Origin of the sequence: Agrobacterium tumefaciens, assembly GCF_017726655.1 — a bacterium.
Classification (GTDB): Bacteria; Pseudomonadota; Alphaproteobacteria; order Rhizobiales; family Rhizobiaceae; genus Agrobacterium; species Agrobacterium tumefaciens_B.
The window spans coordinates 2,109,650-2,165,621 of sequence record NZ_CP072308.1 but is presented as its reverse complement, the minus strand read 5'-3'; the positions used below and the strand labels follow the sequence as shown (position 1 = coordinate 2,165,621).

56 protein-coding genes and 1 riboswitch (2 of these 57 cut by a window edge) are annotated in these 55,972 nt (G+C 59.4%); of the genes, 12 read left to right on the top strand and 44 right to left on the bottom strand.

Going from position 1 to position 55,972, the window contains the following annotated elements:
* The 9 genes from rsfS to rplU all read right to left on the bottom strand — a co-directional run.
* On the bottom strand, positions 1–303 hold the 5' portion of the coding sequence (gene rsfS / locus AT6N2_RS10740; protein ID WP_077225196.1) for a ribosome silencing factor. Its footprint begins 186 nt before the window's first position; the window shows 303 of its 489 coding nt (coding positions 1–303); it begins with the start codon at positions 301–303; its stop codon lies off the left edge, out of view.
* 69 nt (positions 304–372) lie between these two features.
* Positions 373–957: a nicotinate-nucleotide adenylyltransferase gene (locus AT6N2_RS10735; protein ID WP_404496078.1), complete on the bottom strand. Its 585-nt coding sequence runs from the start codon at positions 955–957 to the stop codon at positions 373–375.
* A gap of 42 nt (positions 958–999) precedes the next feature.
* Entirely contained in the window at positions 1,000–2,286 is a 1,287-nt protein-coding gene (locus AT6N2_RS10730; protein WP_209086615.1) for a glutamate-5-semialdehyde dehydrogenase, read from the bottom strand.
* A complete protein-coding gene (gene proB / locus AT6N2_RS10725; RefSeq protein ID WP_063951510.1) occupies positions 2,279–3,448 on the bottom strand; it encodes a glutamate 5-kinase in 1,170 nt (389 codons plus the stop codon). The genes AT6N2_RS10730 and proB overlap by 8 nt, the downstream gene beginning before the upstream one ends.
* The gene (gene obgE, locus AT6N2_RS10720) at positions 3,445–4,512 is read right to left on the bottom strand and encodes a GTPase ObgE (RefSeq protein ID WP_063951511.1); all 1,068 of its coding nucleotides are present in this window, start codon (positions 4,510–4,512) and stop codon (positions 3,445–3,447) included. Before obgE ends, proB begins: the two co-directional genes overlap by 4 nt.
* Before the next feature lie 213 nt (positions 4,513–4,725).
* On the bottom strand, positions 4,726–5,316 hold the full coding sequence (locus AT6N2_RS10715; RefSeq protein WP_144578318.1) for a GNAT family N-acetyltransferase: 591 nt from the start codon (positions 5,314–5,316) through the stop codon (positions 4,726–4,728).
* On the bottom strand, positions 5,313–5,945 hold the full coding sequence (locus AT6N2_RS10710) for a GNAT family N-acetyltransferase (RefSeq protein WP_004444125.1): 633 nt from the start codon (positions 5,943–5,945) through the stop codon (positions 5,313–5,315). The genes AT6N2_RS10715 and AT6N2_RS10710 overlap by 4 nt, the downstream gene beginning before the upstream one ends.
* Before the next feature lie 131 nt (positions 5,946–6,076).
* A complete protein-coding gene (gene rpmA / locus AT6N2_RS10705) occupies positions 6,077–6,346 on the bottom strand; it encodes a 50S ribosomal protein L27 (protein WP_003492686.1) in 270 nt (89 codons plus the stop codon).
* 40 nt (positions 6,347–6,386) lie between these two features.
* Positions 6,387–6,701 (bottom strand): 50S ribosomal protein L21, encoded by a 315-nt coding sequence (gene rplU / locus AT6N2_RS10700; protein WP_003492690.1) that lies wholly within the window; start codon positions 6,699–6,701, stop codon positions 6,387–6,389.
* 329 nt (positions 6,702–7,030) lie between these two features.
* On the opposite strand from rplU, the gene AT6N2_RS10695 reads away from it, so the two are divergent.
* Positions 7,031–7,471: a metallopeptidase family protein gene (locus AT6N2_RS10695; protein ID WP_063951514.1), complete on the top strand. Its 441-nt coding sequence runs from the start codon at positions 7,031–7,033 to the stop codon at positions 7,469–7,471.
* Between the two features lie 19 nt (positions 7,472–7,490).
* On the opposite strand, the gene AT6N2_RS10690 is transcribed toward AT6N2_RS10695, so the two are convergent.
* Together AT6N2_RS10690 and AT6N2_RS10685 are read right to left on the bottom strand one after the other, a co-directional pair.
* The gene (locus AT6N2_RS10690) at positions 7,491–7,697 is read right to left on the bottom strand and encodes a DUF1737 domain-containing protein (protein WP_063951515.1); all 207 of its coding nucleotides are present in this window, start codon (positions 7,695–7,697) and stop codon (positions 7,491–7,493) included.
* The gene (locus AT6N2_RS10685) at positions 7,694–8,605 is read right to left on the bottom strand and encodes an HpcH/HpaI aldolase/citrate lyase family protein (RefSeq protein ID WP_209086612.1); all 912 of its coding nucleotides are present in this window, start codon (positions 8,603–8,605) and stop codon (positions 7,694–7,696) included. The genes AT6N2_RS10690 and AT6N2_RS10685 overlap by 4 nt, the downstream gene beginning before the upstream one ends.
* 109 nt (positions 8,606–8,714) lie before the next feature.
* Between AT6N2_RS10685 and AT6N2_RS10680 the strand changes: the two genes are divergently transcribed.
* The 3 genes from AT6N2_RS10680 (at position 8,715) to leuB (ending at position 11,041) form a co-directional block, all read left to right on the top strand.
* Positions 8,715–8,945 carry a hypothetical protein gene (locus AT6N2_RS10680; RefSeq protein ID WP_063951517.1) on the top strand — a complete coding sequence of 77 codons (231 nt, stop codon included), beginning with the start codon at positions 8,715–8,717 and terminating at the stop codon, positions 8,943–8,945.
* A 161-nt stretch (positions 8,946–9,106) separates the two neighbouring features.
* Positions 9,107–9,712 carry a 3-isopropylmalate dehydratase small subunit gene (gene leuD, locus AT6N2_RS10675; RefSeq protein ID WP_144578324.1) on the top strand — a complete coding sequence of 202 codons (606 nt, stop codon included), beginning with the start codon at positions 9,107–9,109 and terminating at the stop codon, positions 9,710–9,712.
* A 216-nt stretch (positions 9,713–9,928) separates the two neighbouring features.
* On the top strand, positions 9,929–11,041 hold the full coding sequence (gene leuB, locus AT6N2_RS10670; RefSeq protein WP_209086609.1) for a 3-isopropylmalate dehydrogenase: 1,113 nt from the start codon (positions 9,929–9,931) through the stop codon (positions 11,039–11,041).
* Here the strand turns inward: leuB and AT6N2_RS10665 are convergent.
* The 3 genes from AT6N2_RS10665 to cobA all read right to left on the bottom strand — a co-directional run bounded on the left by AT6N2_RS10665 (position 11,022) and on the right by cobA (position 14,571).
* Positions 11,022–12,263 carry a cytochrome-c peroxidase gene (locus AT6N2_RS10665; protein ID WP_209086606.1) on the bottom strand — a complete coding sequence of 414 codons (1,242 nt, stop codon included), beginning with the start codon at positions 12,261–12,263 and terminating at the stop codon, positions 11,022–11,024. The genes leuB and AT6N2_RS10665 overlap by 20 nt on opposite strands.
* Before the next feature lie 206 nt (positions 12,264–12,469).
* Positions 12,470–13,786 carry a cobyrinate a,c-diamide synthase gene (locus tag AT6N2_RS10660; protein ID WP_209086603.1) on the bottom strand — a complete coding sequence of 439 codons (1,317 nt, stop codon included), beginning with the start codon at positions 13,784–13,786 and terminating at the stop codon, positions 12,470–12,472.
* Positions 13,783–14,571, bottom strand: coding sequence for a uroporphyrinogen-III C-methyltransferase (gene cobA / locus AT6N2_RS10655; protein ID WP_209086600.1), 789 nt, complete (start codon positions 14,569–14,571; stop codon positions 13,783–13,785). Before cobA ends, AT6N2_RS10660 begins: the two co-directional genes overlap by 4 nt.
* Before the next feature lie 58 nt (positions 14,572–14,629).
* Between cobA and AT6N2_RS10650 the strand changes: the two genes are divergently transcribed.
* Positions 14,630–15,760, top strand: coding sequence for a cobalt-precorrin-5B (C(1))-methyltransferase (locus AT6N2_RS10650; protein ID WP_209086596.1), 1,131 nt, complete (start codon positions 14,630–14,632; stop codon positions 15,758–15,760).
* On the opposite strand, the gene cobM is transcribed toward AT6N2_RS10650, so the two are convergent.
* From cobM to cbiE, 3 genes are read right to left on the bottom strand one after another with little or no spacing between them, the layout of a single operon-like run.
* Positions 15,715–16,488: a precorrin-4 C(11)-methyltransferase gene (cobM, locus tag AT6N2_RS10645; protein WP_063951524.1), complete on the bottom strand. Its 774-nt coding sequence runs from the start codon at positions 16,486–16,488 to the stop codon at positions 15,715–15,717. The genes AT6N2_RS10650 and cobM overlap by 46 nt on opposite strands.
* On the bottom strand, positions 16,485–16,904 hold the full coding sequence (locus tag AT6N2_RS10640; protein ID WP_209086593.1) for a cobalamin biosynthesis protein: 420 nt from the start codon (positions 16,902–16,904) through the stop codon (positions 16,485–16,487). Before AT6N2_RS10640 ends, cobM begins: the two co-directional genes overlap by 4 nt.
* Positions 16,898–18,175: a precorrin-6y C5,15-methyltransferase (decarboxylating) subunit CbiE gene (gene cbiE, locus AT6N2_RS10635; RefSeq protein ID WP_209086590.1), complete on the bottom strand. Its 1,278-nt coding sequence runs from the start codon at positions 18,173–18,175 to the stop codon at positions 16,898–16,900. Before cbiE ends, AT6N2_RS10640 begins: the two co-directional genes overlap by 7 nt.
* Here cbiE and AT6N2_RS10630 point away from each other — a divergent pair.
* Positions 18,174–18,956: a cobalt-precorrin-6A reductase gene (locus tag AT6N2_RS10630; protein ID WP_209086587.1), complete on the top strand. Its 783-nt coding sequence runs from the start codon at positions 18,174–18,176 to the stop codon at positions 18,954–18,956. The genes cbiE and AT6N2_RS10630 overlap by 2 nt on opposite strands.
* On the opposite strand, the gene AT6N2_RS10625 is transcribed toward AT6N2_RS10630, so the two are convergent.
* The 7 genes from AT6N2_RS10625 to AT6N2_RS10595 are packed head-to-tail and all read right to left on the bottom strand — an operon-like array spanning position 18,923 to position 27,291.
* Positions 18,923–19,684, bottom strand: a complete 762-nt coding sequence (locus tag AT6N2_RS10625) for a precorrin-3B C(17)-methyltransferase (RefSeq protein WP_209086584.1) — start codon at positions 19,682–19,684, stop codon at positions 18,923–18,925. The two genes, AT6N2_RS10630 and AT6N2_RS10625, sit on opposite strands and share 34 nt — an antisense overlap.
* A complete protein-coding gene (locus AT6N2_RS10620; protein WP_209086581.1) occupies positions 19,681–20,448 on the bottom strand; it encodes a precorrin-2 C(20)-methyltransferase in 768 nt (255 codons plus the stop codon). The genes AT6N2_RS10625 and AT6N2_RS10620 overlap by 4 nt, the downstream gene beginning before the upstream one ends.
* Positions 20,445–21,077, bottom strand: a complete 633-nt coding sequence (locus tag AT6N2_RS10615; RefSeq protein WP_063951529.1) for a precorrin-8X methylmutase — start codon at positions 21,075–21,077, stop codon at positions 20,445–20,447. The genes AT6N2_RS10620 and AT6N2_RS10615 overlap by 4 nt, the downstream gene beginning before the upstream one ends.
* Positions 21,077–22,429 carry a precorrin-3B synthase gene (cobG, locus tag AT6N2_RS10610; protein ID WP_209086578.1) on the bottom strand — a complete coding sequence of 451 codons (1,353 nt, stop codon included), beginning with the start codon at positions 22,427–22,429 and terminating at the stop codon, positions 21,077–21,079. Before cobG ends, AT6N2_RS10615 begins: the two co-directional genes overlap by 1 nt.
* Entirely contained in the window at positions 22,429–25,776 is a 3,348-nt protein-coding gene (gene cobN, locus AT6N2_RS10605; RefSeq protein WP_209086575.1) for a cobaltochelatase subunit CobN, read from the bottom strand. Before cobN ends, cobG begins: the two co-directional genes overlap by 1 nt.
* 55 nt (positions 25,777–25,831) lie before the next feature.
* Positions 25,832–26,869, bottom strand: a complete 1,038-nt coding sequence (gene cobW, locus AT6N2_RS10600) for a cobalamin biosynthesis protein CobW (protein ID WP_209086572.1) — start codon at positions 26,867–26,869, stop codon at positions 25,832–25,834.
* Positions 26,866–27,291, bottom strand: a complete 426-nt coding sequence (locus tag AT6N2_RS10595; RefSeq protein WP_063951533.1) for a DUF1636 family protein — start codon at positions 27,289–27,291, stop codon at positions 26,866–26,868. Before AT6N2_RS10595 ends, cobW begins: the two co-directional genes overlap by 4 nt.
* Positions 27,292–27,408: 117 nt before the next feature.
* Positions 27,409–27,621, bottom strand: a riboswitch (cobalamin riboswitch).
* Positions 27,622–27,748: 127 nt separating this feature from the next.
* On the opposite strand from AT6N2_RS10595, the gene cobO reads away from it, so the two are divergent.
* A complete protein-coding gene (cobO, locus tag AT6N2_RS10590) occupies positions 27,749–28,366 on the top strand; it encodes a cob(I)yrinic acid a,c-diamide adenosyltransferase (protein ID WP_209086556.1) in 618 nt (205 codons plus the stop codon).
* A gap of 1 nt (position 28,367) precedes the next feature.
* Entirely contained in the window at positions 28,368–29,825 is a 1,458-nt protein-coding gene (locus AT6N2_RS10585; protein ID WP_209086553.1) for a cobyric acid synthase, read from the top strand.
* Here the strand turns inward: AT6N2_RS10585 and cbiB are convergent.
* Positions 29,812–30,777: an adenosylcobinamide-phosphate synthase CbiB gene (gene cbiB, locus AT6N2_RS10580; RefSeq protein ID WP_209086550.1), complete on the bottom strand. Its 966-nt coding sequence runs from the start codon at positions 30,775–30,777 to the stop codon at positions 29,812–29,814. The two genes, AT6N2_RS10585 and cbiB, sit on opposite strands and share 14 nt — an antisense overlap.
* On the opposite strand from cbiB, the gene cobD reads away from it, so the two are divergent.
* Positions 30,776–31,822, top strand: a complete 1,047-nt coding sequence (gene cobD / locus AT6N2_RS10575; RefSeq protein ID WP_209086548.1) for a threonine-phosphate decarboxylase CobD — start codon at positions 30,776–30,778, stop codon at positions 31,820–31,822. The two genes, cbiB and cobD, sit on opposite strands and share 2 nt — an antisense overlap.
* Here the strand turns inward: cobD and AT6N2_RS10570 are convergent.
* From AT6N2_RS10570 to AT6N2_RS10530, 9 genes are all read right to left on the bottom strand, one after another.
* Positions 31,804–33,081, bottom strand: coding sequence for an L-fuconate dehydratase (locus AT6N2_RS10570; protein ID WP_209086545.1), 1,278 nt, complete (start codon positions 33,079–33,081; stop codon positions 31,804–31,806). The two genes, cobD and AT6N2_RS10570, sit on opposite strands and share 19 nt — an antisense overlap.
* A 36-nt stretch (positions 33,082–33,117) precedes the next feature.
* On the bottom strand, positions 33,118–33,447 hold the full coding sequence (locus AT6N2_RS10565) for an L-rhamnose mutarotase (protein WP_144578362.1): 330 nt from the start codon (positions 33,445–33,447) through the stop codon (positions 33,118–33,120).
* A gap of 11 nt (positions 33,448–33,458) precedes the next feature.
* On the bottom strand, positions 33,459–34,592 hold the full coding sequence (locus AT6N2_RS10560; protein WP_209086542.1) for a mannitol dehydrogenase family protein: 1,134 nt from the start codon (positions 34,590–34,592) through the stop codon (positions 33,459–33,461).
* Positions 34,589–35,599: a zinc-binding alcohol dehydrogenase family protein gene (locus AT6N2_RS10555; RefSeq protein WP_209086527.1), complete on the bottom strand. Its 1,011-nt coding sequence runs from the start codon at positions 35,597–35,599 to the stop codon at positions 34,589–34,591. Before AT6N2_RS10555 ends, AT6N2_RS10560 begins: the two co-directional genes overlap by 4 nt.
* 3 nt (positions 35,600–35,602) lie before the next feature.
* Complete coding sequence (locus tag AT6N2_RS10550; RefSeq protein ID WP_209086524.1) at positions 35,603–36,424, bottom strand: amidohydrolase family protein; 822 nt, start codon at positions 36,422–36,424, stop codon at positions 35,603–35,605.
* A 4-nt stretch (positions 36,425–36,428) separates the two neighbouring features.
* Positions 36,429–37,442: an aldo/keto reductase gene (locus AT6N2_RS10545; RefSeq protein WP_209089658.1), complete on the bottom strand. Its 1,014-nt coding sequence runs from the start codon at positions 37,440–37,442 to the stop codon at positions 36,429–36,431.
* A gap of 61 nt (positions 37,443–37,503) precedes the next feature.
* Positions 37,504–38,445: an ABC transporter substrate-binding protein gene (locus AT6N2_RS10540; protein WP_209086508.1), complete on the bottom strand. Its 942-nt coding sequence runs from the start codon at positions 38,443–38,445 to the stop codon at positions 37,504–37,506.
* Between the two features lie 75 nt (positions 38,446–38,520).
* Positions 38,521–39,543, bottom strand: a complete 1,023-nt coding sequence (locus tag AT6N2_RS10535; protein ID WP_006311044.1) for an ABC transporter permease — start codon at positions 39,541–39,543, stop codon at positions 38,521–38,523.
* Positions 39,544–39,551: 8 nt separating this feature from the next.
* Entirely contained in the window at positions 39,552–41,117 is a 1,566-nt protein-coding gene (locus tag AT6N2_RS10530; RefSeq protein WP_209086505.1) for a sugar ABC transporter ATP-binding protein, read from the bottom strand.
* A 253-nt stretch (positions 41,118–41,370) separates the two neighbouring features.
* On the opposite strand from AT6N2_RS10530, the gene AT6N2_RS10525 reads away from it, so the two are divergent.
* Together AT6N2_RS10525 and AT6N2_RS10520 are read left to right on the top strand one after the other, a co-directional pair.
* Positions 41,371–42,063 carry a FadR/GntR family transcriptional regulator gene (locus AT6N2_RS10525; RefSeq protein WP_063951546.1) on the top strand — a complete coding sequence of 231 codons (693 nt, stop codon included), beginning with the start codon at positions 41,371–41,373 and terminating at the stop codon, positions 42,061–42,063.
* Between the two features lie 42 nt (positions 42,064–42,105).
* Positions 42,106–43,638 carry a UxaA family hydrolase gene (locus AT6N2_RS10520; RefSeq protein WP_063951547.1) on the top strand — a complete coding sequence of 511 codons (1,533 nt, stop codon included), beginning with the start codon at positions 42,106–42,108 and terminating at the stop codon, positions 43,636–43,638.
* An 87-nt stretch (positions 43,639–43,725) separates the two neighbouring features.
* Here the strand turns inward: AT6N2_RS10520 and purH are convergent, their stop codons facing one another.
* From purH to htpX, 4 genes are all read right to left on the bottom strand, one after another.
* Positions 43,726–45,342, bottom strand: coding sequence for a bifunctional phosphoribosylaminoimidazolecarboxamide formyltransferase/IMP cyclohydrolase (purH, locus tag AT6N2_RS10515; protein ID WP_209086477.1), 1,617 nt, complete (start codon positions 45,340–45,342; stop codon positions 43,726–43,728).
* Positions 45,343–45,490: 148 nt separating this feature from the next.
* Positions 45,491–47,158 (bottom strand): heparinase II/III family protein, encoded by a 1,668-nt coding sequence (locus AT6N2_RS10510; RefSeq protein WP_209089657.1) that lies wholly within the window; start codon positions 47,156–47,158, stop codon positions 45,491–45,493.
* 125 nt (positions 47,159–47,283) lie between these two features.
* Positions 47,284–48,669, bottom strand: coding sequence for an RsmB/NOP family class I SAM-dependent RNA methyltransferase (locus AT6N2_RS10505; protein WP_209086474.1), 1,386 nt, complete (start codon positions 48,667–48,669; stop codon positions 47,284–47,286).
* Positions 48,666–49,631 carry a zinc metalloprotease HtpX gene (gene htpX / locus AT6N2_RS10500; RefSeq protein WP_209086471.1) on the bottom strand — a complete coding sequence of 322 codons (966 nt, stop codon included), beginning with the start codon at positions 49,629–49,631 and terminating at the stop codon, positions 48,666–48,668. The genes AT6N2_RS10505 and htpX overlap by 4 nt, the downstream gene beginning before the upstream one ends.
* A gap of 117 nt (positions 49,632–49,748) precedes the next feature.
* Here htpX and AT6N2_RS10495 point away from each other — a divergent pair, with 117 nt between their 5' ends.
* The gene (locus AT6N2_RS10495) at positions 49,749–49,961 is read left to right on the top strand and encodes a DUF1674 domain-containing protein (RefSeq protein ID WP_063951552.1); all 213 of its coding nucleotides are present in this window, start codon (positions 49,749–49,751) and stop codon (positions 49,959–49,961) included.
* Positions 49,962–50,020: 59 nt separating this feature from the next.
* Here the strand turns inward: AT6N2_RS10495 and AT6N2_RS10490 are convergent, their stop codons facing one another.
* From AT6N2_RS10490 to rho, 6 genes are all read right to left on the bottom strand, one after another.
* Positions 50,021–50,902 (bottom strand): ParB/RepB/Spo0J family partition protein, encoded by an 882-nt coding sequence (locus AT6N2_RS10490; protein ID WP_209086468.1) that lies wholly within the window; start codon positions 50,900–50,902, stop codon positions 50,021–50,023.
* 31 nt (positions 50,903–50,933) lie between these two features.
* Positions 50,934–51,728 carry a ParA family protein gene (locus AT6N2_RS10485; protein ID WP_209086454.1) on the bottom strand — a complete coding sequence of 265 codons (795 nt, stop codon included), beginning with the start codon at positions 51,726–51,728 and terminating at the stop codon, positions 50,934–50,936.
* Between the two features lie 19 nt (positions 51,729–51,747).
* Complete coding sequence (gene rsmG, locus AT6N2_RS10480) at positions 51,748–52,365, bottom strand: 16S rRNA (guanine(527)-N(7))-methyltransferase RsmG (protein ID WP_144578380.1); 618 nt, start codon at positions 52,363–52,365, stop codon at positions 51,748–51,750.
* Positions 52,366–52,376: 11 nt separating this feature from the next.
* Complete coding sequence (gene mnmG / locus AT6N2_RS10475; protein ID WP_209086451.1) at positions 52,377–54,260, bottom strand: tRNA uridine-5-carboxymethylaminomethyl(34) synthesis enzyme MnmG; 1,884 nt, start codon at positions 54,258–54,260, stop codon at positions 52,377–52,379.
* A gap of 58 nt (positions 54,261–54,318) precedes the next feature.
* Positions 54,319–55,647, bottom strand: a complete 1,329-nt coding sequence (mnmE, locus tag AT6N2_RS10470) for a tRNA uridine-5-carboxymethylaminomethyl(34) synthesis GTPase MnmE (protein WP_209086448.1) — start codon at positions 55,645–55,647, stop codon at positions 54,319–54,321.
* Between the two features lie 86 nt (positions 55,648–55,733).
* A protein-coding gene (gene rho, locus AT6N2_RS10465; protein WP_004444236.1) for a transcription termination factor Rho crosses the window boundary here: on the bottom strand, positions 55,734–55,972 show its 3' portion. 1,027 nt of this gene lie beyond the right edge of the window; the window shows 239 of its 1,266 coding nt (coding positions 1,028–1,266); its start codon lies beyond the right edge, outside the window; its stop codon occupies positions 55,734–55,736.

Genomic DNA, 55,972 nt, shown 5'->3' with positions numbered 1-55,972 from the left:
ATGCTCGCAGATCGCCGACACATGCCTGTTCGAGCGCCCGGAAACCACAACCATGTAGTCCGCAAGCGCCGACTTTCCGGCAATGTTGAGAGAAACGATATCTTCAGCCTTGGAGTCCTCGAGGCTCGCGAGGACGGTTTCGAGGGCGTGGCCGGCGGCATCGGCGCCACTGTCCTGGCCCTTCGGGATAGCAACAAATGCTCTTCCCTTGGCGTGTACTGTTGTCAGAGGTTTTCCTTTCAAAGAATGACAAAACAGGCACTGTGCAACGCGATTCTCTGCGTCACACAATAAAGGTGGCATCAAAGCATTAACTTTTCAAGATATGGAGCCTTCGACGGCGGTCACATACATCATTTGTGATCGGCCCCTTCATTTACGGCCGTTACGCAGCGCCGTGGAGCTGAGCGTGGAACGCGGTCCGTGAATGAATACCCATGCGGGCGCTGGTTTCTTCCACAAGACACCAGCATCGTCCTCATCGATTCGCGCCTGGCTGAAGGCCTGCGCCATGGTGGAGGAGAGGTAGGAGAGCGTCGAACCCGGCCGATCGATCACCGCAATCGGGAAAGTCTCCGCGATGGTGCGCCATTTCTGCCAGTGGTGGAAACTCTTGAGATTATCCGCACCCATGACCCAGATAAAGCGCACGTGCGGATTTTTCGCCTTCACCGTGGCGAGCGTATGAGCGGTATAGCTTATGCCCAGCGACTTTTCGAAAGCCGTGACCTTGATCCGAGGATCGTGCACAAGCTTTTCACATGCAGCGATGCGATCTTCGAGGGAGGCCAGCTCCAACCGGCTCTTTAACGGATTACCTGGCGTCACCATCCACCAGAGCTGGTCGAGACCCAGCCTGCGCAGTGCGATTTCCGCCACAAGAGCATGGCCGGCGTGCGGCGGATTGAAGGATCCACCGAAAAGCCCGACGACCATGCCGCGCTCCACATGCGGCATGGTGAGATAACGTCTGTCGAGGCGCTGATCAGCCGGCAAATATCACGTCCGTGTCTGGCCGGTGCCATGCACACGGTATTTGAACGACGTCAGCTGCTCGACGCCAACGGGACCCCGCGCGTGCATCTTGCCTGTGGCGATACCGATTTCCGCGCCCATGCCGAATTCGCCGCCATCAGCAAATTGCGTCGAGGCGTTGTGCAGCAGAATGGCCGAATCGAGTTCGTTGAAGAACCGCTCGACCACGGATGGGTCCTCAGCGATTACTGCCTCCGTGTGATTGGACGAATAGGTGCCGATATGATCAATCGCACCGGAAATGCCATCCACCACGGTGACCGAAATGATCGCATCGAGATATTCGGTACGCCAGTCTTCTTCGGTCGCAGCCTTCAGACCGTCAACGACATCGCGAACCGCCTGCGAACCGCGCACTTCGCAACCTGCTTCAATCAAAGCTTTGACCAGCGGTGCGAGATGGGTGGCAACGGCGGCGGCATCCACCAGAAGCGTCTCTGCAGCTCCGCAAATGCCGGTGCGGCGCATCTTGGCGTTGACAACGATGCGTTTCGCCATGTCCAGATCGGCGGATTTGTCGACATAGATGTGGCAAATGCCTTCCAGATGCGCGAAGACCGGCACGCGGGCTTCCGTCTGTACCCGGGCCACGAGGCTCTTGCCGCCGCGTGGCACGATGACGTCAACCGAGCCATTGAGGCCACCGAGAAGCGCTCCAACCGCTGCCCGATCGGTCACCGGCACCAGCTGAATGGCGTGCTCGGGAAGACCGGCGATCTTCAAGCCCTCCACAAGGCAGGCATGGATAGCACGCGATGAATACTGCGAATCCGAACCGCCGCGAAGGATCACGGCATTACCGGCCTTGAGGCACAAAGCGCCGGCATCCGCCGTCACATTCGGACGGCTTTCATAGATCACGCCGATAACGCCAAGCGGCGTGCGTATGCGCTCGATCTTTAGCCCGTTGGGTCGATCCCAGGCGGCGATCACTTCTCCGACAGGATCGGGCAGCGCCGCGACCGAGCGAATACCTTCGGCTATACCGGCAATCCGGGCATCGGTGAGTGTCAACCTGTCGATGAAGGAGGGCGCAAGGCCTGCCTGATCCGCCGCGGCCAGATCTTTGCGGTTAGCGGCAAGGATCGCTTCCTTCGAAGCCTCAATCGCGGCGGCCATGGCGAGCAGCGCGCGGTTCTTCTGGTCCGCTCCGGCGATGGACAACGGTCGCGAAGCAGCTTTCGCCTGAGCGCCGATGGTCAACATCAGTGCTTCAATGTCGTGGCTCTGCTTCACGGCCTGTTCAGGCATGGACCTCATCCTTTTTTGCATTCTTAACTTTCACGGCGGCCCCGGTCATGACGAGGTCGTCGCGATGGATCATCGCTGCGCGTCCGACATAACCGAGGATCGCCTCGATCTCGTTGGACTTGTGGCCAATGATGAGACGCGCTTCTTCGGCATCGTAACCGGCAAGACCGCGCGCGACCTCACGACCTTCCGAACCGATAATCGCAACAGCGTCGCCTCGTCCGAAATTGCCCTTCACCTGCCGCACACCGGCGGGAAGCAAGCTTTTCCCGGCATAAAGCGCTTTCTCCGCACCGGCGTCCACGTGGATCTCGCCGGCGGGCTGCAACTGCCCGGCGATCCAGGTCTTGCGCGCCGTCACCGGCGTACCCGAAGGCGCGAACCAGGAGGAACGCGCGCCGTTTTCAATGGCCTTCAGCGGGTTGAGCGTCTTGCCTGACGCGATGATCATGCCGCAGCCGGCAGCGGTTGCGATCTTGCCCGCATCGATCTTGGTTCGCATGCCGCCGCGCGAAAGCTCGGAAGCTGCCCCGCCTGCCATGGCTTCGATTTCGGGGGTGATATCGGCAATTGTTTCGAGGAACTTGGCTTCCGGATCAAGATGCGGGGGAGCCGTATAGAGCCCGTCAATATCCGAAAGCAGCACCAGCAGATCGGCACCCGTCATGGTCGCCACACGCGCCGCCAGGCGATCATTGTCGCCATAACGGATTTCTGTGGTGGCCACGGTGTCGTTTTCATTGATGATCGGAATGGCGCCGATCTTCAGCAACTGGTTGATGGTGGCGCGTGCATTGAGATAACGGCGACGCTCTTCAGTATCGGAAAGCGTCAGTAGGATCTGGCCGGCAACGATGTCGTGCCGCGACAGGCTTTCCGACCATGCCCGCGCGAGCGCAATCTGGCCGACGGCCGCCGCCGCCTGGCTTTCCTCCAGCTTCAACGCGCCCGAGGGCAGGCCGAGCACGGTGCGGCCAAGTGCAATGGCGCCGGAAGACACGACCTGAACATCCGCACCATTTTTCTTCAGCGCCGCGATATCCTCGCAGATGGCGTCCAGCCAGTCTTTTTTGAGGCCGCTTTTCCGGTCCACCAGAAGCGCCGACCCGATCTTTATGACGATCCGGTGGTGGCTCGCCAGCGGCTTGCGCGTCAGACTCATAGGCGGTCGTCCTCTTCTTCGACCTCGCTCTCATGCGGCATGGACCGGTCGGGAAGGGCGGTTTCGCCGCCATTGCTTGCAGACACGATAATGTCGCGAAGGGCGCGAAGGGCTTCCGTCATGCCGATATGCGCGGCAGCGGACAGAAGAAGCGGCGGACGGCCGCAGGCCTTTTCCAGTTCCTTGGCCTTCTTTTTCAGCTCTTTTTCATCGAGCACGTCGATCTGCGACAGCGCGACGATCTCCGCCTTGTCCGTCAAGCCACCACCATAGGCGTCCAGTTCGGCCTTCACAGTTTTGTAAGCCTTACCGACCTTTTCTTCCTGCGCGGAAACGAGGTGCAGCAGCACACGCGTGCGCTCCACATGGCCGAGGAAGCGGTCACCGATGCCCACACCCTCATGCGCCCCTTCGATCAGGCCGGGAATATCCGCCAGCACGAATTCACGGCCATCGATGGTCGCGACACCAAGGTTTGGATGCAGCGTCGTGAACGGATAGTTGGCAATCTTTGGCCGCGCGCGTGTCACGGTTGCAAGGAATGTGGACTTGCCCGCATTTGGCAGGCCGACGAGACCGGCATCGGCAATCAGCTTAAGCCGCAGCCAGACCGTCTTTTCCTCACCAGGCAGACCCGGATTGGCGTGGGTTGGCGCCTGATTGGTCGACGACTTGAAATAGGCATTGCCGAAACCGCCATTGCCGCCGGCCGCAAGGCGAAAACGCTGGCCTTCCTTGGTAAGGTCGACAATCAGCGTCTCGTTGTCTTCTTCGAAAATCTGCGTGCCGACAGGCACCTTCAGCACCACGTCCGAACCCTTTGCGCCGGTACGGGTCTTGCCCATGCCGTGCTGGCCGATCGAGGCCTTGAAATGTTGCTGGAAGCGGAAGTCGATCAACGTGTTGAGGCCATTGACGACCTCGACCCAGACATCGCCGCCGCGTCCACCATCACCACCATCAGGGCCGCCGAATTCGATGAATTTTTCGCGCCGGAAGGACACGGCGCCTGCGCCGCCATCACCGGACTTGATATAGACTTTTGCTTCATCGAGAAATTTCATCGGACTGCCGTTCTATCGGTTTGCGGGCGCACCATCCAATTGTGCCGCGCCAAACAAAAATATCGTCGTTTCGAATACAAGCGCTTCTTCACGAGGTCAAAGACTATCGTGCGGGAAGCTCCTGTGCGAGACAAGGCCGGCTTTGATCAAACCGGCTTCGCTTAACGCATCGGGCCGAAAACTTGTCTGTTTTCGGCCCGATGCTCCTCAGTGTCAGCGGTGCGGCCGGATGAAGTCCTCAGCCGTGATCACCGTATCGATATGCGCCACCATCGCGGCGCGCGCCGTGGCATAGATCTGGTGGCAACCGGTCACCCGGAAGCCGAGTTTCTCCTGCACACGCAGCGAAGCGGGGTTATCCGCAAACACGCCGGAATGCAGAGCCACTCCGGGCATGCGCCGGAAAAACCGCTCAACCACGGCGGCGACAGCTTCGGTCATGTAGCCCTTGCCCCAGTAGAAGCGGTTCAGCCAGTAGCCGAGATGCCAGCCGCCGTGCCGCAATTCCACGGAGACAACGCCGATCAGGGTATCGTCACCGCTGGTGATGGCGAAATCCCAGTCGGGCAGGGTGCCAGATGTACGCAGCACCAGCCATTCCAGTGCGTCCTGCTTGTGATAGGGCGCAGGAACGCGGGCCAGCATCCTGGTGACCGCGAAATCACCAAGCGTTTCCGCAATGCTGCCGGCATCGGAAAGCCGCTGCGGCCGCAGCACCAGACGCTTTGTTTCGATGACGGGGCAGGGGCCGGGCGGCGCAACGGTCGCAGCGGCCCGCCGATGGGTCAGTTCGAGCGTGCTCATCCCATGTCCCCCCAGCTCTTCAGCGAAACCCAGGTCTTGCGGTCCAGCCGGTACCATTCAACCGGGACCATGCCGCCCAGCGCCAGCGAACCGACCATGCCGGATCCCTGAAACTGGAACCCGCACTTCTGGATGACGCGACGCGACGGGATGTTGGTCACCCGGCACCGCGCATCGATCTGATCGATTTCACGTGTGCGGAAGGCCATGTCAATCAGCGCATGCGCCGCTTCCGTCATGTAGCCACGGTTCCAGTAGGGTTCACCCAGCCAGTAACCGATCTCCAGCGTCTTTTCGTCTTCCTGGGGCTCGAGCGCGCAGCAGCCCAGAAACTCGCCATTGTCCATGCGGGTAATTGCATAGACGCACTTGCCAATCTCGCCAGCTTTGGAGCGTCGCACAAAATCCGCGGCGTCTTTGGCCGTGTAGGGGTGCGGCATACGCGACACCATGGTCGCGATATTGGCATTGTTGGCAAGATGGGCAAGGGCGTCGATGTCTTCTTCGTGGGGCTTGCGTAAAACCAGCCTCTGCGACAGTAAAACGGGGCAATCGCTCCTCGACCGATCGGGCCTAGGCCGCTCTTCGGGTGACCGTGATTGGTCGACCCTCAACAATTCAGCTTGCATGGTTCAGTCCCTCCATGAGGTTAAAGAAAAAGGGGAGTTGGGTGGTGCCCCATCTCCCCTGTTTTCTTGACTGAACCTGATACGTCTCAGCCGGGTCGATGGGACACCGGCTGCATATGACGCTTACCGGCTTATTCTGCGGCTTCCGCTTTCGGTGCCACGGATACGAATACGCGGCCATTGGCCTTCGTACGGAAGTTCACGTTACCTGCGGTCAGTGCGAAAATCGTGTGGTCCTTGCCGATGCCAACATTGGCGCCCGGATGCCACTGCGTGCCGCGCTGACGCAGAATAATGTTGCCTGGAATGACAGCTTCGCCGCCGAACTTCTTTACGCCAAGGCGCTTGGATTCGGAATCGCGACCGTTACGCGAGGAACCGCCAGCTTTTTTGTGTGCCATTGGAGTTCTCCTTTAAACCTTGTTTCCCGTGTCGCGCCGATTAGGCAGCAACGATGTCCGTGATGCGGACGACAGTGTGATGCTGACGATGGCCGCGCGAACGCTTGGAGTTCTGACGACGACGCTTCTTGAAGGCGATGACCTTCTTGCCGCGGTTGTGCTCGACAACTTCAGCCTTGACGATGGCACCCTTGACGAAGGGAGCACCGAACTTGGCGTCGGCACCTTCGCCAACAACGAGAACTTCGGTGAATTCTACAGTTGCGCCTGCCTCTGCTTCCAGCTTTTCGATGGTCAGCACGGCGTCGGCCGCTACGCGGTACTGCTTACCGCCGGTCTTGATGACTGCGAACATTTTTTATCCTTTCATGTTCGTTCCGGCTCTGCCCGCCAAAGCAAGCTGGCCGTCTTTTTATCAGTCGGAGTAGCGGAAATCCGTCAGGGCCGAATGCCCGTGGAATGTCTGCCGGTGAAACCGCCATTTGAAAGGCGGCATAAACAGAAGGCGCACTACGCCATCAATTTGGGTGCCGATTACGCGAGACGCCGGTTTATGTCAAGATGAAGACGGCTTGAAAAGTAACTGTAATGCCGAGAATTTCATGCTTTTTCGGCAGGTGCGGCAGTCAGGTCTCGAAATTTGTTCAGCAAGTGTTTATATGGGCCTTCCAACAAGGAGCAGAAATGGCCCGCATAGACAAGACCGACGATTGGCGGGACCGCCACGCGCCGACACTTTCCGCCTTTGAGTCGCTGGCGATCGAGGCATATGGCCACCTGCCGGAAGAATTTCGCGCACTGACCAAGGATCTCATCATCGAGATCGCCGATTTTCCGACCGACGACGTGTTCGAGGACATGGCGCTCGAAACGCCATTCGACCTGCTCGGCCTTTTCGAGGGGCGCGGCATCTCCGAGCGTTTCACCATGGAAACCGGCGAGATGGTAAACCGTATCACGCTGTATCGCCGCCCCATTCTCGACTATTGGGCCGAGAACGAGGAGACGCTTGGCGATATCATCACCCATGTCCTCATCCATGAAATCGGCCATCATTTCGGCCTGTCGGATGACGACATGGAACGCATCGAAGAAAGCGCCGACGAGGCCGCCGCCGATCGCTGATCGGGGCGGCTACCATCAGTTATTGCTCTCCGAGCTTCATGTCCGGATGGTATTCCTTGCCCTCGACGACCTTGGTCACCGCCTGGCCGCAATGCATGACACCTGCTGCCGCATTGAATGCATAGCTTGGTGAACCCGCCAGTTCCCAGCCCTTGTTCAAGGCTTCGGTAACGCGATGACAAAATTTGGCGTCGTCAGGGCCGGTGATGAAACGATAGACCTTCACGTCTCTTTTTCCTTTCTCGCGGCGATGATATCGGCCATGGCGACCAGCCTCTCGGCCTCAGCCACATGCAGCCGCTCGATCATGCGTCCGTTCATGTTGATGACGTTCAATTCCACAGATTCGGGCGTTGTGAAAGCGGCAATGATCTGGCGTGCATCCCTTATCGCCGTCTCATCCGGACCGAAATGGCGATTGGCGGCGTCAATCTGGGCAGGATGGATCAGCATCTTGCCGTCGAAGCCCATGGCTCGACCCTGTTCACATTCAGCTTCGAAAGCTTCCATATCGCGAAAATCATTCGACACGCTGTCGATGACATCCAGACCGTAGGCACGGGCGGCAAGCACGACCTGCATCATCCACGGAACGAGGTAGGTGCGGCCCGCCCCGGCCGAAACCCGTGTTTCCTTGCGCAGATCGTTAAGACCGATGACAAAGGCTTCAAGCCGCGAATCCGGCGTGTGCGCAGCATCCGCGATTGACGTGGCGTTCAGAACACCAAGAGGCGTCTCGATCATGGCCCAGATTTTCAGCGCCTCAGGCGCATCGGCCTCGGACAGCAGATCGGCCAGATCATGGATGGCAGCAGGCTGCTCCACCTTCGGCAACAGCACCGCATCCGGCTTGCAAGAGAGGACCAACTGCAGATCCGCTCTCCCATCCGGTGTTGAAAGCGGATTGATGCGGATGACCGCTTCCCCCAGACCGAACGATCGCTGCGAGAACAGCTTTTCAAGATTATCCCGGGCCTTCCCCTTCATCTCGGGAGCAACGGAATCCTCGAGATCGAGGATGAAGGCGTCACAGTCGAGCGTCGGGATCTTCTCCAGCGCGCGTTCGTTGATCGCCGGCACAGAGAGAATGGAACGGCGCGGTCTCGCAAGAATATTTTCTGAAAAACTGACCATGCCGCACTTGTGTCAAGCTTTTGTGACATCTGCAAGCTGACAATCCACCGAATCCTCTTGCAAGCCGGAAGAAGAAGGCCCACATTCGTCTGGAAAGAAAGGTTGAATCATGCAAGGCATCCGTTCATTTTTCATCGCCGCCTCCGGTATCGCAATTCTTGCCATGGCGGCTCTTTTCACGGCCTCGCTCACGGTGGCTTTCATCGGCGTGCTCGCGGTTATCAGCGCAGCCCGGATTCTGACCGCGCGTCTGAAACCAGCTCCCATTCCGGTCAAGACCCGCAACCAGCGCGACATGCGCGTCTGGAACGACGGCAAGGGCACCATCATCGATCTCTAAGGTCGGTTAACCGGGAAAAATGCCGGTGCGCCCCATACGGCGTACCGAAGAGCCCCTGTTTGCGCTTCTAAAGTTCCGCGTTTTAGAGTAATTCGAGGCTTGAACGTCGGGAAGCCGCCGCTGGCTCTAGAACCGTTCATGGTAAACACGGAAAGCGACAGATGGAAAAATTCACCAAGCTGACGGGCGTCGCCGCGCCCATGCCGGTGGTCAATATCGACACCGATATGATCATTCCGAAAGACTATCTGAAAACCATCAAGCGCACCGGCCTTGGCAAAGGCCTTTTTGCCGAGTCGCGTTATCTTGAGGACGGCTCGCCTAATCCGGATTTCGTCCTGAACAAGCCCGCCTATCAAAATGCTCAGATTCTCGTCGCTGGCGACAATTTCGGCTGCGGTTCGTCGCGCGAGCATGCGCCGTGGGCGCTTCTGGATTTCGGCATACGCTGCGTCATCTCCACCAGCTTCGCCGACATCTTCTACAATAACTGTTTCAAGAACGGCATCCTGCCTGTCGTCGTCAGCCCGGAAAACCTCGAAAAGCTGCTGGACGACGCTTCCCGCGGATCGAACGCCGTTCTTTCGATCGACCTGGAGCGTCAGGAAATCAGCGGCCCCGATGGCGGCACGATCACCTTTGAGATCGATGAGTTCAAACGCCATTGCATGCTGAACGGTCTCGACGATATCGGCCTGACGCTTGAGCATGCGGGCGCCATCGATACGTTTGAAAAGACCAATGCCTCGGCCCGCCCCTGGGCCTGAGCCTGTTCGACGCCTTTGAAAAAGCCGATCCTGTACAAAACCGTACCGGATCGGCTTTTGCTTTGCTTGAAAAGCCCCTGAGGCGGAGATAAGAAGCCGTCGAACCGTCCGGCCGATGACACGCTCTGGCATGGACGCAAACGAGTTTGACGCCGCGCTCGCCGCAATCGAAAGACCCACCCGGTCCTTCAGGCGTGCGCCCAAGGAGGGGTCCCCATGACAGTCCGTTCGCTTTTCCTGCTACCCGGTGATGGTATCGGCCCTGAAGCCATGGCCGAGGTCCGCAAGCTGATCGACTATATGAACAGCGCGCACAATGCAGGTTTCACCGTTTCGGAAGGCCTCGTCGGTGGTTCGGCTTACGACGCCCATGGTGTGGCGATTTCCGATGCGGATATGGAAAAGGCGCTTGCCGCCGATGCAATCCTGTTCGGCGCCGTCGGCGGTCCGAAATGGGATGGCGTTCCCTATGAGCATCGTCCGGAAGCCGGCCTGCTGCGCCTGCGCAAGGATCTCGAACTGTTCGCCAATCTGCGGCCGGCCATCTGCTATCCCGCGCTCGCATCCGCCTCGTCGCTGAAGCCGGAACTAGTCGAAGGCCTCGACATCCTCATCGTCCGCGAGCTGACAGGCGGCGTCTACTTCGGTGAACCGAAGCAGATCATCGATCTCGGCAACGGCCAGAAGCGCGGCATCGATACGCAGATCTACGACACTTTCGAGATCGAGCGTATCGCCAGCGTCGCTTTCGAACTGGCCCGCACCCGCGATAACCGCGTCTGCTCGATGGAGAAGCGCAACGTCATGAAATCGGGCGTGTTGTGGAACCAGGTCGTCACCGAAACCCACGCCGCCAAGTACAAGGACGTGCAGCTGGAGCATATGCTGGCGGATGCCGGCGGCATGCAGCTGGTGCGCAAACCCAAGCAGTTCGACGTGATCGTCACCGACAATCTGTTTGGCGATATGCTCTCAGACGTTGCCGCCATGCTGACAGGCTCGCTCGGCATGCTGCCGTCCGCTTCGCTTGGTGCCCCCGACGCCAAGACGGGCAAGCGCAAGGCCATGTACGAGCCGGTCCACGGCTCGGCACCCGACATTGCCGGCAAGGGCATTGCCAACCCGATTGCCATGATCGCCTCCTTCGCCATGTGCCTTCGCTACTCGTTTAGCATGGTAGACGAAGCTTCCAGACTGGAGACGGCGATTGCGAATGTGCTCGACCAGGGCATCCGAACGGCCGACATCATGGCCGATGGTTCCCGTCAGGTCAGCACCGCCGAGATGGGCGACGCGGTTCTGGCCGAATTCAAGGCGCTTTCGGCATAAGATTTGAAACAGGCTGGGCAGGCGGCACGGTCGCCTGCCCATCTTCCTTCGGGAGAAGATGCTCGTAACGCCTGTCGGTCAGCGTCTTCAGAAATGCCACGATGGCGTTCACCCGCTTATCATCCAGCGCCGGTGCCGATGTCAGCTCCGTCATGGCGATATTCTCAGGGACCTCGGGTGCATCCCAGGTCTTGCCGGTTTCCGGATTGATCTGACGGCTGGGCTTTTTGCTCTTATATTTCACATAGAACAGCACGACCGTGCGCAAATCCTTGAACACACCATTGTGCATGTAAGGACCGGTCACGGCGACGTTGCGCAGCGTCGGCACCTTGAACTTGCCGCGCTGGGCAGGATCGCCGGCGACGGCGGGGTTCTGCGCCAGACCGAGATCGACTGCGCCAGGCTTCGAACCATTCGCAGCCCTGACGGATGTATTGGCAGGCACACCGATGTTGAAATATTTGTGGTTGGTGAAGAGGCCGTCTTCCAGACCCTTGGCACCACGGATTTCGTGGCAGGTATTGCAATTGGTGAACTGCGTCGAGGAAATCAGCACGCGACCCAGTTCCTCCTGATCGGTAAGCTTTTCTTCGCCGCGCAGGAAACGGTCATATTTGGAATCGAAGGTTGAGAATTCGGCCGAACGCTCGAAGCTCGCCAGCGCCCTGGTCATCGCGGCATAGGCGGTTTCGTCGCTCTGGAACACATCCTTGCCGAACTGCGTGCCGAAGGCCGCGACATAGTCGGGGTTTTCCTTCAGACGTTTGACGACGGATGCCTTGTCCGGCATGCCCATTTCGATAGGGTTGAGCGGTGGCCCGCCCGCTTGATCCTCGAGCTGCGAGGCGCGACCGTCCCAGAATTGTCCGCCGACATACTCTCCTGCTGCATTCTTGCCGAAAGGTGGCGTGAACTTCGCGTAGGCTGCCGTTGGCGCATTGCGATCGCCAAGCGAGATACCGTCATCACCGAGCGAGACATCCCGCCCCACCTTGTCGCTCTCCCGCGCATCGGAAAAGCCGGCGGCCTGCATATGGCAGGTGGAACAGGCCATCGTCCGGTTCATCGAAAGATTGGGATCGTCGAAGAGCGCCGCGCCGAGCTTTTCCAGTGTCGCATAGTCCTCGCCCCCGTGGGCATCCATCGCTGAATGGCCGACTGGCACCATCGAGATGCTCATAACAAGGACGGCAAAGACGAGAAAACCGGGTTTGACCATAGGCAGGCACGCTCGATATAAATGCGCGATATCAATTTCGGGTTGGACAATGCAGTGGGCCTAGTCGCTCACCGTCACCGGCCACGAAGAACGCAATACCGCGGTTCCCCATAGGCTCTTGCAGACCTATAGCACTTTCCCGTGATCGGCACATAGAAACTTTCGCTGGGCGCTCCACTTTGCCGCAGCCGCACCGATTCAGTTCATCAATTGCCTCTGGCGATCGCGTGGAAAAATGTGCCGGAGACACTTCCTCTCCTGCCGCCCGATGGCCCGAGCGGCCGGCCCTGCCCATCGGCAATCTGGGCAAATGGCTCATCACGACCGGGATCGGTGACGCGGGCGTAATGAAATTCGTGGCCGCGCAGCACAACACCAGCCGTACCAAGCGGCCCATCTGCCGCAATAGTCGCCTGCCGGTAGCCAAGGTTCATCTTGCGCGTGGCAAAGCTGGTGGCATGCGACAGAAGCCCGGTCATCGGGTGGTTGACGCCGTCGGCATCCTCCAGCGCCTCGCCGAGCACCATGTAACCGCCGCACTCGCCATGAACAGGCTTTGCCGCAGCAAATCTGGCGATCCCCGCCTTGAAACCAGCGGCATCGGCGAGCTTGCCGGCATGAAGCTCGGGATAACCGCCCGGCAGCCAGCAGATATCACAGCTGGCGTCGGGCGCCTCGTCCGCAAGCGGCGAAAACGGAATGATCTCTGCACCTGCCGCGCGCCAATGCGCTTTAATGTGCGGATAGAGAAAGGTGAACGCTGCATCCTCGGCCAGGGCAATGCGCTGGCCGGGCGGAGCGATGGCCATCTCTCCCGAGCCGGCAGGAACATTCACCGGTGCCGCAAGGGACAGCAGAACGTCGAGATCGATGGACTTCTCCATCACATCCGCCAGCCGTTCGATGTGGGCTTCAATTTCCGGATGTTCGCTGGCCTGTACCAACCCCAGATGTCGTTCAGGAAGGACGAGCGACGGGTCTCTCAGCACACATCCGGCGACGGGAAGGCCGATCTTTTCGATAGCCTCCGTGCACAACGTCCGGTGTCTTTCGCTGCCCGCCCGGTTCAACACAACGGCGGCCATGGTCACCGCAGGATCGTAGTGGGCAAAGCCATGAGCAATGGCGGCCGCCGTTTGCGACTGGCCGGACACATCCAGCACCAGAAGCACGGGAATGCCGAAGAGCCGCGCCAGATCCGCCGCCGATCCGGTGCGATTTTCCGCTCCCGGGATGCCGTCGAACAGGCCCATGGCGCTTTCAATGAGAACAAGCTCCGCATCCCCTGTCTGTTCGGAAAACAGATAGCACAGCAAGTCCGGCTGCATGGCCCAGCTATCGAGATTAAGGCCAGGTGTGCCTGTCGCAAAAGCGTGGAACCCCGGATCGATGTAATCCGGGCCGGTCTTGATGCCGCGCACCTTGATGCCGCGTCGGGCAAAAGCGCGAAGCAGGCCGATCGTCACGCTTGTCTTGCCTGAGCCGGAGCGTGGAGCGCCAATGATGATTGCCCGCGCCGTCATGAACCGAAAACCCCGAGGCGCGACCGCATCGAAACGATCTCGCCGATAACGATCAAAGCCGGCGCTTCGAAATTTTCCCGGATTGCATCGTCAGCTATGCTCTCCAGCTTTCCGATGAATATCCGCTCCTGCGGAGTGGTGGCGGACATGATGACCGCGACCGGCGTGTCGCCGGAACGTCCACCCTGCATCAGAAGCCCGGCAATCGTCCCGATATTCTTGAGCCCCATGTAAACGACGATGGGTTCGCGGGTCTTCGCCAGTGCCAGCCAATCGAGGTCCTCTTCTGTGCCCGCTGCATGGCCGGTTGCCAGCGTCACGGCGCGGCTGATGCCGCGCATCGTCGCTGGAATTCGCGCTGACGCAAGGGCGGTGAAGGAGGACGTCATGCCAGGCAGAATACGAAAAGGGATGTCGGCGGCAACAAGCGCCTCTGCTTCTTCACCCCCACGTCCGAAAACGAACGGATCACCGCCCTTCAGCCGCAAGACCTTCTTTCCCTGCCGGGCAAAATCGATCAACGACGCAGTGATATTGTCCTGTGTCGCGGAAGGCTTACCGCCCCTTTTGCCGGCAAAAACGATCTCGGCCTGCGGCCCAAGGGCAACGACATCATCACTGACCAGCGCATCGCGCACGATGACGTCGGCCTGGGAGAGCGCCAGCGCCACTTCCAGCGTCAGATACCGCACATCACCCGGCCCGGCGCCTGCCAGCCAGACGTGCCCGCTCTCGAAAACGGGGCTGTTTGCGGCGATGCTGTTTATGATCTTCGGTATCGACATTCTTCCCGGCTGCTTTTTAACGATGACTGAAAATGCCGTCGCGGCTATAGAAATTCACATGGATACGGATGGAAAGACCCTTCGCCGCGGCTGGACCACGGGAACCTGCGCGGCGGCAGCCTCGAAGGCGGCCTGCGCCGCCCTTCTGACCGGCGAGTTTCCTTACCCTGTCGAGGTCGAACTTCCAAGCGGCGCACGACCTGCATTTTCCCTCGCCACCGAGGAAAGGGGTAAAAACTTCGCCCGTGCAGGGGTGATCAAGGACGCGGGCGACGATCCCGACGTTACCCACGGCGCGTTGATCGAAAGCACAGTGCGGCCGGGGAGGCCGGGAAGTGGCGTCACTTTCAAGGCAGGCAAGGGCGTCGGCACCATCACCCGGCCGGGCCTGCCGCTGCCGCCCGGGGAACCCGCTATCAACCCTGTACCGCGACGGATGATCGAGGCCGCCATTCGCGAGGTCGCGGGAGACGATGCCGATTTCGAGGTGGAGATTTCCGTCCGCGATGGGGAGCGGCTGGCTCAAAAAACCCTGAACGGCAGGCTCGGCATCGTTGGCGGAATTTCTATCCTCGGCACCACGGGTATCGTCATTCCCTTTTCCTGCTCGGCCTGGATTCACTCCATCTGGCGCGGCATCGACGTCGCGCGGGCAACCGGCTGCACTCATCTTCTCGGCGCTACCGGCGATACATCCGAAAAAGCCGGGCAGGCGCTTTACGATCTGCCGGAAACCGCGCTGATCGACATGGGCGATTTTATCGGCGGCATGTTGAAGTATCTGCGCAGCCATCCGGTCGAGCGGGTGACGATTGCGGGTGGCGTTGCAAAGATGACCAAGCTCGCCCAAGGGATGCTCGACGTGCATTCCAAAAAGGGTCTGGCTGATCTTGACGCGCTGGCGGAACTGGCGACAGAAGCCGGGGGGGACGAAAATCTCGCAATGGCCATCCGTGAAGCCAACATGGTCGCGCATGCCTTTCAGCTGGCAGACCGGGCCGGCATAGACCTCGGCGCAATTGTCGCGGAAAAAGCGTGGGTGACTGCAGCGGCAGCGCTGAAAACCCCCGCCATTGCTCTCGATATTCTTGTATTCGATCGTCAGGGTGCACTGAAGGGGCGCACCGCCTCCACACCGTCGCATCAGTCCGCGGCATCCTCCTTTGGAGACCGGAACCGCCGGACGTAATCGGCGCTATAAAGCGCACTTTCGCGAAAGTCAGTCGCGGCAAGTCCACGACCGACGAAGATCAGCGCGGTGCGCTCCACCGGCTCGGCGGCGAGCTTTCCCTCAATATCGAACAGCGTTCCCCGGATAATGCGCTCATCCGGCCATGAAGCGCGAACGACGATGGCGACCGGACAATCGGAGCCATAAAGCGGTGTCAGCTCTTCCACCACCTTGCCGATGGCATGAATGGCAAGATGGATGGCGAGCGTCGCGCCCGTTTGGCCGAAAGCCTTCAGCGTTTCACCGTCAGGCATTTTCGATGCGCGCCCTGAAATGCGCGTCAAAACAAGGCTCTGCGCCACTTCCGGCACCGTCAGCTCCCGCTGCAGGGTGGCGGCGGCGGCGGCAAAAGATGGCACGCCCGGCGTCACGGTGTAGTCGAGGCCAAGCCGCTCGAGACGACGAATCTGTTCACCCATTGCGCTCCAGACGGAAAGGTCGCCGGAATGAAGCCGCGCGACATCCTTGCCAGCTTTTGCAGCAGTCACGAATTCCGCCTCGATCTCATCGAGCGAAAGAGCTGAAGTATCAACGATACGGGCGCCCGTCGGGCAATAATCGATTAGCGCTTTCGGAACCAGCGAGCCCGCATAAAGGCACACCGGGCAGGCCGCGATAAGATCGCGCCCGCGTACCGTGATGAGATCCGCAGCGCCCGGACCAGCGCCGATGAAGTGAACGGTCATTCTTTTTCTCCCTCTTCGATGGCGCAACCATTCTCGGCTAAGGCACCATCGGTCGTCGCCATCGCCACTGTTACGTTGCCAGCCACGAGACGCGGCGCGACCAGCCTTCCATTCTTTCCCGCTGCGGCAAGCGCTGCCGCTTCACTGACACTGGGCGAACCGGAATGATCGAGGCTCGCGCGCGATTGCGTGAATGTTTTAGATGCAACGGCATCCAGCCGCGCCTGCGGGATGATTTTCAGCGGCAGCGACAGGTTTTGGGCCGCCTCCACCAATCCGGCCTCCCCGGCTTTGAGAGGGGCCGATGCCAGACACTCGGCCGCCATGCCAAAGGCGTTTTCCGCAACGCGGATGGCGGCGACGACGGCATCGGCGCTCACGCCCTTGCGACAACCTATGCCGGCCACGGTCACCATGGCTTGACCCAGCTCCACTGCGTCACCGGCATTGCCGGGCGCCAGCCCGACATGGTGCCGACGGGCGTGACCCGCGCCACGTCGAGCCGGATCAACGAACCGCCAAGCCGGGCATGGGCGGCAAGCAACATGGCTTCCATCTCCAGCGTGACCGCATTGGCAACCAGCCGCCCGCCGGGCTTCAAGGCCGCCCGCGCAGCGTCCATCACGCCCGCTTCACTGCCGCCGCCGCCGATGAAGATCGCGTCCGGCGCGGGCAAGCCTTCAAAGGCTTCAGGGGCCGCTCCGATCAGGACTTCGAGCCCCGGAACACCGAAGGCCTCAGCATTGCGGGCCACACGTTCGGCCCTATCCGGGTGCTGCTCGATGGCGATAGCGCGAAGCGAGGGGTGCGACAACATCCACTCGATCCCGATTGAGCCTGAACCGGCGCCTACATCCCACAGCAATTCGCCCCGCCGGGGAGCGAGTGATGACAGTGTCACGGCTCGAATTTCACGCTTGGTGATCTGCCCGTCATGTTCAAACAGGGCGTCATCGAGACCGCGGCCGAACGGCAGGACACGCGCACCCTTGGCCTCGACAACCTCAATCGCGACCACATTCAGCGGGTCTATGTCTTCAAGGGCGAAATCGGCCGCCCTGACCTGCCGCCGCTGCTCTCGCTCTCCGCCGAGCGCTTCGAGCAAGATGAATTTCGATTGGCCGAAACCGAGGTCAGACAGCAAATTGGCAATCAAAGCCGGGGCATGCGCGTCAGACGTCAGGGCAATGATGCGCGCACCCGCATGGAGATGCGGCCGCAGAAGATCGATGGAACGACCGTGCAACGAAACGCACTCAGCTGATTGCAGGGCCCAGCCAAGCCGCGAAGCCGCGAGCGAAAAGGCAGAGGGCGAGGGATGGCAAACCGCCTCGTCTGCCTCGATTTGCCGCAAAAGCGTGACGCCGACCCCAAAAAAGAACGGATCGCCTGACGCTAGCACACAGACTCGCCTGCCGCGCAGCGCAACGACATCGCTCACCTCAGTATCAAACGGCACCGGCCAGCGCTGAGCTTCACCGCGAATAGCCGCGGCTGCCAACTCCAGATGGCGTTTGCCGCCGAAAACCACCTCGGCCGCTTCAATCGCCGCAATCGCCTTGCTGCCCAGTCCTGTCAGCCCATCTTCACCTATGCCGACGATGGAGAGCCACGGCTTTTCTTTCTTTTCTTTGGACGCCCTATTTTTTATGGAAGCTCGTCCCGTTCCGGAATATTCAGACATCATGACACGCTCCATACTCATCCTTGGCGGCACGGCGGATGCCCGGATACTGGCAGGCCGGCTGGCGCAGGAATCCGGTTATCGTATTCTGCTCTCCATGGCTGGCAGAACACTTTCGCCTGTCGAACAGCCGGTGCCGATGCGCAGTGGTGGCTTTGGTGGCGCCGGCGGTCTTGCGGATTTCCTTCGCAGCGGGGGTTTCGACATTCTCGTGGACGCAACTCATCCCTATGCGGCGAGAATTTCCGCCAATGCCGTTGAGGCGGCGCGGCTCGCCAAAGTTCCGCTTGTCGTCCTTTCCCGGCCTGCCTGGCAGCGCCAGCCGGGTGAAACATGGCATGAGGTGAGCAGCGTCGAACAGGCCGTGGCCGCCCTCGGAAGCGAAAGCAGGCGCGTGTTTCTGGCTTTGGGACGGCAGGAGCTTCTTCCTTTCGAAGCCGCACCCCAGCACCATTATCTCATCCGCAGCGTCGACCCCGTGGATCCGCCTTTGGCCCTCCCGCAGGCGCGGTATATGACGGCGCGCGGTCCCTTCGCGCTGGAGGATGAAATCCGCATGCTCGCCGAGAACCGGATCGACATTCTGGTTTCGAAAAACTCGGGTGGCAGTGCGAGCTATGGCAAGATCGATGCTGCGCGGCGGCTGCGCCTGCCCGTCATCATGATCGAGCGGCCGCAGCAGCGAAGCGACCCATCCACGAGTGCTATCACGGTGTCGGACATTCCCGCTGCGCTCACCGCCATTGCCCATCAGCTTTCTCTTTTCGAAGAACGCGGTGAATAAACGAGCGGGTCCTTGCCGGGACGTTCAATCAGACGGGTTTCCACCGAGCCGACGATGATACAGGTGGCCATGTCAGCCATATCGCTCGCCGCATCGATGAGCGGCACGACGCGGATACGCTCGTCTTCCCGACCAGCCGCACGGCCGAAGATAACCGGCACCGACCCCGGCAAATGCGCCCTCAACAGATCAAAAGCGGTACCTAGCTGGTGCGGCCGCGCCCTGCTAACGGGATTGTAGAAGGCCATGACGAACCCGGATTCCGCCGCCGCGATCAGCCGTTTTTCGATGATACCCCAGGGTTTCAGATTATCCGACAGCGATATGGCGCAGAAGTCATGTCCGAGCGGCGCGCCGGCCCTTGCCGCAACCGCGAGCATCGCCGTCACGCCCGGTATGACGGAAAAATCGATCTCGCGCCAATGCGCTGGCCCCTTTTCAATGGCCTCGCAGACCGCAGCCGCCATGGCGAAAACACCGGGATCACCGCCCGAAACCACGCAAACCTTGCCGCCCTCGGCCGCAAGCCGCAGAGCCTGCTCGGCGCGGGAAATTTCCTCTCGATTGTCGGAGGCATGGCGACGCTGGTTCGGCCGAAGCGACAGCCGCTCGATATATGGAAAATAACCGAAAAAATCGTCGGAATCCTCGACGGCAGCGAGCGCTTCCGGCGTTATCTGGCCCCGTTTGCCTGGGCCAAGACCGACGACGACGAGCCTGCCCGTCATGGCTTTTCACCAGCCAAGGGTCTTGTTTTCCATCCAGGAACCAGAACCAGCGAAAAATATGGAGCAGGCGACGCATCTCGCTCGACAAGCCGCACCGCATGGCTGTTGGCCATGGTGCCGCGCTCGACGTAAAGCGCGTCTTCGAGTTTACCGGCCTTTTCCAGCGCCCGGCGGATTTTCGGCAAATTGCGTCCGACCTTCATGATCACCGCCCCATCCGTGCCGGACAGGCGGTCCGTCAAGACGTCTTCGCCGAGCGTGCCGGGAAGCACGCTTAAAATGTCGTCGCCTTGCACCAGCGGAAGTCCAGCCATGGACCAGCATCCCGACATGGCAGTGATGCCAGCCACGACCTCCGCGGGATAAGACGGCGCCAGCCGCAGATGCAGGTGCATATAGGAACCATAAAACAGCGGATCGCCTTCGGAGAGCACGGCAACATTGCGCCCGGCCTCGAGATGCAGGGCAATATCCTTCGCCGACTGATCGAAAAAAGCCGCGATCGCATCCCGGTATTCCTCACCGTTTTTGTCGCTTTCGACGGTGACAGGGTAAACCAGCGGCATTTCCAGCGTGCCGGGACGAATAAAAGCTTCGACAATGCCGCGACCGTTCCCGCTGCTTCCCTTCTTGCAGAAAAAGGCAAGAACATCGGCATTTTCGATGGCCCGCACGGCTTTCAGCGTCAAAAGCTCGGGATCGCCGGGGCCGGTGCCAACGCCAACAAGCTTGCCCACGGGGCGTTCGAGAAGTGCCGCGCTCAAAGGCCTGCCCTCGCAACCGCGTTGATCGCAGCGGCGGTCATGGCCGAGCCGCCCAGGCGCCCCTTGACGATAGCATAGGGAATAGCGAGCGAACTTGCCTCCAGCGCGTCCTTCGATTCTGCCGCACCCACAAAACCAACGGGCATGCCAATGATGGCCGCCGGGCGGGGAGCGCCATTTTCCAGCATCTCAAGGAGATAGAACAGGGCAGTCGGCGCATTTCCGATAGCGACCAGGGCGCCGTCCAGCCTCTCCGCCCATAGATCAAGTGCGGCGGCGGAGCGTGTATTGCCGATCCGTTTCGCAATCTCGGGCGTGCGCGCATCGCGGAGGGTGCAGACAACCTCATTACTTGCAGGAAGACGGGCGCGCGTCACGCCGTGGGCAACCATTTCCGCATCACAGAGAACAGGTTTGCCAGCTCGTAGAGCACCGCGTGCAGCGGCGACGAAATCCGGTGAAAAGCGGAAGTGGGTTGCCGCTTCCACCTGCCCACAGGCATGGATCATGCGAATGGCGATATCTGCCTGTTCATCGCTGAAGGCGGACAAATCCGCTTCTTCACGGATGATGGCGAAGGAGCGCTCATAGATCGCATTGCCGTCGTGAATATAGTCATAGTGGGTCATCAGTCATCCTGTCGAAGCGCCGCAACGATTACCCCTTCGCCCAGCCGGGCAAGAAAGGCAGCGGCGTTTTCTCCGGGCTTATGTTCTTTTTCGTAAAGACGGGCAAGTCGCGAAAGCGCCGTCCTGCGATGCTGAAAAGGCAAAATGCCGTGAGGCAAGTCGCCGGCACGGCCCGAAATGGAAAATGCCAGGCCTTCGGCGGTGCCGGAAAGTGTCAGAAGCGCCGTTCCGGGATGCGCACATCCCTTGCCGCAGCCGGAAATATGAAGCGTGAAAGAGCCATCCAGCAGGGAAGGGCATTCTTCAGCCGCGAATGCTGCAAGCTCATGGGTCGGAAAGAAAGCAGACCCGCATCTGGGTGCCCCCGCGCACACGGCAACCGAAGAGCGCGCGTCCCGAACAGCAGTGATAAAACCCGTCTCGCGCGCCACCGCGAGCAAGTGGCCGCAGGCCGTCACAGGACCGAAGAATAGCATGTTATGGTTCGGCGATGGCCGCAACGTTTCGATACCGAGCGCACCAGCCTGCTCGCAGAGCTTCGCCAGCCCGGAAGCCGGGAGTTGTCCGAAAGCAGGGGCTATACCCACACCAAAGCAATCCACTGCCGTCGTCATCAGTCCCAGTGGCAGAGACTTATCAGCGGTTTCATCGGCAACCTCCACATCCAGCAGGCGATCGCCACAGATCGACCTCGTCGAAGCATGATCCAGATCGCGGCCGCGGGCAAGCGGTCCTCGGGCAGCCAGATGGACAAGCAGGGAGACGACGACATCCGCCGCCGCTTGCGTCTCCACCAGTCCCACTCTCGTTGCCGTCGGCTCCGGCCCGCTGAGCATCAATTGCCAGAGGGTTTTGCCGCTGAGCGATGCTGCCTTCAGGCGAATATCGGCGACCAAACCGCCCATGGGCAGGCGGCCGCCCCCATCGACGACAACCGACATCTTGGCGGCAAGTTTTTCATGAAGTCGAAGCCTGCCAGCCTCTTGCCGAATTGCTGCGGCGAGCGGGCGGGCATCAATTACTTCCGTATCATCCCGACCGGCGAGAGGCGAGGTCTCGACCGCAAGTCCGTGACGAAGCGGCAGGTCCAGCGCCAGCACGTCCTTCTCCAGCGCAATCGCACTGTCGGGCGTCAGACCGCGAAATTGCAGGCCACCGCGGGCGGTGATGTCGATCAATCCGTTGCCATGTCGCTCAGCAAGTTGGCAAAGCGCCGTCATCTCCCGCGGGGAGATATCGGCCTCAAAAGCAATTCGCGACAAAAGTCCGTCGCCGGTCCGCATGGGGGCGGAAAGGGCGGGGCAGACGCCACGGCGGCCAAACGGCTGAACGGTATCGGCGGCGACGGCCATCAGGCCTTTCTCCTTTCGGAAAAGGGCAGGATCAGCATCTCCAGTTCGGCATCAACCGCATTTCGGCGGCTGTGCCACAACCCACGACGGCGTGCGGATAAAAAGCGTTCTGCCATGACCCGCGCGGCTGTCGGGTTTTCCCGCAGAAGAAAGTCGCGCACGGCCTCGTCACCCAAATAGGCGTCATAGAGGGATTCGATGAGAGATGAGGACACGACATGCGTCGTCTCCGCAAATCCGATCAGACGGTCGACAGTTTCAAGCAATTCCGCTGCACCCCGCGGCCCATGCCGCATCTGGCCGGCGATGAAGCGCGGGTTGACGGCGCGTGCGCGCACCACCCGCGTCAGCGCCTGGGAGATCGTCCGCGCACGCGGGCGGGCCGGGTCGGTCGTATCCAACGCGACGATGTCGGCAATATCTCCGAGCGCAGCCTTCGCCGCGGAAAAACCGCCGATGAAGGCGACATCGGAAGAACCGTCGAGCAGATCCCGACCGGGATCATCGCCGGTGTGAACGAGAAGATCGGCCCGGCGCACCAGCTCGGTAAAGCCGGCATCTTCAACGATGTCGAGCCCATCGGCGCCGCCAAAAGCATGGTTCGCAGCCTCGAGATATGCCCGCCCCAGCTCCTCGCGTTCATCCCAGGTACCGCTCGCCAATTTTTCCTCAATACCGGCGCCATAGGTGCCGGGCGCGGAACCGAAGATGCGCGGGGGAATACGCCCGAGTGCCGCGGCCTCTTCCGCCAGAGGATTATCGCCCGGCGCTTCATCCCGGCGCGCGACTGTTTTGGCAGCGGCGTCGAGAAGCGCGATCAGCGCTGGAAACATATCGCGGAACAGGCCGGAAATGCGGAACGTCACATCAACGCGCGGTCGCCCGAGGCTGGCCGGCGGCAGAACCTCGATACCGGTGACGCGGCCGGTCGCGGGATCATGCATCGGACGTGCCCCCATCAGATGCAACGCCTGCGCCACATCCTCGCCGCCGTTACGAAGACTGGCGCTGCCCCAGAGATCGAAGACGAGGCTTTTCGGCCACTCACCATGGGTTTGCAGATGATGACGCAATATCTCTTCCGCTGCCATTTTACCGAGTTCAAATGCCGTCGGCGTCGGCATGGTGCGGGGATCAGCGGCATAAAGGTTGCGACCGGTAGGAAGCACATCAAGCCTTACGCGCGCGGGTGCACCGGAAGGCCCGGGCACGATATGGTGGCCGTCGAGCGCGGCAAGCAGGGCGGCTTTTTCCGATTCGGCGCTCTGCCACCTCAAAGGATCGGTCTCATCCTCGTCACAACGTCCGAACACATGCTGGCCGTCCTTGATCGCGAAGTCCTTGAGGTCGCATAGAAAGGCATCGATGCGCGACAGCGCCGCATCCGGATCATCCTTCGCGGCCACACCCGCATCGGCCGCAAGCCCGGTCTCCAGCGCCTTTTCAACAATCAGTTTTGCCAGCCGGTCACGCCGGCGTCGATCCAGCCCGTCAGCCTGCGCATACTCATCGACCAGTTGCTCCAGCGCCGACTGCTCCGGCGAAAGCCCGGCATTGACGAGCACGGGAGGAACATGCCCGATCGTTACGGCCGCGATCCGCCGCTTTGCCACCGCCGCTTCACCAGGATTTGACACGATGAAGGGGTAGACGACAGGCAATGAGCCGGTGACGATTTCGGGGAAACAATCTCGCGAAAGCGCCACCGTCTTGCCAGGCAACCATTCCAGCGTGCCGTGCGCACCCACATGGACGATGGCATGGGCATCGGCCACCCGCTGCATCCATACACCGAAAGCAACAAGGGCATGCCGGGGCGGGAGCGCCGGGTCATGATAATCCACCCGTCTATCCTCATTGCGCCCGCGGTCTGGCGCAAGCGCCACAATCACATTGCCGAAACGGGCGGCCCGAAACCGAAAAGCGCCTTCCCTCAACCCCTGGTCATCGCCTGCAGCGCCCCACGTTGCAGTAATTGAAGCGGCGGCTGCCGGCGGTAGTCCGGAAAGAAACTTCTCATAAATGGACAGATCGACCGTAGCTTCCTGCGCGTCGACCCGTTCGAGCAGTGTTCGAGCCGTTTCGGGAATGTCCTCCACCGCATAGCCCGCCTGCTTCAGATCGCGCAATATTTCGAGAACGCTTTGCGGCACATCGAGACCGACGGCGTAGCCGGTTCGCCCCGGCGCGGCACCGGGATAGTCAGGCATCAGGACAATGATCCGGCGATCCCGAGCAGCAGCACGCCGCAAGCGCAACAAAGCGGCAATGCGGTTTGCCACTTGTTCGACACGGTCAATCTCGGGGACATTGATCAGGCTGGTGCCACCCATGCGCGCCTGTTTGAATGAGATCGCACCGGCGAGAATCCGGCCATCCAATTCCGGCAGGACCACATGCATCGCAAGATCGGAAGGGTTGAGACCGCGGGCGTTTTCCGCCCAGCCATCCCGTCGCGTCGTTGCCATCACCACTTGAAACACCGGAATACCCATCCGGTCGAACAAGGTTGCCCCGTCATCATCCGTCTGACTGCCAAAAGCGGTCGCTGCAACGATGGCGGCGGGCGCAATATCGGGCAACACGGTCGCGAGAAAACGGATCGCCTCGCGATCCTTCAGGCCGCTGACAAAAATCGGAACGGGCGCAAAGCCGCGGCGCGACAGCGCCTCATACAGGGCATCCACGGGCGCGACATCATTCGCCAAAAGCATGGAGCGATAAAAGAGAATGGGCAGAACCGGCGCGCCGACGGCAAAGCCGGCACAGGCTTGCAACCTGTCCACCACGCCTGAACCCGGGCGGTAAAAACCGACTTTTGGCAACGGTTCGGCCATGATCTCCGGCCAAACCCCATCCCTTGCTAGGGCAGCAAGACCGGCGGCAAGGCGGCGCATATTTTCCTGCCCGCCCTCGCGGAAGAACGAAAGAGCGGACACTAAAATGTCTTGACCGACGCTTGAAGCAGCCTCCAGTTTTTCGTCCCGCTCGCTGCATTCGCCCGGCAGGAGCAGAAGCCTGATGCCACGTCGCCGCGCGAGCATGGAAAGCTGGTCGACGCCGTAACGCCAGCGCTCCGCGCCGCCGAGAATCCGGATAAGGATCACGCGCGCGTGCTCCGCCGTCTTTTCGATCCAAAGATCGACCGACATGGGATGCCGAAGCTCTGACAAGTTGGCGCAGGAGAGGGTGGTCGACGCTTCCTGAGCTTGTCGCCAAGCCTGTTCCAGCCCCGCCAGATCGCTTGCTGAAAAAGACAGCATCACCACATCTGAGCGGGGCTGGTTGAGGTCAACCGGCTCGATCAGGTCGTCTAGAGACGATGATGTGGTGGCAAGAATATGCATCTAAAGCATGTCCATCAGACGTCTGTCGCTGCTTGCGCCCGGATAAATCCGTGTGTCAGGCAGCCAGCATCTGCTCGATCTTCTCACGGTTGATACCCTTTTCGCCGATGACGACAAGGCGGCTGCGGCGCTCTTCACCTGCGGCCCACGGCCGATCGTAATAGTGGTTCACGCGGCTACCGACGGCTTGCACCTGCAACCGCATCGGCTTGGTGGATACCTCGATGAAGCCCTTGATACGCAGGACATTCTCAGCCGCTGCCGTTTCGGCAATGCGAATCGCCAGGGCTTCCGGATCGGTCACGGCAGGCAAATCGATGACGAAGCTGTCGAAGTCATCATGCTCGTGGTCAAGTTCGCCGTCATGGTGGGTGCGGCGGTTTTCAATATCGTCTTCGACGGCAAGGCCAAGGCCGATCAGCACGGCCGGGTCGATGGCGCCATTGGAGGCCACGACGATCTTTGCCGCCTTCGGCAGATGGCCGAGAATATGCGCCTTGGCCTTCTCCAAACCAGCAACGTCAAGAAGATCAGCCTTTGTGAGCACGATGAGATCGGCGCAGGCGACCTGATCCTCGAAAACCTCTTCGACAGGGTCATCGTGGTCGAGCGCTTCGTCATTGGCGCGCTGGGCGGCGAGCGCCTCCATGTCGTGAGCCACCTGGCCCTCGGCAAGTGCAGCCCCATCCACCACGGCCACCACGGCATCGACAGTGACCCGGCTCTTGATGGCCGGCCACTGGAAGGCCTGTACCAGCGGCTTGGGCAGGGCGAGACCCGAGGTCTCGATGAGAATGTGCTCCACCTTCGGCTGGCGGCTGAGGATTTGTTCGATCGCAGGCTGGAAATCATCCGCCACCGTGCAGCAGATGCAGCCATTGGCCAGCTCGACGATGTTTTCCTCGGGGCAGCTTTCAATGCCGCAGCCTTTAAGGATTTCGCCGTCAATGCCGATGTCGCCGAACTCGTTGACGATGATGGCGAGCCGCTTGCCGTCAAGTTTTTCGAGAAGGCCGCGCAGCAGCGTGGTTTTGCCAGCCCCCAGAAAGCCGGTAACGATGGTGCAGGGAACGCGGTCCATTAGGGTGCTCATGATCTCTCCTCGGTAAAATCGAAAGGGGGAATGCGCGCGACCATGCCGCGCTTTAAGGATTCGGGGCGGCCGCGCCACGGCATCAGGCCATCGGAGGCAGCAGCAAGCAGTTTCGCCCCGGCCAGCAAATCATCAGCGCCGTCGGTTGTCAGCCCACCAAAGACGTAGGACCAGCCGTCGGCGCTGCGCAGCACGGCGCTGAGGCCGCGCTTGCAATTGGCAAGGCAGTTGACGGAACGAACCGTGACACCCGCTTCCTCAGCCTTAGCCATGACGGCTTCGACGAGGCGCGAACCTGGGCGCGGTTCGGCATTGGGATCGGCTTCATCACGGCAGCTTCTGCAAATGAAAACGGTCACGCCGGGCGCCGTTTCGTCCTGCGTATTTCCGCTGGTGGAAGAAGATGTCGCTGAAATATCCAAGCCGTATCGTTTCCCGCGCCTTGCAAAAATCTTGGGGTGCGGATTCAAAGACGGCACGCGGGTGGCCGCAAGCCGAACCTTCGAACGAACCGACTGACCGGAGCACCCCGCCCGGCAGACGTTTTTCCTGAAACGGCAGGTCTCCTGGCTCGCGGCTTGACGCCTTGGCACCGCCTTCCCGAACCCCTTGCGGGTCCAGTGGCTTTACGGTGCGGGCTTACCGCTTACAGTTGCGGGGGCAGCCACGGAATGACCCAACGTTGGGGTGGAACCGTGTTCCCTCTTAGCTTTTCCCGTTGCCGCGAAAAGACCGTCAGTCCCTTACCCTTAGGCTGAACGGAAGCATGGGTCAATGCCGCGAGCCATCGGCACAGCAGATTGCCGGGTGCGGCAAATTGGGTATAGTCGCCGCTCCTGTGGCGGGCGACTCCGCACAGGTGGAAGAAGAGGAAATTGAATGACACGCGACATCAGCGCCAACGAAGCCGAGCGCCACCGGCAGAAAATGGTCAATCGCAAGACGGTGCAGGACGCCGAGGTTGCTGAAAAGACGATCGAAAAAGGTCTGCTGATGATCAACACGGGTCCCGGCAAGGGCAAGTCCACAGCGGCCTTCGGCCTCGCCCTGCGAATGCTCGGCACCGGGCGAAGGGTCGGCATCGTTCAGTTCATCAAGGGTGCCTGGTCGACAGGCGAACAGCAGGCCCTGAGCTTGTTCGGCGACAGGATCGTGTGGCGCACCATGGGCGAAGGGTTCACCTGGGACACGCAGGATCTGAAACGTGATGTCGCAGCGGCTACGAAGGCATGGGAGGAGGCCAAGGCTCTGATGGCCGATGAAACGATCGGCCTTCTGGTTCTGGACGAACTGAACATCGCCTTGCGTTACGACTACCTGCCGTTGGCGGAGGTTGTTGAGACACTGTCCAGCCGCCGGCCGGATTTGCACGTCATCGTCACCGGCCGCAATGCCAAGCAGCCGCTGATCGACGCGGCGGATATGGTGACGGAAATGACCCTCGTCAAACACCACTTCAAGGCGGGCGTGAAGGCGCAGGCGGGGATTGAATTCTGACATGGTTGCACGGGTGCTGATGTTTCAGGGAACGGGCTCGGATGTCGGCAAATCGCTGATGGTGGCCGGCCTTGCCCGCGCATTCACCCGGCGCGGCCTCTCCGTCGTGCCGTTCAAGCCGCAGAACATGTCGAACAATGCCGCTGTCACCGCGGATGGTGGCGAGATCGGCCGTGCGCAGGCGCTACAGGCGCGGGCAGCGGGCGTGCCGCTTTCCGTGCACATGAACCCGGTGCTGCTGAAGCCGCAGAGCGAAACCGGCGCACAGGTGGTCGTGCAGGGCAAGATCATCGGTAACGCCAAGGCGGCCGATTATCAGCATATGAAGGCCGGGCTGATGCCGCGCGTGCTTGATAGTTTCGAGCACCTGAAACAGCGCGCCGATCTGGTGCTGGTGGAAGGGGCAGGCAGCGCCTCGGAAATAAACCTGCGCGCCAATGACATCGCCAATATGGGTTTTGCCCGGGCAGCCGATGCGCCGGTGATCCTGATCGGGGATATCGACCGCGGTGGCGTCATCGCCAGCCTCGTCGGGACCAGGGCGGTGCTCGACGTCGATGACGCGGCGATGATCGAAGGTTTCATCGTCAACCGATTTCGAGGCGATCCGGCGCTGTTTTCCGATGGCATGCGGATCATCGCGGAAAAGACCGGCTGGGCCTCCATCGGCCTTCTGCCGCACTTTGCCGATGCGAGAAAGCTGCCAGCGGAAGATGCGCTTGGACTTTCCGGCCCGGCAAAGCCAAAACAGGGCGCAAAAATCCGCATCGCCGTGCCGATCCTACCGCATATTTCCAATTTCGACGATCTCGATCCTCTCGACATGGAACCGGATGTAGAACTGATCCGCGTGCGGCCAGGTGAGACGATCCCCGCCGATTGCCGGCTGGTTCTGCTGTGCGGTTCGAAATCCACCATTGCCGATCTCTCCGTGCTGAAAGATGCGGGCCTGGACATCGACATAAAGGCGCATGTGCGCCGCGGCGGCTACGTTCTCGGCCTTTGCGGCGGCTACCAGATGCTCGGAAAAACCGTTGCCGATCCTGACGGCATCGAGGGACCGCCGGCGACTGTCGAGGGGCTCGGCCTGCTTGATGTCGACACGGTTTTGACGGGTGACAAGCGGCTCGTTTCCGTTCACGGCGCAAGTTTTGATGGCGTTAGTTTATCCGGCTATGAAATGCATGTCGGGGAAACCACGGGAATAGCGGGCGAACTGCCGTTTTCGACGATCAATGGACATGACGATGGCGCGATCTCACCCGATGGCCGTGTCTTCGGCACCTATATCCACGGTCTTTTTGCGGATGACAGCCAGCGCAGCGCATGGCTGGAGCGTCTCGGCGGGCAGGGCACCGACCTGAATTATGATGCGCAGGTGGATGCGGTCCTCGACCGTCTGGCTGCTCATATGGAGCAGCACCTCGATCTCGACAGGTTGCTTGCTATAGCGCGATAAGGATCGCCAGAAGTCCGAACAGGCCGATCAGCAACAGATCCGCGATCCGCGCCAGCCGCAATGCCTTGCGAATATCACCGGCAACCAGCACCGACCTTCCGCCTTCGCCCATGAAACGCGCTTCGATCATCTGCCCACCATAAGAGCGGGGGCCCGCGAGCGCAAAGCCGAGCGCACCGGCCATGGCCGCTTCCGGCCAGCCGGCATTGGGGGAGCGATGATGGTGCGCGTCGCGGCGTATCGCGGCAATGGCATCGCGAGGGGATGCGCCCTCCACGAAAAATGCTGCGGCAACGAAGAGAAAGCCGCTCAGTCTCGAGGCCGGCAGATTGACGAGATCATCAAGACGGGCGGAGGCCCAGCCGAAGGCCTCGTGACGCGGGGACCGATGGCCAATCATGCTGTCGGCCGTATTGATTGCCTTGTAAGCAGCCCCGCCCGGCAGGCCCAGCAGACCAAGCCAGAGGGCCGGCGCAACGATACCGTCGGAGAAATTCTCCGCCAGACTTTCGATCGCTGCGCGGCAGATTGCAGCCTCATCCAGCCGTTGCGGATCGCGGCCGACAATCATCGACACCGCCTTACGGCCGCCTTCGACACCCTCCCGCTCCAAAGCGGTGGCGACAGCCTCAACATGCTGTTCAAGACTTTTCTGCGCCGGGAGCGACGCGCCGAAAACGGCAAGCAGCAAAAAACCCAACGGCAGGAAAAGCAGAACGGACTGAGCAGACCAGGCGATGAGCAGCGTCAGCCCGACAAAAACCGCGAGCGCCGCCACACCTGCAGTTTTGCGCTGTGAAAATGACGCACTCTCCCGGTTCCATTTTCTGTCAATGAGCGCGATAAGCGAACCGATCCAGGTCACGGGGTGCCCGATGCGCCGGAACAGCCAGTTCGGATAGCCGGTGACGCGTTCGATCAAGAGCGACAGGAAAGCGAGAGCAAAGAACATGGGCGAGACAGTACCAGATAAGGCGAAAGCTGCGATCCGTCACGGCGGCAATCTCGGCAAGGCGCGTCTGATGTTTCCGGAAGCACCTGAACCGTGGATCGACCTTTCGACCGGGATCAACCCGCACTCCTACCCGCATTCGCCCATTCCCGCCAGCGCATTTGCCCGCCTGCCGGAACCAAGTGCAGCAGAGGAACTGAAACAGCTGGCAGCAGCCCATTTCGGCGCGCCATCCGCGCGGCATGTAACGCTCTCTCCCGGCACCCAGATGCTGATGCCTCTGCTCGCGCAGATCGCCATCGATCGTGGAGCCCATAACGGTGCCGTGCTTTCGCCCGCTTATGCGGAACATGCCCGGACCGCGCGGATGGCGGGGCTTACCGTTACGGAAGTGGAAAACATCAGCGAGCTGTCGACCTACGGCTATATCGTGGTGGTCAATCCAAACAACCCCGACGGTCGCGTCACCAATCGCGACGCTTTACTCACGCTCGCCCGGGCGAGAGGTCGCGAAGGCGGCTTTGTTGTCGTTGATGAAGCCTTTATCGAAACGGGCGTCGCCGACAGTCTCGCGGATGCGACCAGTGACGACGCGCTGGTAGTCCTGCGATCTTTCGGCAAATTTTACGGCATGGCGGGCGTGCGCCTGGGTTTTGCCATTGCGCATCCCGACATCGCGGCCGAACTCGAGGCAAGGCTTGGCCCATGGGCGGTTTCCGGCCCGGCGCTGCATATTGCGACCGAAGCGCTGGCGGACAAGGCGTGGCAATCATCCATGCGTCTGCGGCTTGCGCAGGAGGCACGACGCCTCAACGAAATGCTGAAAAAGGCGGGGTTAAAAATCGCTGGTGGCACGTCCCTCTTCACACTGGTGCGGGATGAGCGTGCCAAGGCACTGTTCAACCGTCTTGGCCGTCGCGGCATTCTGGTGCGTATCTTCGATGAAAGACCTGATGACATGCGTCTCGGCCTTCCCGGTAGCGAAGCGGAATGGCAGCGCCTCGAAGAAGCGCTGCTCGCCTTCAGTCATCCTTCGAAAGTGTAGGTCTCGATCGACTCCGGCTTCATTTCGATGGAGAAGCCCGGCAGTTTCGGCGGCATGTAAGCGGCGTTTCTGATGTCGCAGGGCTCGATGAAGTGCTCGTGGAGATGATCGACATATTCGATCACGCGGCCCTCCTTGGTGCCCGACACCACCAGATAGTCGATCATCGACAGGTGCTGCACATATTCGCAGAGGCCGACGCCGCCAGCATGCGGCCAGACCGGCAAATTGTATTTGGCGGCGATCAAGAGAACCGCCAGTACCTCGTTCAGGCCACCCATGCGGCAGCTGTCGATCTGCACGACATCAATCGCGCCCTCGGCGATGAACTGCTTGAATATAATGCGGTTCTGGCACATTTCACCGGTTGCCACCTTCACCGAGCCAATAGCGGCACGGATCTTGCGATGGCCCGCAACATCATCCGGGCTGGTAGGCTCTTCGATGAAGAAGGGCTTGGAAAAGGCGAGCTTGTTGACCCATTCGATCGCCTGATCTACTTCCCATACCTGATTGGCATCGATCATCAGGTAACGGTCGGGACCGATCACCTCACGGGCAATGGTGAGGCGGCGAATATCGTCCTCCAGATCGCGGCCGACCTTCATCTTCACATGGTTGAATCCGGCATCGATCGCCTCCTGGCAAAGACGGCGCAGCTTGGCGTCGTCGTAACCCAGCCAGCCAGCCGACGTCGTATAGCAGGCATAACCTTCGTTCTTCAGCGTCTCGATACGTTCCTTCTTGCCCGCATCGGCCTTTCTGAGGATCGCCAGCGCATCGTCGCGGGTCAGCACGTCGGTGAGGTAACGATAATCGACAATATCGGCGATTTCTTCCGGGTTCATGTCGGCCACGAGCTGCCACACCGGCTTGCCGGCCTTTTTGGCCAGCAGGTCCCACACGGCATTGACCACGGCACCGGTGGCGAGATGCATCGCGCCCTTATCCGGACCGATCCAGCGCAGTTGGCTATCACCCGTCAAATGTCGCCAATATTTGCCGGGGTTTTCGGTGACGGTGGCAAGATCGGTGCCGACGACCAGGTGCCGCATCGCTTCGATGGCCATACAGCAGATGTCATTGCCACGGCCGATGGTGAAGGTCAGGCCATGGCCCTTCAGGCCCGGCTCGTCGGTGTCGAGAATGACGTAAGCCGCCGAATAATCCGGGTCGGGGTTCATCGCGTCAGAACCATCAAGGCTCTGGGAGGTCGGGAAACGCAGGTCGAAAACACGCAGATCTGTAATTTTGGTCATGGCCGGTTACTCGCGGTCAGTGTCAAAGAAAATCGTTCAATCGAGGTGGAAGGTCTCTTCCATCATCGCCCACCACTCGCCTTCCTTTCGGCTTTCGAGCGGTTGCTGGCAGGGAATGGTGAAAGACCACCATTCCTGGTTCTTGGGGCTAGCCGCCATTTTCGCCATGTCGGCGCTGAAATCTTTGCCGTGATATTCCCAATAACCAAAAAGCAGATTTTCCGGCTCACGCAGGAAGATCGTGTAATTGCGGATATTGCAGTCGCTGATCAATGCCAGAACCTCCGGCCAGACAGCGGCGTGCAGCCTTTTATATTCCGCGATCATCTCAGGCTTGACGCCGATGACCATGCCCATTCGCTGCATGAAAAACCCCGTTATTGCTTGATGGTGGCAAGCGCCGCGCGCAGCTTTTCCTGCGGCACGTTCAATTCCAGCCGTTCTGCCGCGGCAATGACCGGGGCGAAGCGGCGGCGCTTCTTTTCGTCGTGATTGCCGGCGATATCGGCGATGCGATGCGCGAGAAAGGGATTGCGCAAGCGCTCCCTCAACTGACCGATATAGGCCTTTGCCTCATCTCCCATGCCTCCTGCCGCAAAGACCGGCAGAACCTCGTCCCGCCAGAGTGCTTCCAGATCCGGCACCAAAGCCTCATCGCCCATGGCCTGCCGCACCGTCTCGTCCTTCGGGCGTGCATCCTGCACCCAGCGCTCCGCCAGATAGGAATGGCCGAGATTGAGCAGGAACAGCTTGAGCTTTTCATAGTGGTCGAGCTCGTCAGTCAGCACCACGGCGGGGTGGACGCAGGGAAGAACGAGACCTTCCTGTTTCTCGATCGCCCAGAGTGCATAGGGTTCCGCGACTGCGCCGACGGGATCGATGGGTTCAGACACGATGCGGTCCACCAGACTATTGGCGAAACGGCACTTCTCATTAAGATAGAAGGCAAAACCCGCCGGCAATTGCCATTCGTATGCAAGCCGGCGAATGACTTGGCTCAGCTTTTCGCCGTTGCGCGGCACCAGCTCGCAGGGAAAGATCGATAAAGGCGCTTCAGGGTTCCGCTGAAAACGCTCCAGCAACAGCATGCAGAGCTTGGCCGGAAAGCTTTTCGGCACGATCGTGAAATCGTCAGCGAGCGCAGCATTGTCGGCCGAATCCAGCTCATAACCGCGGTCGCCGGTATTGGACAGAATGACCTGCGCTTCACAGGCAAGGCGGCGGACTTCCGCCCAGTCGGTCGCAGCCGTCAATGCCCCTGCAACGGCCTTACCTTGAACTTCCTCGTCCACTTCCTGCCCGTCGCTGATACCGCGAATGCGCACGGGATAAGGTGCGCCGCTGTTCAGCGCCGCCACACGTTTCAGGCTCTCCGCATTGCCGGTCGTCTGAACGATTGTAATGCGCCCCAGCGCCTCTCCCTTGTCCAGGGCCTGCGAAACGAACAGGTCCGCATGGGCGAGGAGAAAGCGGCTGGTGCCAAATTGCAGGATGGGCGTATCGGACGTCATGCGACCTCCACCATACCCTTGATGACGCCGGCTTTCGGATCGGTCAGGCCGGCGAACCTTGACGGCACATCGGCAAGTGTCATGCGATGGGTGATCAGCGCGTCAGGCACTTTCCCTTCGCGCAAGGCGCGAAGCACGCGCTCGAAATCATCAGGCGTCGCGTTGCGGCTGCCGAGCAACGTCGTCTCACGCTTGTGAAACTCCGGATCGTTAAAGCTGATATCGCTTGCAACGATGGACACCAGCACATACGAGCCACCGTGACCGACGAAAGAAAATCCACGCTCCATGGCTTTCGGATTGCCGGTCGCATCAAAGACCGCATCGAAGAAATCGCCATCGGTGATATCGGACAGACGATCCTTGTCGTCTTCGCCAAGGACAACCGTATGAGCGACACCGAGATGTTTCTTGCAGAAATCCAGCCGGTCGGTGCGACCGTCGATCATCGTCACGTCCGCACCATCGAGAACGGCGAAGACAGCAACCGCCATACCGATCGGGCCGGCACCGACGATCAGGACCTTCTGGCCTTTTTCGACGGCACCGCGCCGCACCGCATGCGCGCCGATCGCCAGGAATTCCGTCATGGCCGCCTGATCGAGGCTCAACCCCTCTGCCTTCAGCACGAATTGCTGCGGTACGCTCAGATATTCCACCATGCCGCCATCGCGATGGACGCCGAGCACACCGATATTGCGGCAGCAATTGCTTTTGCCTTTCAGGCAGGCATTACATTTCCCGCAGGACATATAGGGGATGATGGTCACCACATCTCCGGCGGAAAGATGGCTGCCTTCAGGCGCCTCATCCACCGTGCCGGAAAGTTCATGGCCCATGATACGTGGATAGGAGAGATAGGGCTGGTTGCCGGTGAAGATATGCAGATCCGTACCGCAAACGCCGATCCGGCGAATACGCACCAGCACTTCACCTTCGCCGCGCACGGGTTTCGGCAGATCCTTGGCGGTTAGTTGACCGGGAGTGTCACAGAAAATCGCCAGCATGCATCACCTGTCAGTAAGGGAGTAAAAACGAATGGCGTTGCCGCCGAAAACTGCCGCATGGTCCTTGGCCGGCACGATGTCGCGGCAGAAATCCAGCCAGCCCTGATAGTCACCCGCAAGGCGCAGCACGGGCCAGTCACTGCCGAAGATCGCCCGATCGCCCCCGAATAGGTCCATGATGGTCTCGGCATAGGGCCGCACCGCTTCCGGACGCTGCTCACCACGCTCGGTTAGCAGGCCAGATAGTTTGCAATGGACATTGGGAAGGGCAGAGAGAGCCGCCATATCGCGCCGCCAGTCACTATAGTGACCAGTGGCAATCAGAGGCTTCGCGCCATGATCGATCACGATTGGCAACTCGGGATGCCGGCGCGCGAAGGAGAGGAGATGCGGCAGATTGGGCGGCAGGACCAGCGCGTCAAACACCAGACCGTGCTTCACAAGCGCTTCAACGGCAGCATCCAACGCGGGATCGTCTATCCAAGCGACGTCTTCCATACCCTGCAGCATGGGGCGCACGCCCTTGAAGGCAGGATGTTTCGCCCGGCGAGCGATCTCCGCGGTCACTCCGGCAGACTTCATATCCACCCAGCCGACCACGCCCTTGATGAAATCGGTCTTTTCCGCCAGCGTCAGCATGAAATCCGTGTCGGCCGCAGTCTCCATCGTCTGCACCAGCACCGTGCCGGAAACCCCGGCGGCATCAAGCAATGGCGACAGATCGGGCGGAAGAAAATCCCGGTAGATAGCGGCGAGCGATGGCGGCGGCCATTGCCCGGCGCGATCCTTCATCAGCCAGAAATGCTGGTGGGCGTCGATGAGCATTGCCTCAGGCCTTTCCGCCGGGCACGGGCGCACCGTCGGCAATTAGGCCGCGCTTGTTCAACTCGGACCAGAATTCATCCGGGATAGACCGCTCGAACCATTCGATATTGGAAGCGAGCTGCTGCGCATTGCGCGCGCCTGAAACAACCGTGACCGACGCCGGATGGGCGAGCGGAAACTGAAGCGCGGCGGCCTGAAGCGAGACACCGAGTTCCTCGCAGACGTTGTGCAGCGCGTCCACGCGCTTGAGGATATCGGCAGGCGCATCGGCATAATTGAATTTGCGGTTGCCAGCGAGAATGCCGGAATTGAAAGCGCCGGCGACAACGATGGCGACGCCGCTTTCAGCGCAGCGGTTCATGAAAGCAAGGCTTTGCTGTTCGAGCAGCGTATAACGGCCCGCCAGCATGGCGACATCGATATCGAAGACATCCATGGCGTCATTGATGATTTCCCATTCGTTGACGCCGAGGCCGACAGCCCCGGTCGACCCTTCCTCGCGCAACTTACCAAGTGCACGGAAACCGCCACCGCTGGTCAGCTGCTCCCAGTAGTGCCGATGCTTTTCGCCATGGGTGTGAGAACCGATATCGTGCACATAAAGAATATCCGGCTTCAGGATACCCAGCCGCTGCTGGCTAGCCTCGAAGGAGCGCAGAATACCGTCATAGGAATAATCATAGACCGGGCGGAACGGCAGGGGCGCAATATAGGCATCCTCCTCCGGACCCACGGTCTCATCCGGCACCATAACACGGCCGACCTTGGTGCTGAGCGTATAGTCGCCGCGATCATGCTCGGTTACCATCGTGCCCAGGCGACGCTCCGACCGAGTATAACCGTAAAACGGCGCGGTATCGAAATAACGCATGCCGCTCTCCCACGCCTTATCGAAAGCGCCTTTGGACTCTTCATAGGGGGTGACGCGGTAGAGATTGCCCATCTGGGCGCAACCGAGGCCCATGACGGTGACGTCAACAGCGCGGCGCGGCAATTTACGTGTATCGGAGACTTTCATCGCAGGGACTTTCCAGTTTTTGGAAAGACGCGCCGCCGCAAAGCGGCGCGTCATCACGCAATCAGTAGAGAACGTTCTTGGCTTCCGGCTTTTCGATGTTCTCCTTGGTGACAACAACGACGCCGGTGTCGACGAACTTCTCGACCTTTTCCTTGTTGATGAGCTTGGTCACGGTTTCCACGCCCTTTTCGCCCATCTGGTAGGAACCCTGGACGACGATGCCGGCCAGCGTGCCGTCCTTGACGAAGTTCTGGAGGTCCTGGTTACCGTCAAAGCCGATCGCAACGACCTTACCGGCCTTGCCGGACTGGGCAAGCGCACGGCCAACACCGATGGCGGTGGGCTCATTGGCGCCGAAGATGCCCTTCAGGTCGGAATTGGCGGCCAGAACGTCGGTGGTTTGGTTCAGCGCCGTCGCCATCTGCGACTGCGAATAGAACGGCCCAACGATCTGAAGCTTCGAATGCATCTGGATGTAATCGGTGAAACCGCCAACGCGGCCGATTTCGGAACCGGCACCGGCGACATAGGACATGACGGCAATCTTGCCTTCCGTGCCGACCTTGTCGATCAGCGCCTGCGCGGCCAGTTCGCCAGCTTTCTTGTTATCGGTCGCCAGGAACGACTGATAATATTGCTCGGAGCCCTTGGCGAGCTGCGAGTCGATCAGAACCACCGGGATACGGGCTTCCCAGGCCTTCTTGACGGCAGGCACCAGCGCATCAGGATCGGAAGGCGCCAGAACGATGCCCGCAACCTTACGGTTGATGGCGTTTTCGACCATGTTGACCTGGTCGGCAATCGCCGATTCGGCGGCCGGGCCCTGGAAGGTCATGGTGTTGCCGGAGGAATTCTTCATCGCCGCGTCAGCACCCTTCTGGACGTTCTGCCAGAAGGTGGAGTTGACGGTCTTGACGATGACGGCGATTTCACCGGCCTGCACGGTGGAAACGCTCCACAGCGCGATTGCGGATGTCAGAAGGGCAGTCGTAATTTTCTTCATTTCTTCCTCCGTGATGTCGGCATCCGGGCCTCCCCTGCCGATCTTGTTTGCGGAAAGGGTCCGCAGCCCTTTTGATCAGCGGCGGTTGCGCAGCTGGTCGATCCAGACGGTGACCAGAATGACGAGGCCGATGATGATCTGTTGCGTGAAGGCGGAAACGCCGTTCATATTGAGACCGTTACGCAGGATGCCGATGACGAAGGCGCCGATGGCGGTACCGGAAATCGTGCCGACGCCGCCGATCAGCGATGTGCCGCCGATGACCGCGCTGGCAATGGCGTCCAGCTCATACATCACACCTTCGTTCGGCTGTGCGGTGACGAGGCGCGACATCAGCACGCAGCCCGTCAGACCGGCAAGCGTGCCCGACAGAATGTAGGTAAAGTTGGTAACACGGGCGACATTGACGCCGGACAGGCGCGCCGCGTCCGCATTGGAGCCCACGGCATAGATATGGCGACCGAGGATGGAGCGGTTGAGCATGAAGGACACTGCAAGCGCAATCACCACCATCAGGATGACCGGATAGGGGATGCCGGGAAATACGACATTCGGAAAGCCGTCATCACCGATAGTGACGATTCGGAACAGGGCGCCGTTGCCGAGTTCACCGAAGGATTCGCCAAGGCCGGATACGGCGCGCGCACCGGTAATCTGCAACGCCACACCACGCGCAATCAGCATCATGCCGAGCGTTGCGATGAAGGGCGGCAGCTTGAAGCGCGTGACCAGAAGACCGTTGATGAGACCACAAAGCGACCCCGTCAGAATGCCGAGCAACATGCCGATGGGCACCGGCATGCCGAGTTCCTTCACCGCAAGGGCGGCAACGACGCCGGCAAGCGCGAGCACCGAACCAACGGAAAGATCGATGCCGCCGGTGATGATGACACAGGTGGCCCCGATGCCGAGCAGCGCAATGGAAGTCACCTGCAGCGCAATCGTCATACCGTTGTTGACGGTGAAGAAGGCGTTGCTGGTCGCGGAGAAGACCGCAACCAGCGCAAACAGGCTGCCGAGCGCGGCAAATTTCTGGATGATGTCCTTCTGGCGATCGCTGACGGCGAAGCCCTTCTTGGGTTCTGCAATATTGGCCATGTCGTTCCTCACTGCGCGGCCCGGCCGTAACCGGACGCATACCGCATGATTTCTTCTTGATTGGTTTTGGCGGTTTCGAGCACGCCGGTGATACGGCCCTGATGGAACACCGCGATACGATCTGTCAGTCCCAGAATTTCTGGCAGCTCCGAGCTGATGAGAATGACGCCGATGCCCTGGGCGGCCAGTTCGTCCATGATCTTGTAGATCGCAAACTTCGCGCCGACATCGATGCCGCGCGTCGGCTCGTCGAAGAACAGGATGCGGGACTGGCGGAAGAGCCATTTGCCGATGATGATTTTCTGCTGGTTGCCGCCCGAAAGCAGCCGCACCGTCTGCTCGATCGAGGGGGTGCGGATATTCAGAAGGTCGACGTAGCGCTTGGTGACCTCATCGTGCTTCTTGAAGTCGATCAGCCCAAAACGGTTTGAAAGTTGGCCGAGATTGGCAAGCGTCGTATTGGCCGCCACCGACATCTTGATGGCGAGGCCGTCGCTTTTGCGGTCTTCCGAGAGATAGGCAATGCCCTCTTCGATCGCATCCTGCGGTGAATTGATCGACAGCTCGCGCCCATTAAAAACGATCTTGCCGGCATCCAGGGGATCGGCACCGAAAATGGCGCGAGCAACTTCCGTTCGACCCGCACCCATAAGGCCGGCGAAACCGAGGATTTCGCCGCGCCGCAGGGAGAAACCGACGTCACTGAACACGCCATTGCGCGTTAACCCTTCGACCGAGAAGAGAATATCGTCTGTCGGGCGCGAGGTACGTTCTGGGAATTTATCTTCCAGCGAACGCCCGACCATGCGCGTGACGATGTCATCAACGGTGATCGAGGCAAAATCGTCGGTCGAGATATAACGTCCGTCGCGCAGCACCGTCACGCGATCGACGATCTCGGCCATTTCATCGAGGCGATGGGAAATATAGACGATGCCGACCCCGGAAGCCTTGAGATCACGGATGACCTTGAACAGAAGTCGGGTTTCCTGCTCGGTCAGCGAAGAGGTGGGCTCATCCATGATGAGCACTTCGGCATCGAGAGAGAGCGCCTTGGCGATTTCCACCATCTGACACTGAGCGACAGACAGACCGCGGACGATCTGGTCTGGGTTAATATCGACACCCAGCCGGTCGAGGCAGCGTTTGGCATCCAGCCGAAGCTTCTTGCGGTCGACGAGAAAACCGCGACGTGGTTCACGCGCAAGGTAGATATTTTCAGCAACGGAGAGATGCGGAACGAGGTTGAGTTCCTGATGGATAATGGCGATGCCGGCGGCTTCGGATTCCAGCGGAGATGCGTATTGCACCTTCACGCCCTTGTGCAGAATCGTCCCGTCACTTGGCTGATAAACCCCGCTGATGATCTTCATCAGCGTCGATTTCCCGGCTCCATTCTCACCACATACGGCATGCACTTCGCCACTGCGCAGGTCGAAATGCACATTGGACAGTGCTTTGACGCCGGGGAATTCCTTGCTGATATTTTCAAGACGCAGGAGGCTCGAACGCTCCACGCGCGCCATCTCCTCTGGCGAATAGTCGCCACGAATTGTCGATGCGCCCTGCGACATCTGGAAACCTCCACCCTGTTCCCCGCTCCACCGGGGTCATGAACAGGGCAAATGGTTAGGCCGGTTTTTTACGATGGTCAAGCCAATTTCTCCGGATTTGATCTAGCACCGTTTTGCATCCTCCCAACCAAGTCACTAAGTTCGTATATTTACCCCATAAATTCAAGTATTTATGTAATTCCTTGCGTATCGAGGCGCTTGGCGTTACGGTAAGGCCAAATATGAACTACAGACGGGACGCTTCGAGAAGCAGATGAGTGGTCAGGCCAAAATAGCGGAGCCGCGCAGGCTTTATCAACAGATTGCGGACCAGATACGGGAGCTCATCGACGGCGGTGAATTCGTACCCGGCACGCGCCTTCCCGCGGAAAGGGAGCTGGCCCAGAAGCTCGGCGTCTCGCGGCCTTCCCTGCGGGAGGCGTTGATTGCACTCGAAATCGACAACACCGTTGAAATCCGCATGGGCTCGGGCGTCTATGTCTCGGCGGAAGCCCTCCAGACGGCCCATCACACGAAATCGCTCGGCGACAGCCCTTCCGAACTGATGCAGGCACGCGCTGCGCTGGAAGGTGCGACGATCGTGTTGGCCGCCAGCCGCATGACCGATGAGACAATTGCCACCCTTCGCCAGATACTCAATACGATGCAGAAAGAAATAGAGGCCGGTCGCAAACCGCTGGATCAGGACCGGTCGTTTCACGTCACCATCGCCGAACAATCCGGCAACAGCGTTCTGGCGCGGATGGTGGCGAGCCTCTTCGATGAGCGCCACAGCCCGATTTCGGCCCAGTTCCGGGTGAAGTTTGAAGACCGGGATACTTGGACGCAGGCCCTTCAGGAACATGAAGCCATTCTGGCAGCACTGGAACTCAAGGACCCGCTGCTCGCGCAGGCGGCCATGCATATCCATCTTGAAGGCTCGAAGAGGCGCTGGGTCGAAAACTGATCCGGAAACATAGCAGACAATATTTCGGGAGGAGGATAACCCGTGAGTGAGAATTCCGAGGCAACCATTTTGCTGAACGCCAACGACAATGTCGCGGTGGCGCGTCGGTCTATCCCGGCCGGTGGCGCCACGGGCAGGGGCGATCTGGCGGCGCTCGAGCTGATCGGTCGCGGGCACAAGGTGGCCCTCAAGCTGATCAGATCGGGCGAAGAAGTGCTCAAATACGGCCAGGTCATCGGCATCGCCACGCAGGACATCGAGCCTGGCCGACACGTGCACCTGCACAATCTTGCCATGGTGCCTTCAGAACACGCGCACCAGTTCAGTGTCGATATCGAAGAAAAAGGCATGTTGCCCGAAGGCGAGCGTCGGACGTTCATGGGTTACGACCGCGGCATAGGCGGCGTCGGAACGCGCAACTACATCGGCGTCATCGCATCGGTGAACTGTTCCGCCACGGTGTCGCGCTACATCGCCGATTATTTCAACAAACAGGGCGGACTTGACGGCTTCGACAATGTCGATGGCGTCGTCGCACTGACCCATGGCGGCGGCTGCGCGTTGAATACCAAATCGGAAGGCTACCGTCTGCTGATCCGCACCATCCAGGGCTATGCCCGCCATCCGAATTTCGGCGGCATTCTGTTGATCGGCTTGGGTTGCGAGACCAACCAGATTGCCCCCATCCTCGAACACTACAAGATGGAGGAGGGTGAGCGGCTGCGGACCATGACAATTCAACAACATGGCGGCACACGAAAGACGATCGATGCGGCGATTGCCGAGATCAAAGCCATGCTGCCGATGGTCAATGCCGCCCGTCGTACCGAGCAACCGCTCTCCAAGCTGAAAGTCGCGCTGGAATGCGGAGGCTCAGACGGCTATTCCGGTATCTCCGCCAATCCGGCTCTGGGTTATGCATCAGATCTTATCGTGCGCAATGGCGGCACGACCGTGCTTTCCGAGACGCCTGAAATCTATGGCGCCGAGCACCTGCTGACAAAACGGGCCGTCACGCCCGCGGTCGCCGAAAAGCTGCTGCAGCGCATCGATTGGTGGCGCGATTATACCGCCCGCAACGGCGACGAGTTAAACAACAACCCTTCCCATGGCAACAAGCTTGGCGGCCTGACCACAATCCTGGAAAAGTCACTTGGCGCGGTCGCCAAAGGCGGATCGATGCCGCTGAAGGCGGTTTATGAGTTTGCCGAAACCGTGACGGAACAGGGTTTCGTCTTCATGGATACGCCCGGCTACGACCCCGTTGCCGTCACCGGCCAGGTCGCTGGCGGCTGCAACGTCATCTGTTTCACCACCGGCCGTGGCTCGGTGTCGGGCTTCAAGCCGTCACCCTGCATCAAGATCGCCACCAATTCCGAAATGTATGAGCACATGAAGGAAGACATGGATATCAATTGCGGGGAAATCGTTACCGGCAATGAAACGATCGAAGAATCCGGCAAACGAATTTTTGAACATATTCTCGCGGTGGCTTCCGGTGACAAGACGGTGAGCGAGATTTACGATTACGGGGACAACGAATTTGTGCCGTGGCAGGTGGGCGCCGTCACCTGAAACGGCGGCCCAGGTACTGTCCCACGTGAAACAAGAATGGCCCGGAAATCGCTTTCCGGGCCTTTGTCATTCCTGTCTGGTCCGCGCTTAGTGGCGGAAGTGACGCATGCCGGTAAAGACCATCGCGACGTTATGCTCGTTGGCTGCGTCAATCACGTCCTGATCGCGCATCGAGCCGCCCGGTTGGATGACCGCCGTAGCGCCCGCAGCGATGGCTGCAAGCAAGCCATCCGCAAAGGGATAAAATGCCTCGGAAGCGACCGCGGAACCCCGCGTCAGGGGTTCGGCCAAGCCGAGCGCCTTCGCAGCATCTTCCGCCTTCTGAGCCGCGATACGGGCCGAATCGACGCGGCTCATCTGGCCGGCGCCGATACCAGCCGTCTGGCCGTCCTTAGCATAGATCACAGCATTGGATTTCACATGTTTGGCGATCTTGAAGGCGAACTTCATGTCCTCAAGCTCCTGCGCGGTCGGCGCACGCTTGGTCACCACCTTGAGTTCGAGGTCCTCGACCATGCCATTGTCACGGCTCTGCACCAGCAGGCCGCCGGAAACGGTCTTCGCGGTCAGGCCAGCCGCGCGCGGATCTGGCAGGCCACCGGCGGCGAGAAGGCGCAGGTTCGGCTTGCGGGCGATGATGGATTTGGCTTCCTCGGTTACGTCAGGCGCGATGATGACTTCGGTAAAGAGCTTTACGATCTCTTCCGCCGTTTCGGCATCGAGCGTGCGGTTCAGGGCAATGACGCCACCAAAGGCGGAAACCGAATCGCAAGCCAGCGCACGCCGATAGGCTTCGGCAAGGGTCGGGCCGGTCGCAACGCCGCAGGGATTGGCGTGTTTGATGATGGCGACGGCTGGCGCATTTTCCGGCAGGAACTCCGCCACCAACTCGTAAGCCGCATCCGTATCATTGATGTTGTTGTAGGAGAGCTGCTTACCCTGCAGAAGCGTTGCGGTCGCAACGCCCGGGCGCTTTTCACCGGTCAGGTAGAAACCGGCGCTCTGATGCGGGTTTTCACCGTAACGCATCTTTTCCTTCAGCACGCCGCCGATGGCGCGGTAATCGGGCGTCTCAATTGCCAGTGCTTCGGCAAACCAGTTGGATATCACGGCATCGTAGGCAGCCGTGCGGGCGTAGGCCTTTGCGGCAAAACGCTGGCGCAGCGCATAGGAGGTCTGTCCGTCATCGGACTGGAGGGCTTCGACCAGCGCCGGGTAGTCGGAAGGATCGGTAACGACGGTGACATAGGCATGATTCTTGGCGGAAGCGCGGATCATCGCCGGGCCGCCAATATCGATATTCTCGACCGTCGTCGGATAATCGCCACCCTTGGCGCGCACTTCCTCGAAGGGGTAGAGATTGATAACTGAAAGATCGATCGCCTCGATACCATGCGCCTTCATGGCCTCGACATGATCAGCGTCGTCGCGGATCGCCAGTAGTCCGCCATGAACATTGGGATGCAGGGTCTTGACGCGACCATCCATAATCTCAGGGAAATTCGTAATGTCCGAGACATCCGTCACCGGAAGGCCAGCCTCAGCGATGGCCTTTGCCGTACCGCCGGTCGAAAGCAGCTTGACGCCAAGCTTGGAAAGCACCGTCGCCAGCTCGATAATGTCCGTCTTGTCAGACACGGATAGAAGCGCCGTACGGATTTTAACCTTATCAGGGGCGGGAATTTTTTTGGACACGACGGCCATCAGGCATACTCCGTTTCGCAGGGAGGGCAGGCTGGAATGGAAATGATCCAGCAATTGCCGCCGCGTTAACATAGCTTACCAGATTAATAAACAGAGAGGATGACGAAGGACAAAAACTATGCCGTTTTTACCCTTTGGAATAACGTCTTCAGGCCTTCCTTTCGAGAAGCCAGCGGATCTCGCGCGTGTTGACAAGGTTGAAGGGTAATTCAATCTGCTGCGACGGGCGCATGCCGGACGCATCCGCCATGAAAACATCCTCCGTTATGAAGAGCTCCAGCCCGGGCGCTGAAAGCAGCCATGTCGTGCCGTCGCCAGCCTCCAGATAGACCGACTCCTCGTCTCGCGGATGAAGCTGAATATGTGGATGGATGTGGAAGCGTGAAACGGCCGACACCGATTGCAACTGCTCCTTCGCCGCGGCCCCATCGGCGCGGAGCAGGTCGCGTCCCTTGATCTTCGTACCAGCGGCGTTCAATTCAATTTCACGTTCATGGTAGCAGCCAAAGTTCTGCACATAGCCGTCGTGAGCGGCCCAGAGGACATCGTTACCGTTGGCGTCTGTGCTACGCCGGCTATCGACATGGCTGACGCCAGATACCATAATAGGGCCGAGGAGCCGCGAGCGCGAAAGCCTGCTGGAGGACGTGTCCGCCAGCGTGACGGTAGAGTGCGCCGCCGTTGACCTGCTCGCCCGTTGATATTCGGGCGCAGCGTTTCGCGGAAAGCCTGAGTTGACGATGAACCGGTTCTTGCCGCAGGACATCTCGAACGACAGACAGCCCGAATGCGCCTGGCGGGAAAGTTCCGCGGAGCCCGGATGACCGGTATCAATGATGACGACAGTGTCATCCGTGGCAAGCCGATGGTAATTCACATCCGGCAGGACTTTCGATGGCCGACCGGCCGTCTCGTCATACCGCAGCACGGAAACGAGCTCGCTGGCAAGCGTCGCCGTGGCACCATTGAACAGCGCGAGATCACCACCCTGGTGACGGAAAAACCGGATAGCCGGGAACATACGATCAATCGCGGGAACAAGACCAGAAGGAAGGTCGTGTCCGAGATTGATGTAGCTTTGGCGCAGCGGCAGGAGGTCGAGCAGCAAATCCAGTATGACGCGCGGATTGCGGGAGACATGGCCCCCATCGGGGAGAATCTGGCGTTCCATTTCCTGAGCCAGCTTCACGCCATTGCGGTTTATACGGGACAGGCGGGTTGGCATGGCGATGGAGGCCATCGCGAGGGCAATCCTGATCTTCAGCCGCGCTTCCCCATCCGGCGCGTGTTTGGCGATCCTCTCAAGGTAACGAACATGAAGGCCAAGGCTTTTCAGGAAACGGCGATAGAAGCCCGCGTCGGCCTCGAATAACACCACCGGCGAGTGGGAGAGCCAGGCAATTAACCTCTGCGCCGCGATTTCCGGCGACCACGCGGTACCTGTAAGCCGCTTGCCGTGAAATCCCATCCATTCCGCAACAATCCGTCGGGCACGTTTGCAAGCTTCGCTAGATTTATCGGAGCGAATGTGGCGCAACCAGCTGAACGCGTGCAGCCTCTCTTCAAAAACCGCTGAAGGGTACTCGATTTGAAACGGCGATGCGCCGCCGGTCTCGACAACTCGCCCCGCAAGCGCGATACGGCCCCTTAGAAGTTCCTCCGCGAAATAAGGGTCGATCGCCCTCAGATCCGTCGGCGCCGCCACCAGCCCTGCCGGCACTCGATTGGCGAACCGAGAAAGATGCAGGCGCAATGGCGCGAGGCCGACACACAGATGACGATACGCCATCCGCGACAGAAGACCGGCGGAATTCATGCTGCCTGCGAAGGACCCTAACAAGCTGTGTTTCCCGTTTCACATGTTTTGTTTTTATCAGTGAACCGCGACGACCGGAACGTTTTCGATAAATATCTAATGATTCGCGAGAGCTTCGCTTTTTTCTACTTCTTACGCAAGACACTGCTAAAAAAGCCGTCTACACCGCCGAACATGTCCGGCGTCGTGCGAAGATCGCCATCTCTGTTGACGGCCGCCTCCATGCCTGGCCAATCCTCAGCGCGAACGGCAACCCGCTCGAAATCGGGATTTTCAGCCAGGACACCGTCGATCACCTCTTCTCCCTCGGACGGATCGAGCGAGCAGTTGGAAAAGACCACCAGACCGCCCGGACCCACAAAGGTCAGCGCGTGCCGCAGCATCTGACCCTGTAGCGCCGCGAGTTTGGCGATATCGTTTGCATCCTTCGTCCAGCAGACATCCGGATGTTTGCGAAGTGTGCCGGTAGAAGAGCAGGGGGCATCAAGGAGAACCGCGTCAAAAAGCTGTTCCGGCTGATACTTCAGCATGTTGGCCTCAACCGTCTGGGCATGCAGGCCAAGTCGGTCGAGATTTTCCTTCAAACGCCGGAGACGATTGCCGGACTGGTCCAATGCCGTCACATTGGCGCCAGCCAATGCAAGCTGCGCAGTCTTCCCACCGGGTGCCGCACAGAGGTCGGCGACACGCTTACCGGACACATCGCCCATGAGCTTGACGGGGATGCTAGCCGCGAGATCCTGCACCCACCATGCCCCCTCGGCAAAACCTTCCAATGAAGGGATTTGCCCTTCAAACGCGCCCAGCCGCACGCTGCCGTTCGGCATGAGCGTTCCACCAAGCTTCTCTGCCCACAGAGCCGGATCAGCTTTAACGGTCAGATCAATGGAGGAAGGCGTCAGCTGGGCGTGCGAAATCAGTTTCGCCGTTTCCTCTCCATAGGCTGAAACAAGCCGCGCATAGAACCACGGCGGCAGAACGGGCACATCCGCAACGGCCTTTTCAATCTCCGCCTTCTCGCGACCAAGCCTTCTGAGAACGGCATTCACCAACTTTACAAAGCGACGGTTGCGCGGATCGCGGTGAGCCTGCTCGACGGCGAGATCGACAGCGGAATGATCCGGTACATCAAGATAGAGCATCTGCGCCGCACCGACGACGAGCACATGGTGAAGCGACCTTGCGCCCTGCGGTAACGGGCCATCAAGCAGCATCGACAGCGCCGTTTCGATGCGGGGGAGATGGCGAAGCGCGCTGTTAACGATTGCCCGGACCAAGGCCCGGTCGGCAATCGAGAGGGCGCGATAGACGGGGTTGCCATTTTCACTATCGAGCATGCCGTCCAGCGATGTTTTCTTTTCCAGAACGGCTGCCAGAATGCGGGTGGCGGCAACGCGTGCGGAAAGACCAGGCTTATCCTGGAAAGACGAAGGGCCGTCTTCACGGCCCCTTCCATGCGCTGGCTTTGACCTGTTTGATCGCGCCTGCTTGTTCTTCGTATCGGATGTCAAGACCACGGTCCCTTGCGCTCGTTTTCATTGCCACGTCCCCAGCCTGTGTTTGGGACGGAGCCTGATTTGCGCAGAGGTCTACCACCCGTTGCCGGCGGCGTCGATCCTCGCGGCGAAAACTCCTGGGCCATGGCCTGCAGCGCCGCAACGCGGTTTTCGGTATTTGGATGCGTGGAAAACAGATTGTCCATGCGCTCGCCCGAGAGGGGGTTAATGATGAACATATGTGCCGTTGCCGGATTGCGCTCGGCGTCGTCATTGTGAATCTGTCGGGCCATGCCTGAGATCTTCTGAAGCGCCGAAGCAAGCCAAAGCGGGTTCCCGCAAATCTCAGCGCCCCGGCGATCGGCGGAATATTCGCGCGTGCGGCTGATCGCCATCTGCACCAGCATCGCTGCCAAGGGCGCGACAATCATTGCAACCAGAACGCCGATAAAGCCGAGGGGATTGTTGCTGTTTTCCCTGTTTCCACCGAAGAAGAAGGCAAAGTTTCCCAGCATCGAAATCGCGCCCGCAAGCGTGGCGGTAATCGTCATCGTCAGTGTGTCCCGGTTCTGGACATGGGCGAGTTCATGCGCCATGACGCCAGCCACCTCCTCCGGCGTCAGCCGCTCCAAGAGACCGGTGGAGGCCGCAACCGCCGCGTTTTGGGGATTCCTGCCTGTCGCGAAGGCGTTTGGCTGGGGGCTGTCGTAAATGTAGACCTTCGGCATTGGCAGGCCGGCGTTCCGTGATAGATCACGAATCATGTGAAAAAACTCGGGCGCATTCGCCTCGTCAATTTCCCGTGCACGATAGGCCGAAAGCACCATCTTGTCGGAATTCCAGTAGGAGAAAAGGTTCATGCCGGCCGCAATTACAAGCGCGATCGTCATGCCGCCCTTGCCGCCGATCAGAAAGCCGACACCCATGAACAATGCGGTCATGAACGCCAGAAGCATCGCCGTGCGCATCATGTTCATCCGTCAATTTCTCCCTGACACCGTGGCTGGAATAATCCGGGGTTTGATTGGCCCCACATTTTCTATAATCTGGGATGCGGCAACTATTTTTCAATATCCCGTCATTGGGAGGATTTCATGCAGAATGCAGATAACGACAATGCCTCGGCTCGGAATACGGATGACGCTAGAGAGCTTCCACCGGCGGCGCAGAGAGCCCTGAAGGAAGCTGAGGAGCGTCGCAGGCAACAGGCTGACCTTCAATTGCCTCCGGAGACCGGTGGTCGTGGGGGCGCGGAGCCAGTACGCTTCGGCGATTATGAAATAAAAGGTCGCGCAATCGATTTTTGACTGCCTAAAATGGAAATACCCGCCAGAAGCGGGTATTTTATAATTACATCAAATACTTATCATTTTTGCTCGAGAAGCCTGCATACCGCTTCGAGTTGCTCCAGGGTGCGATAGCTGATGCGAATCTGACCCGAACCGCCCTTGTGGTTGATCTTCACATCAAGTCCAAGCGCGTCGGACAGGCTCCGCTCAAGCGCGACCGTATCCGAATCCTTTTCAACGGCAGGACGTTTCTCGCCGCCATCGCCCTGCGACTTGATGTCATTCTGCGCTAGGCGTTCGGCGTCGCGAACAGAAAGCCCTTTGGCCACGATTGTCTTGGCGAGCGTGGACGGGTCAGACGTCGACACAAGTGCCCGGGCGTGCCCGGCCGAGAGCGAACCGTCCGCCAGCATATCCCGGACCGGGTCGGGAAGCTTTAAAAGACGAAGACTATTGGCGACATGGCTTCGGCTCTTGCCGATGATTTCTCCGAGGTCGTTCTGGGTATAACCGTGCTCGGCAATCAGCTGCTCATATCCCATCGCTTCTTCGAGAGGATTGAGGTCCGACCGCTGGACGTTTTCGACGATGGCCAGTTCCAGCGCGGTGCGATCATCGACATCGCGAACAATGACGGGGACATCGGTAAAGCCCGCAAGCTGGGCCGCGCGCCATCGTCTTTCACCTGCAATGATCTCGTATCTGTTGGTTGCAACTGTTCGTACAACCACAGGCTGAACAATACCATGTTGCCGGATTGACGCCGCAAGATCCTGAAGCTCATTCTCATCAAAGTGACGCCGCGGATTTCTGTGGCTTCGGGCAATGAACTCGATTGGTATCGTGCGGTCTGGACTGACAGCTCGCGGCGGCTCCCCAACCGGAACTGGCTGGTCCATTTCCCCGATCAGTGCGGCGAGGCCACGTCCCAAACGGCGCTTCGAGAGATCATCACTCATAAAATATTACTCCATACACTCCCAACAAAGATTACGCTGCTCTGCGCAGACGCTCCCTTTGGATCACTTCGGATGCCAGCTGCAGATAGGCCTGGCTACCGGCGCATTTCAAATCATAGAGAATGGCCGGTTTACCGTAAGATGGCGCTTCCGAGACACGTACATTTCGCGGAATGAGGGTGTGATAAACCTTCTCACCCAGATGTGAGCGCACATCTGAGACAACCTGCTGCGCCAGATTGTTTCGAGCATCGAACATCGTGAGGACGATGCCTTGGATGTCGAGCTGCGGATTTATCGATGAGCGGATTTGGCTAACCGTATCGAGCAACTGACTCAGCCCTTCAAGCGCGAAAAACTCGCATTGAAGCGGCACCAGAACCGAATGAGCCGCCGTCATCGCGTTCATGGTCAGGAGATTAAAAGAAGGCGGGCAGTCAACGAGAATATAGGAATATCCTCTAGCCTCAGAAGTCTCCATCGCCGAGCGCAGTAGAAAGACGCGGTTGGAAACATTCGCTACTTCCATTTCAAAACCGAGCAAATCCATGGTCGACGGAACAATGTCGAGATTCGGTACGGCGGTCGGGAAAGCCACATCCGCAACACCATAGTCGCCAACCAGAAGATCATAGGAAGAAAGCTTGCGCTCTTTGCGATCGATGCCCAGACCCGTGCTCGCATTCCCTTGGGGATCAAGGTCAACAATCAAGACCCGCTCGCCAATGGCAGCAAGCGCCGTCGCGAGATTAATGGCTGTGGTTGTTTTACCAACGCCGCCTTTTTGATTTGCGACTGCGATAATTCGATTTTTTTCAAAAGTCATGCCGCACCTGGCCAGCTCGTCAGCGCCTCAAAGAGAGGTTGCTGATTTCAAGAACAACAGAATCTGCCTCAATGGCACTCTGGTGTTTTATCAGATCGAACTGCCAACGACCATGCGCTTTCTGCACTTCGGATTCGTAATCCCGTCCTTTATTGAAAAAGGCCTTGAGGTCAGAATTTTTCTCTGCCCAGGGGTGAATATACTCCAAAAGAAGATCAAGCTCGGCCAGCGCCCGTGCCGAGACCGCGTCGCAACTTTCGATCGTCTGGGGCGCCGTTTCAATTCTTAAGGGGTGAACTGACCCGCGCGCACCTGTTTCTTTTAGAGCGATACGTAAGAACGCGGCTTTTTTATTGTTGCTCTCAACCAGATCAACCCAGCCGTCGCCCAATTCAGCAAGGAAAATCGCCGTTATTACACCAGGGAATCCACCGCCACTGCCGAGATCAATCCATCTTTGAGGTACAGAACAGAGCTGAAATATTTGCGCGCTATCCGCCACATGACGACTCCAGAGCTCTGTGAGCGTTGAGGGCGCCACCAGATTTGTGGTTTTGTTCCACTTCTTGAAAAGTTCGACAAAATGCTCGAGTCTCTCTTGTGTTTCACGTGAAACACTCTGGCCGTTTATATTCATAATTTGACTCGTTATGGGTGCATGCGCAACTTCGTATCGGCCACTTCTGAGTTTTTCCGAAGCAGAGCGAGGAGAAGCGATATAGCAGCGGGAGTCATGCCGTCAACACGAGCAGCCTGCGCGATATTCTCTGGACGCGCTTTTTCCAGCTTTTGTTTCAATTCGTTGGAAAGACCCGAAAGGTTCTTGAAGTCGAAACTAGAGGGAATCTTACGGTCTTCGTCGCGTCTGATATCGATAATATCCGCGTTCTGTCGTTGCATATAAACTGCGTAGCTAGCTTCGATTTCAAGGACCTCTGCCAACTTCTTGTCCAGCGCCGCCAATTCAGGCCAGAGAGCGGAAAGCGTATCGACGGTCATGTCAGGATAGGCGAGCAGCTCGTAAGCCGAACGACGGTGACCATCCTGGTTGAGCTTCAATCCCTGTTTAGCCGCCTGCGAAGGGCTGATCGTCAATCCCTTCATTACCTCGCGGCCATGGTCGAGGTCGGCGATGAAATCAGCAAATCGCCTTCTCCTTGCTTCGCCGACAATTCCAGCACGCAGGCCGAGCGGAGTCAGTCTCATGTCTGCATTATCCACACGCAGCGAGAGACGATACTCGGCTCTTGACGTGAACATTCGGTAGGGCTCACTGACGCCCTTGGATGTTAGGTCGTCGATCATGACACCGATGTAAGATTCGGTGCGGCTAAAGTAGATCGGATCACCGCCGCCGGCACAAAGTGAGGCATTGAGGCCGGCAACAAGCCCCTGCGCCCCTGCCTCTTCGTAGCCGGTCGTGCCGTTGATCTGCCCGGCCAGGAACAGCCCCGGAATCTTCCTGCATTCCAGGGACGGCTTTAATTCCCGAGGATCCACATAATCATATTCAATCGCATAACCCGGCTGAAGAATGGAAACACGCCCAAGGCCGGGTATCGTTCGGATAAACTCTTCCTGGACAGACGCGGGGAGGGACGTCGATATGCCGTTCGGATAGATCGTATGATCGTCCAATCCTTCGGGCTCCAGAAAAATCTGGTGGCCATCGCGTTCGCCGAAACGGGTAATCTTATCCTCGATGGAGGGACAATAGCGGGGACCGACACCTTCGATCTGGCCGGAATACATCGCCGACAAATGAATATTGTCCTGTATGACCTTGTGGCCCGCCGGTGTCGTCCGCGTCACACCGCACTCGATCTGCGGATTGAGAATACGGTCTGTCATGAACGAAAAGGGCACGGGGTGTTCATCGGCACCCTGCCGTTCCACGGCTTCCCAGTCGATGGTTCGCCCGTCGAGGCGTGCGGGAGTGCCGGTCTTCAAGCGGCCCATGGTAAGTCCCAGGCGAGCCAAGGTGTCAGATAGACCGAGAGACGGTAGCTCGCCAGCGCGACCCGCAGGGATCTTTTGGGCGCCGATATGGATGAGTCCCCGCAAGAAAGTTCCGCTAGTCAGAACTACGGCGCCACATCGAATCCGGCTACCATTCTTCATGACAACGGCGGATGCCCGGCCTTCAGCCATTTCAATATCGAAAGCATCACCTTCAATAATCGTCAGGTTTTCGATCAGGCCGATCTCATGCTGCATCGCCTCGCGGTAGAGGCGGCGGTCAGCTTGCGTGCGCGGTCCGCGGACAGCTGGTCCCTTCTTGCGATTGAGCATACGAAACTGAATTCCAGCAGCATCTGCGACCCGGCCCATCAGCCCGTCAAGCGCGTCTATCTCGCGCACGAGATGTCCCTTGCCCAGACCACCTATGGCGGGATTGCAAGACATGACACCAATTGTATCGCGCTGATGAGTGATGAGCACAGTCTTTGCGCCATGTCTTGCTGCCGCTGCGGCCGCCTCGCTACCGGCGTGGCCGCCGCCAATTACCACAACATCGAATGACTGGTGCATGTTCTTACGTCCTGCTCTGCCGTGTTCACCGACCATGAGGTACAATGTTTCACGTGAATCATTTTCCTATGCAGAATTCCGAGAAAATAACGCCAAGCAAATCTTCAACGTCGACACGGCCTGTAATCCGGCCAAGGGAGGTGGCGGCAAGCCTTAGAAATTCAGACCTTATCGCAAGATCTGAACCTTCGGAATCGAGCGCATCACTAACATAAATGAGCGTCTCTTCAAGTCGTTTTTTGTGGCGTGCTCGGGTGGGAATCAGCGTCTGGCCAGCGCCAAGCCTATTTTCGATCTCCGCGCGCAGCCTCCCACGCAATTCATCCAGTCCGATCCCTTCCATTGCAGACACAAAGAGATCGAACGTTCCACAATGATTCCCTGAGCGGAGGGCGGTCTTCGTTCTTAAAAGCAAGGTTTGCTCATGAGGGACGTTGAAGAGGTGTTTCGGAGGCGAATCGTTGTCCGAAAGGATCAGGATAAGATCGGCGGTTTCCGCCGTGAAAATAGCGCGCCGCACCCCTTCCTGCTCGACAACATCCTGGGTTTCGCGAATTCCGGCCGTATCGAATAAGCGGACGAGGTAGCCATCGAGATTGATATCGACAGTCAACACGTCGCGAGTTGTGCCAGCAATATCCGTGACAATGGCAATGTCGCGCCCACTGAGCGCGTTCAGAAGCGTCGATTTTCCGGCATTCGGCTCACCGACAAGGGCAACCTTAAAACCGTCTCGGATAATCTCGCCTGTGTTACCGGCCGTCAAATGCCTCTGAATCTCGTCCTTTAGTGCAGCCACCGAGTCCCACACCTGCGACGCTACAGAATCGGGAACATCTTCTTCATCGGCAAAATCGAGTTCTGCTTCAATAAAAGCGCGAGCGCGGGTCAGGCGCTCGGCCCAACCGTCATAGAGCGCCGACAATCGACCGGTGCTTTGCTCCACGGCCAGCCGCCGCTGCATTTCCGTTTCGGCCTGGAGGAGGTCAGCCAGACCTTCGACTTCCAGTAGATCCATCTTCCCATTTTCAAACGCGCGACGTGAAAACTCGCCAGCGTCGGCAGGGCGCAGAGCATCGAGGCGGCCTAGCTCGTTCGAAATGGCTGCAATGACCGCACGGCTGCCGTGACTATGGATCTCGACGCAGTCTTCGCCCGTAAACGAGTTGGGTGCGGGGAACGTGATTACCAGAGCCTGATCGATGACCCCACCATTTCGATCCCGAATCGAACGGAGCGCAGCCTTCCGCGGCGGTGGCAACTCTCCGTGAATCAGAATTGCCAACGCATCAAATGCCCTTGGCCCGCTGAGGCGAAGGACAGCAACACCCGACGGCAATGCGCCGCTTGAAAGAGCATAGATCGTATCGGCAGAAGCGGGCATCATCACCTCGGTCTAAAACAGTCAAGCCGCATCCGAATGAACGAATGCGGCTTTCAGAACTGACATGGCGAATCCGGCTAAACTCCGGATCAGGTGTTCATTGACTCGAAGAAATCGGAATTGTTCTTGGTTTGCTTCAGCTTGTCGATCAGGAACTCGATGGCATCCATCGTGCCCATCGGCGCAAGAATACGACGCAGAACGAAAATCTTTTGAAGATCCTGCCGCGGCACAAGAAGGTCTTCCTTACGCGTACCGGACTTCAGGATATCCAGCGCTGGGAAGATACGTTTGTCGGCGACCTTGCGGTCGAGCACGATTTCCGAGT

What these genes read in the sequence shown, in the direction of transcription:
- htpX (WP_209086471.1), bottom strand. Translation starts at nt 49,631, where the DNA reads ATGAACATGATGCGCACGGCGATGCTTCTGGCGTTCATGACCGCATTG.
- AT6N2_RS10730 (WP_209086615.1), bottom strand. Translation starts at nt 2,286, where the DNA reads ATGCCTGAACAGGCCGTGAAGCAGAGCCACGACATTGAAGCACTGATG.
- AT6N2_RS10490 (WP_209086468.1), bottom strand. Translation starts at nt 50,902, where the DNA reads ATGAGTGATGATCTCTCGAAGCGCCGTTTGGGACGTGGCCTCGCCGCA.
- AT6N2_RS10630 (WP_209086587.1), top strand. Translation starts at nt 18,174, where the DNA reads ATGACACGCTCCATACTCATCCTTGGCGGCACGGCGGATGCCCGGATA.
- leuD (WP_144578324.1), top strand. Translation starts at nt 9,107, where the DNA reads ATGGAAAAATTCACCAAGCTGACGGGCGTCGCCGCGCCCATGCCGGTG.
- cobA (WP_209086600.1), bottom strand. Translation starts at nt 14,571, where the DNA reads ATGTCGATACCGAAGATCATAAACAGCATCGCCGCAAACAGCCCCGTT.
- AT6N2_RS10640 (WP_209086593.1), bottom strand. Translation starts at nt 16,904, where the DNA reads ATGGTGACCGTGGCCGGCATAGGTTGTCGCAAGGGCGTGAGCGCCGAT.
- AT6N2_RS10560 (WP_209086542.1), bottom strand. Translation starts at nt 34,592, where the DNA reads ATGACGTCCGATACGCCCATCCTGCAATTTGGCACCAGCCGCTTTCTC.
- AT6N2_RS10570 (WP_209086545.1), bottom strand. Translation starts at nt 33,081, where the DNA reads ATGACCAAAATTACAGATCTGCGTGTTTTCGACCTGCGTTTCCCGACC.
- purH (WP_209086477.1), bottom strand. Translation starts at nt 45,342, where the DNA reads ATGGCCGTCGTGTCCAAAAAAATTCCCGCCCCTGATAAGGTTAAAATC.
- cbiB (WP_209086550.1), bottom strand. Translation starts at nt 30,777, where the DNA reads ATGTTCTTTGCTCTCGCTTTCCTGTCGCTCTTGATCGAACGCGTCACC.
- AT6N2_RS10495 (WP_063951552.1), top strand. Translation starts at nt 49,749, where the DNA reads ATGCAGAATGCAGATAACGACAATGCCTCGGCTCGGAATACGGATGAC.
- rpmA (WP_003492686.1), bottom strand. Translation starts at nt 6,346, where the DNA reads ATGGCACACAAAAAAGCTGGCGGTTCCTCGCGTAACGGTCGCGATTCC.
- AT6N2_RS10535 (WP_006311044.1), bottom strand. Translation starts at nt 39,543, where the DNA reads ATGGCCAATATTGCAGAACCCAAGAAGGGCTTCGCCGTCAGCGATCGC.
- AT6N2_RS10585 (WP_209086553.1), top strand. Translation starts at nt 28,368, where the DNA reads ATGGTTGCACGGGTGCTGATGTTTCAGGGAACGGGCTCGGATGTCGGC.
- cobO (WP_209086556.1), top strand. Translation starts at nt 27,749, where the DNA reads ATGACACGCGACATCAGCGCCAACGAAGCCGAGCGCCACCGGCAGAAA.
- cobW (WP_209086572.1), bottom strand. Translation starts at nt 26,869, where the DNA reads ATGAGCACCCTAATGGACCGCGTTCCCTGCACCATCGTTACCGGCTTT.
- AT6N2_RS10625 (WP_209086584.1), bottom strand. Translation starts at nt 19,684, where the DNA reads ATGACGGGCAGGCTCGTCGTCGTCGGTCTTGGCCCAGGCAAACGGGGC.
- cbiE (WP_209086590.1), bottom strand. Translation starts at nt 18,175, where the DNA reads ATGATGTCTGAATATTCCGGAACGGGACGAGCTTCCATAAAAAATAGG.
- AT6N2_RS10550 (WP_209086524.1), bottom strand. Translation starts at nt 36,424, where the DNA reads ATGCTCATCGACGCCCACCAGCATTTCTGGCTGATGAAGGATCGCGCC.
- AT6N2_RS10650 (WP_209086596.1), top strand. Translation starts at nt 14,630, where the DNA reads ATGGATACGGATGGAAAGACCCTTCGCCGCGGCTGGACCACGGGAACC.
- AT6N2_RS10735 (WP_404496078.1), bottom strand. Translation starts at nt 957, where the DNA reads ATGCCGCATGTGGAGCGCGGCATGGTCGTCGGGCTTTTCGGTGGATCC.
- AT6N2_RS10510 (WP_209089657.1), bottom strand. Translation starts at nt 47,158, where the DNA reads ATGAATTCCGCCGGTCTTCTGTCGCGGATGGCGTATCGTCATCTGTGT.
- AT6N2_RS10665 (WP_209086606.1), bottom strand. Translation starts at nt 12,263, where the DNA reads ATGGTCAAACCCGGTTTTCTCGTCTTTGCCGTCCTTGTTATGAGCATC.
- cobN (WP_209086575.1), bottom strand. Translation starts at nt 25,776, where the DNA reads ATGCATATTCTTGCCACCACATCATCGTCTCTAGACGACCTGATCGAG.
- AT6N2_RS10685 (WP_209086612.1), bottom strand. Translation starts at nt 8,605, where the DNA reads ATGGTCAGTTTTTCAGAAAATATTCTTGCGAGACCGCGCCGTTCCATT.
- AT6N2_RS10660 (WP_209086603.1), bottom strand. Translation starts at nt 13,786, where the DNA reads ATGACGGCGCGGGCAATCATCATTGGCGCTCCACGCTCCGGCTCAGGC.
- AT6N2_RS10695 (WP_063951514.1), top strand. Translation starts at nt 7,031, where the DNA reads ATGGCCCGCATAGACAAGACCGACGATTGGCGGGACCGCCACGCGCCG.
- leuB (WP_209086609.1), top strand. Translation starts at nt 9,929, where the DNA reads ATGACAGTCCGTTCGCTTTTCCTGCTACCCGGTGATGGTATCGGCCCT.
- AT6N2_RS10485 (WP_209086454.1), bottom strand. Translation starts at nt 51,728, where the DNA reads ATGACTTTTGAAAAAAATCGAATTATCGCAGTCGCAAATCAAAAAGGC.
- rsmG (WP_144578380.1), bottom strand. Translation starts at nt 52,365, where the DNA reads ATGAATATAAACGGCCAGAGTGTTTCACGTGAAACACAAGAGAGACTC.
- obgE (WP_063951511.1), bottom strand. Translation starts at nt 4,512, where the DNA reads ATGAAATTTCTCGATGAAGCAAAAGTCTATATCAAGTCCGGTGATGGC.
- AT6N2_RS10710 (WP_004444125.1), bottom strand. Translation starts at nt 5,945, where the DNA reads ATGCAAGCTGAATTGTTGAGGGTCGACCAATCACGGTCACCCGAAGAG.
- cobG (WP_209086578.1), bottom strand. Translation starts at nt 22,429, where the DNA reads ATGGCCGTCGCCGCCGATACCGTTCAGCCGTTTGGCCGCCGTGGCGTC.
- AT6N2_RS10525 (WP_063951546.1), top strand. Translation starts at nt 41,371, where the DNA reads ATGAGTGGTCAGGCCAAAATAGCGGAGCCGCGCAGGCTTTATCAACAG.
- AT6N2_RS10545 (WP_209089658.1), bottom strand. Translation starts at nt 37,442, where the DNA reads ATGAAAGTCTCCGATACACGTAAATTGCCGCGCCGCGCTGTTGACGTC.
- AT6N2_RS10680 (WP_063951517.1), top strand. Translation starts at nt 8,715, where the DNA reads ATGCAAGGCATCCGTTCATTTTTCATCGCCGCCTCCGGTATCGCAATT.
- AT6N2_RS10615 (WP_063951529.1), bottom strand. Translation starts at nt 21,077, where the DNA reads ATGACCCACTATGACTATATTCACGACGGCAATGCGATCTATGAGCGC.
- mnmG (WP_209086451.1), bottom strand. Translation starts at nt 54,260, where the DNA reads ATGCACCAGTCATTCGATGTTGTGGTAATTGGCGGCGGCCACGCCGGT.
- AT6N2_RS10530 (WP_209086505.1), bottom strand. Translation starts at nt 41,117, where the DNA reads ATGTCGCAGGGCGCATCGACAATTCGTGGCGACTATTCGCCAGAGGAG.
- cobM (WP_063951524.1), bottom strand. Translation starts at nt 16,488, where the DNA reads ATGACCGTTCACTTCATCGGCGCTGGTCCGGGCGCTGCGGATCTCATC.
- AT6N2_RS10565 (WP_144578362.1), bottom strand. Translation starts at nt 33,447, where the DNA reads ATGCAGCGAATGGGCATGGTCATCGGCGTCAAGCCTGAGATGATCGCG.
- cobD (WP_209086548.1), top strand. Translation starts at nt 30,776, where the DNA reads ATGGGCGAGACAGTACCAGATAAGGCGAAAGCTGCGATCCGTCACGGC.
- proB (WP_063951510.1), bottom strand. Translation starts at nt 3,448, where the DNA reads ATGAGTCTGACGCGCAAGCCGCTGGCGAGCCACCACCGGATCGTCATA.
- AT6N2_RS10555 (WP_209086527.1), bottom strand. Translation starts at nt 35,599, where the DNA reads ATGCTGGCGATTTTCTGTGACACTCCCGGTCAACTAACCGCCAAGGAT.
- AT6N2_RS10540 (WP_209086508.1), bottom strand. Translation starts at nt 38,445, where the DNA reads ATGAAGAAAATTACGACTGCCCTTCTGACATCCGCAATCGCGCTGTGG.
- mnmE (WP_209086448.1), bottom strand. Translation starts at nt 55,647, where the DNA reads ATGATGCCCGCTTCTGCCGATACGATCTATGCTCTTTCAAGCGGCGCA.
- AT6N2_RS10715 (WP_144578318.1), bottom strand. Translation starts at nt 5,316, where the DNA reads ATGAGCACGCTCGAACTGACCCATCGGCGGGCCGCTGCGACCGTTGCG.
- rplU (WP_003492690.1), bottom strand. Translation starts at nt 6,701, where the DNA reads ATGTTCGCAGTCATCAAGACCGGCGGTAAGCAGTACCGCGTAGCGGCC.